The organism is Novosphingobium sp. AP12 (assembly GCF_000281975.1).
In the GTDB taxonomy this organism is placed as follows: Bacteria; Pseudomonadota; Alphaproteobacteria; order Sphingomonadales; family Sphingomonadaceae; genus Novosphingobium.
Genome location: NZ_AKKE01000016.1, coordinates 1 through 57671 on the forward strand (window position 1 = coordinate 1; position 57671 = coordinate 57671).

Sequence of the window (57671 nt, forward strand, 5' to 3'; positions counted from 1 at the left end):
GCGCCCAACTATTGTCGGCGCTACCGCCCGGCGGCCCGCCACGCACACCCGGTCGATACCTCCACTTCGCATATCGGCTTCCGGTGCGTGGCAAGGCCGACCGCTCAAGGCTGAGCGGCCGGTACCGGGCTGCGCTTCTTCATCGCCAATTGGTAGAGGATCAGCACCACCATCCCCACCAGCATGAACAGCAGGACGGCCGCCGTCACCGGCTTGGCCGCGTGGTTGGCGCCCGCCAGGGCCAGCGCGATGCCGGGATGGCGCAGCGAAGCGGCGACGGCGAGCGTCGGCCGGTCCTGCTCGCTCGGGCCGCCCAGGAAGTGTCCGCCCGCCAGCGCGATGACGACGACGATCGCCATGGCGACCATTGTGCCGTCGCCGATCAGCTTGCCCATCTCGGGCGCAGCGCCAATCAGCAGGGGCACGAACGCCGCCACCAGCAACAAGTTCGCGACCAGGATGACGGTGCGCGGCAGGGCGGGCGAAGCCTTGGGAAACAACCAGCGCCCGATGGCGAGGCCGATCGCGAGCGGCACCACCAGCCCGACGAAGATGTTGCGCGCGACGATGCCGACGGGGAACTGCGCGTGGACCTCATAGAGCCGGGCACCCAGCGCGCCAAGCGCCGGCACCGTCAGCAGCGCCATCAGCGCGGCGGCGCCCTGCAGTCCGTAGATGTAGCCTGCGTTGCCGCCGAACTTCATTGCCTTTCCGGGCATCAGCGGCGGCACCGGGGAGATCGCCATCAGGAAGATGCCGGCCTTGGCAGCATTGGAGATCGGGAAGGCCGACATGATCGCGATCGCAGCGATCACCGGGATGACGACGATGGCCACGAAAGCGCGGGCCAGCAGGGAGGGGCGGGCGACGACGGAAGCGAAGTCCCCTCGCGACGATGCAATTCCCGCGGCGACGACGAGTAGGGCAAGGCTTACCGTCAGTAGGATGGGTAGCAGGTGCTTGAGAACTTCCATGAGCCGCTCCTTTTCTGAAGGCCGTCATCATCGCTCTTTCGCAGCCGGGTTTTCATCAGGGAAACCCCGCAGCATGGCCGCGGAATGCCTGCAGATCGGGAAATACGTGGAGCCGCATCGGGAACAACCCCAATGGTGGCGGACGGTCACTGGCTGCAAGCTGTCTGCCCGGTTGACGCAAATGCCCGGATACGGAGGCAGTCATGAAAAGAATTGCAGTGAGGATAGCGTTGGGGACCTTGCTCGTGGGCCTGGGCGGTGTTTCATGGGGTGTGAGCGTGTTGGGGCAAACCAACGACCATGCACCGTCAGCGCTAAAATCAGCCGACGAACTGAAACACGACAAGAAGGAGTCGTGGACCTACATCAAGCCGGGCCTGGCCCTCGCGAAGTACGACGCGATCCAGATCGTGCCGACAGTGGTCTATCAGGGCACCGATGCACAGTTCGACAGTATCCCAATGGCGGAGCGCGAGAAGTTCGCCGGCATCCTGACCGAGGCGCTGAAAGAGAAAATGGCGAAGTCGTTCAAGGTCGTGGGTGCGCCTGCGTCGGACGCCATGCGCCTTAAGTTCACCATCGTCGGCGCCACCAAGACGACCACTGGGGTGGGCACCGTGTCCTCGGTCATGCCGATCGGTGCGCTGACCAATGCCTACAAGAGCATCACCGGGCAGAAGGGCAGCTTCTCAGGCTCGGTTTTACTGGCCTTCGAGCTGTTCGATTCCAAGACCGGAGAGTTACTGGCAGCCGCCGTACGCCGCGAAGCACCCGATGCGCTCGATATCACCGCCACGCTCTCCACCACCGACACCGTAAAGGCGGTCGCGTCGGCCGTGGCCGACAAGCTGCGCGCGCGACTGGTCGCGGCGAAGTCTCCCGCGCCTGAAGGGCGCTAACCCGCCCAGCCCAGCGAAGTGGGCGGGGAGGGCTCTTGTGGCGGGCGGTCGAGGGATGTCTGCCCCGTTAGGCCGGACAGCAACGATCTCCCCATCCCCCCGGAGGGGGGAAATATTGGAGACGCGAAGCGCCAGCGGGCGAGCAGGGCCTCGTTCCGGGTCGGTCGCGCGAGAACCGCTGGCGATGTCCGATCGGGGCCATGGGGCACCCGTTCGCTGGCGAGGGCTCCGGATGGAAACCGCACGCCATCAATGGAGTAGCGGACGAAAAATTGGACCAAACCTTTTTCAGAAAACCTCGCCGATGCCGAAGTAAATCGCCTGCGAGTCCTTGCCGATGGCCAGGTCCAGACGCAGGTTGATGCCGGTTTCCTTTGACGCCTTGTAGCGCAGGCCCATGCCGGCGCTGGGTAGCATGGTGGTATCGCCTAGATCACCGAGGCTTTTGGCGATGCCGCCGACCCCGGCAAACCATACCGCGCCGAATTTCTCGTCGAGCTTCTGGCGCCATTCGAGCTGCGCCGCCCAGGAGGCGCGGTCGCGGTACCGTCCCATCTCGTAGCCCCGCAGTTCACCAGCCTGACCGTACATGCACAAGTCGTAGAACGGTCCGCCCTTCGATACCGCGCATACCGCGCCATTGACCGCTAGCGTCCCGGTCGAGGTCACCGGGAAGTAGCCATTCGCCGCGAACTGCCACTTGTTGTACGTGAAATCGCTGTCAAGATCCTTGAAGTTGAATGTGCCGACCAGCGTGATGTCGGCGCCTGTGCGGGGCGCGAATTGGTTGTCACGGCTGTCGTAGGTGATCGAGGGGCCGATTCCAGAAATCGTGCTCTTGAACTCCGGCAGGGGCAGATCGGCATCGGGAAACAGTGGGTTCTCGCGCCTGATCTCAGTGTTGAGGTCCATCACCTGGTACCGCGCGCCGACGTAAAGGTTGGGCGCGACGCGGTACTGGCCTTGCGCTAGTCCCATGATACCCTTGTCGACCAGTTTGATCGACACGTCACGGTCGCCGGCCGATCCACCGATGCCGTAGAAATTGATGTTGATGTTGGCGTAGCCACCGAACAGAAGGACCTTGAACCGGTCGTCTGCGAGCGACATGCTGTGGAAGGCCGCGCCGCCCCAGCTTTTGTTGCTGGTGTAGAGTCCTCCCGCGCCCGAGACCCATGGCGAGTCGCTTCCATTCGGATTGTAGAACAGCACAGCCGCTCCCATCAGACCAGCGCCCAAAGTTGGATTTGCTAGCGGGATCGGCACAACCAGAAGGTCGGGCTTCATCGTCTTTAGCTTTTCCGGGTCCTCTTCCGCGGTCACCCGCGCGGTGGAAGCCGTGACGGAGCCGGTGGCCATCTCGGCAACCTGGTTCTGCGCCAGAGCTGACGTCGGCAGGCCCATGGCGAGGATGGGTAGCAGTACGCCCAACCGGGCCGGGGTCGTGTGCGCGACCTTGGACATCCGTTTTCTCCTTACAGGGTGCGTGCGCCCCAGCGCTTGTTGTTCAGGGACTTTTTGTCATTCGGCCGCGCGTGGCGGCAGGATCATCTTCAGCGGCAGCGATAGGCTGACCATGACCGAGCTCCCTTCGAGCCGGCGCTTGGCGTCGAATTCCTTGAAGGCCCGGATGCGGAACGTGGCGGGGCTGCGGCCCATGACGGTGTTGTAAGCGGCAGTGACGCCCACGCCCGTCACCTCGCCCTCATTGGGGCCGAGCACCGCGCCGGGGCCGCTGTCGGCGCTGATCTGGTTATAGTAGTAGCCCTGCACGCCGGCCGAGAACTTGGGCGAGAAGGTCTTTTCGATCGCCGCTTCCAAATGAAAATCGTTGCCGCTGTCGTAGTCGGTGTACTTATTGGTGCCGTTGAAGGTCACGCCGGCCTTGGCGCTGACGTCCCAGCCCGACTTAGTATCGTGCCAACTGGCCGCCAGCGAGGCGTCGCCCGCCCACCGCTGAAACGAAAGGTTGGCGAGCTGGTCCTCGCGGTAATGGCCCACGGGTATGTTGACGAGGGTGCTGGCGGTGACGTGCAGCTTGTCCCAGGTCCAGCCGAGTTCGGCGGTGGCGAGCGGGTCGCCAATCGTCAGGGTACTGTCGCGGCGCAACGCCTCCAGAACCTGCCCGCCCGGGCCGCTCAGCACCGCGGACGCTTTGACCATCGGTGCGCCGACGGGAAGGGTGAGGCCCATCGCCACTGTACCGCCCAGGAATTTTGTCGAAGGGACCCACAAAGCGGTGGTGAACTGCGCGACGATGGTCGCATCGAGGCCCAGGACGACATTGCCGCCCACCACCAGGCTGCGATCCGCAGCGATGTCGCCGTCGTAGTAATAATAGGTATTGTCGAGGAACAGCCCCTCCACTGGGGGCAGGACGGCGGCCTCGGCCCCCCCCGATCCCAGCAGGTAGACGGTGCTGCCACCCTCGGCAGCACTCGCCTGCTGGCCGAGGAAGGCCAGGCCGCCTACGGCCGCCACGGCCATGGCGTTCAACATGCGACGCTTGGATATGCGTTCGTTCATGGGTCGCTCTCGCTCCATTGTTGCAGCCGGCAGACTGCGACAGGCGAGGCCGGCGCTAAATCAGGGATTACCCCGGATTCGCGTACGGCTATCCGCGAAGGACGATCGACCTGCGGATAATTCTTCTGAAAGCAGGGGTCCGCCCGATGGTAACGAGCCTAGGGCTCGGCCTAGCTTTCTGTTCTTTAACCCCGGGACAGGAGACCAAGACATGCGCACCCGCCAGCTTTCCAGAGCCATCGTCCTTCCGCTGCTGCTGATGGCGGCTACACCCGCGTTTTCGGCGAAGGCGCCGGACACTTGGGACGGCCTGCTACATGTCCCGTCCAAGAAGATGGGCGCGGTCTACCTGCAGGCGAATGCAGACTTCAGGGTTTATAGCAAGGTCATGCTCGATCCGACGCAGATAGCATTCCGCAAGAACTGGGAACGCGACCACAACACGCTTTCGGCAATGGGGAGCATCTCGAACGAGCAGGCACAGCGCATTCTCGATCAGGCCAAGGCGGGCTTCCAGAAGCTGTTTGTCGATGCCTACCAGAAGGCGGGCTACGAGGTCGTCCAGCAGGGCGGGCCCGGAGTGCTCCGGGTCGCCACCGCCGTGGTCGATCTAGACGTCACCTCGCCCGATACCATGTCCGCCGGCCGGACTTGGACGTTCTCAAAGGATGCCGGCAGCGCAACGCTCGTACTCGAGGCGCGGGATTCGCAGACCGGCGCGATCCTCGGCCGTGCGGTCGACAAGCGCGCTCTCGACGACGTCCAGCCCTACATCCGCAACAGCGTCACCAACGGTTCCGAGTTCGAGCAGCTGTTCGCGAGCTGGGCGAAGAAGAGTGCCGCCGGGCTTGGCGAACTCAAGGCGCTCTCGCCGGTGAACGTCGACGGCATGCGCGCGAAGTAGACACGGTATTTCTCATGAATTGATGGCGTTCCAGTGGGGCGAGATCGGTATTACACCTGATATCACTCCTGGTCTGCCGGGCCCATTTAATTGAATTGACGATCGCTGACCGGCGGGCCGTTAAGGCGCGGCCGGCACTCACCACTCTTCGGAAGCGGCTGTGACCATCGCCCGCTGCCGGCAAACTGACGCAATCCGGCCCTTTCGGGCTGAGCATTCTGGACCGGCCGGATTGCGTCCCTCCCTTTCTTGATCGCCAAACTCGCCGGACGGCGGCGCCTCGCCGGCTCATCGGCGCGCCTGAGCCTACTGGCAGGAGCTGACCCGATCAGGGCATTTGGTTCGAATGTTAGGGGAAATCCCCGATGGCCGGACTCACTTCACTCTCCGAAAGTTCCCCGGCATTTTGAGCAGAAGGACATCAAGCCATGCCGAATGGAAAGCCGAACATCCTGGTTATCTGGGGTGACGATATCGGGATCAGCAACCTCAGCTGCTACACGAAGGGGTTGATGGGATACCAGACGCCCAACATCGACCGAATCGCCAAGGAAGGCATGATGTTCACCGATAGCTATGGTGAGCAAAGCTGCACTGCCGGGCGCTCTTCCTTCATCACCGGGCAGAGCGTGCTGCGCACTGGCCTGTCCAAGGTGGGCATCCCGGCTGCTGCGATCGGCATGAACGACAAGACCACCACGATCGCCGCGCTACTCAAGGAGCAGGGCTACGCGACCGGACAGTTCGGCAAGAACCACCTTGGCGACCTCAACCACATGCTGCCGACCAATCACGGTTTCGACGAGTTCTTCGGCAACCTCTACCACCTCAACGCCGAGGAGGAGCCGGAAATGGACGATTACCCAAAGGACCCCCGGTTTGCGGCGACATTCGGGCCGCGCGGCGTGATCCACAGCTGGGCTAGCGACGTGGATGATCCGACCGAGGAGGAGCGCTGGGGCCGCGTTGGTAAGCAGAAAGTGACCGACACCGGCCCTCTCACCAAGAAGCGAATGGAAACCTGCGACGACGAGTTTCTGGCAGCCGCTACCGACTTCATCAAGCGGCAAAAGGACGACGACCAGCCTTTCTTCGTGTGGGTGAACTTCACGCACATGCACTTGTACACCCACCCAAAACCCGAGAACAAGGGTCAGGCGGGCCGCTGGCAATCCGACTATCACGACACGATGATGGACCATGATGGAAACGTCGGCGCGATCCTAGACCTTCTTGATGAGCTTGGCATCGCTGACGATACGTTCGTGATGTACTCGACCGACAACGGGCCCCACCGCAATTCCTGGCCGGATGCCGGCACGACGCCCTTCCGCAGCGAGAAGAACACCAACTGGGAAGGCGCCTTCCGCATCCCGCAGGTGATCCGTTGGCCGGGGAAGGTCGAAGCGGGGTCCGTTTCGAACGGTATCGTCCAGCACCATGACTGGCTGCCCACCTTCCTCGAAATGGCTGGCGCTCCCGACGTCGTGGACAAACTAAAAGACGGCTACGAGGCCAACGGTCGGATCTACAAGAACCATATCGATGGCATGAGCCTGCTGGGGCACATCACCGGAAAGGAAAAAAGCCCTCGCGAGATTTTCTTCTATATCAGTGACGACGGTGACATCCTCGCGCTCCGCTTCGACAACTGGAAGATCGTCTTTATGGAGCAGCGATGCCAGGGGACACTGCAGGTCTGGGCCGAACCCTTTACGCGACTTCGTCTGCCGAAGATTTTTAACCTGCGTACCGATCCGTACGAGTTCGCCGATGTAACATCCAATACCTATTACGAATGGTCGCTGCACAATCTCTATTTCATATTCCTTGCACAACTCGCTGCGGCGAAATTTGCCGAGACCTTCAAGGACTTCCCGCCCGTGCAGAAGCCCAACAGCTTCACCATCGACGACGCGATCGCAAAGATGGCAGACGCAAGCGCCGGTTCGAGTTGACCGATGCCTAGCCGCTATCCCCCAACGGTGGCGTCGCTCGGAGCTGCCGCGGTCATCGCGACCGCGGCAGTTCAGGGAGCTGGCGAGCCCACGGCAGCCGCGCCGGCAACGGCGGGGCAGATGCCCGCAGGCTTCCCCAAGCTGCCGGCGGGTATGCCCAAGGGTTATCTCGAACTGAGCGAGCTTCCCGACAGCCTCGCGCTGCTTCCCGCGCCGCCAGGCCCGAAGACGGAGGCCTTCGCCCGCGACGAGGAAGTGAGCAAATCGATGGCGCGCAAGCCGGGAAGTCCACGCTTCCTCCATGCCGCCAGCGACGCCGACCTCAAGCCTGCGCATGCGCTCCAAACGTTTGCTTGCGCATCCGGGGTGTCGCCGGATCCGAAAAAGACGCCAGTGCTCTACCGGCTCCTCGGCAAGACAATGATCGATGTCGGCCTTTCTACCTACAAGGCCAAAGTTCACTACCAGCGCGTCAGGCCCTTTGTCGTACATGGCAATGCCTCGTGCTATCCGCCGGACGAAGCGGCGCTGCGCAGTGACGGCTCGTACCCTTCAGGACATAGCGCGGTGGGCTGGGGCTGGGCCCTCGTGCTGGCCGAGGTGATGCCCGGCCGCGCCGACGCAATCCTCCAGCGCGGGCGGGATTTCGGCGACAGCCGGCTCGTGTGCAATGTCCACTGGGCCAGCGACGTGGATGCCGGTAGGCTGATGGCCTCGGCCACCATCGCTCGCCTTCATGCCGCGCAGCAATTCCGCGCTGACGTCGAGGCGGCGCAGGGGGAAATTGCCGGGCAGCAACTTGCACCTCCGGCCGAGGCGTGCGCCGGGGAGACCGCCGCAGCAGCGACTCCTTGACGGATAGTCACGTGACTCCTTGTCATCATTCACTGTACGGTACCTTACCGTCCGAACAAGCGATTCACGGCCACGCCCCGTGGTTTCCGAAATCGCCATGCGTTTAGAGCCTGACCCGAAAGTTGTTGAGCAATACCAGTCGTTTGTGATTCGAGCCGTCCTTGCGAAGAGATGGAGAGATTGATGGCATGGACTGGTATTGCTCGCAGGAGCATAGTCGAAGCGGGCTGCGCTATTCCAGTGATATGACGGATCGAGACTGGGAGGTGGCAGCGCCGTTCATACCCCCCGGCGAAGCGTGCGAGCGGCGTCGAACCGCCAACCTGCGCGAGTTGCTGAATGCGTTGCTCTACATTGCCGCGAGCGGCTGCTACCGAAGTGCTTTCCGCCGGTCTCAACCGTTCAGCGGTACTTTTACCCTTGGCGCGATGCCGGGCTTCTCGATGCGATGAACACGGTGCTGGTCATGAACCTGCGCGAGATCGAGGGGCGCGAAGCCTCTCCCAGTGCCAGCGTCATCGACAGCCAATCAGTGAAAACCACGGAAAGCGGCGGCCCTTGCGGCTATGATGCGGGCAAGAAGATCAAAGGCAGGGAGCGGCGCATCCTGACCGACACCTGCGGGTTTCTGATCTTCATCCTCGTGCACACGGCCGATATCCAGGATCGTGACGGCGCCGTCGATGTCCTCGAAGCCGTCCGCCATCGTTTCCACTGGCTGCGCCATGTCTTCGCCGGAGGCTATGCCGGTGACAAGCTCAGGAATGCACTGGCCGGATCGGGGGCCTAGACGATCGAGATCATCAAACGTTCTGACAAGGCCAAGCGCTTCCACATACTGCCCCGCCGATGAGTCGTCGAACGGACTTTCGCGTGGCTTGGCCGATGCCGTCGGCTCGCCAAGGATTGGGAGACGACCGGGATAATACCACCGTCGGGCTCGATTTGGCCAAGAGCATTTCTTGGGTTCATGCGGTTGATGCCGTGGGCGGCTCAATCGCAATGGGGGAAAATGGTTCTAATATCAGCCGTGGTGATGCGGCCGTTAGCGTGGCCAGAGCAGGGAATGTTACCACGCTAGGGCAAACTGCACGCCGGCATCCTCAAGACCGAGAAGACCTTCAAGGAAGCTGCTAGCCAGTTCCTGCGCGAATACGAGATCGTCACCGAGGGCCAGCGCAGCAAGCGTTGGAGAGAGGGGCACGGTATTCGCCTTCGCGTGCATCTGCTGCCGTTCTTTGGCGACCTTGGCCTCTCCGAGATCACGGGCGGCAAAGTGCAGGAGTACCGGGTGCACCGGATGTCTTCGCGGGGCATCGCCAATCCGCATTCGAAGAGCAATCGCCCGGTCTCGGGCAAGGCGCCTGCCCGAAAAACCCTTCACAACGAAATCGTGACGCTGCGCCAGGTGCTGCGCAGCGCCGTGAGCCACGGCTGGTTGTCGCACCTGCCCGACATCTCCAGTCCTTATCGCGCTTCGAGCAAGGTCGAGCATCGACCCTGGTTCAGTCCTGCCGAGTACAAGCAGCTTTACAAGGCAACCGGAGCCTATGCCAAGGAGCCATTCCACGCCCACTTTGCGTGGAGTGCGCAGCAGGTTCACGACTACGTCCTGTTCATGGCAAACACGGGCCTGAGGCCCGATGAAGTTTCGAACCTCGCGCACCGGGATGTCGAAATCGTCAATGACGATGAGACGGGGCAACATATCCTGGAAATCGAGGTGCGCGGCAAGCGAGGGGTGGGCTTCTGCAAGAGTATGCCCAATGCCGTTCGCCCCTATGAGCGGCTGCTCAATAGTCCCAGACCTGGGCAAGCGGAAAGCCGCCGCGCGGCGCAACGACGGCGCTGGGCTGGAATCGACGAGGCACCTGAAGTGCCCGAGGCGGAGCTGCCGAAACCGACCGACAAGGTCTTTCCCGGCAATCACGTAAAACTGTTCAACGGTGTGCTTGCCCGGGCTGAGCTCAAGCTGGACCGCGATTGCAAGGCGCGAACCGCGTACTCGCTACGCCACACGTATATCTGTTTGCGGCTGATGGAAGGCGCCGATGTCTACGCAGTCGCGCAAAACTGCCGGACCAGCGTCGAGATGATCCAGAAGCATTATGCCGCGCACATCAAGAACATGATCAGCTTCTGTGAATGTGCGTAAGGTCAAGCCGACGCGCCGCCGGCAGTCCGTGCCCGTGGCATTCGAGGATGACGACCTGATTGACGCCTAGTCGCTGTTCAGCGCGGCGCCCGCCGACGCGCCAGCGCATCCGCTTGCGGGTGCGCCTCGCATCAGCGCCCTTGCGGCGTTGATGCGTGCACGAACGTGCTCTTCGGCTTTATCTGGCCAACCTTGATATGCGGGCGGCGGCAAAATGGGATTGTCGTCGCCCCGCCAGCAGTTGTACCGATGACGCAATCCCCCTTCGAGAAAGGAGCATCAATCGTGACGCCACGTGCCGCCATTCAACAGATCGCGCGCATGGTTCGCGACGATATCCGCTCGGGGGCAATGTCGCCCGGGGCACACAGTGTCGGAGATATGCTGGCGGAGCAGCCCGAAGCCCTGCTGCTCATCGTTGACCTCGCGGGTGCCGAAGGGCGCAAGAAGCGGCCTGACGCGATGATGCATCACGCCTATTCCTTTATGCTTGGCCACACTCTCGAGCAGCTGCGGCAGCGAAGCGAGGCCGGCAACGGTCATGCGACCATGGCCATAGAGAACGTCAAGACCGCGATTGCTCAGCAGATGCTTATCGGCAAGCTCATGCCGACGGCAGCGATGGCACTGGTCTCGGCATTTTCTCGGGCCGGCGTCGAGGTGGGGGACGATATACGTAGCGCCATGGATCACGCGATGATCCAGACCGGAGCCGGCCCGCACAATCTTCCGCCGCCCGGTGTTAATAAAATGTTGAAGGACTTGGTGAGAGCCTGTGAGGGTGATCCGTTCCTGATCCACAGCCAGTTCGCCGAATTGACCGCAGCCATGCCTGCCGGGTTGCAACTCAGTCTCCTGGAAGGTCTTGTCCTCGCCGACGATTCCAGTCTGCGCGAGGCCGCTATCGGGTGGCTGCTTGCAGAACCTGCGATTGCGACCCCCTTAGCCTCCATGATCGAAGAGACCGCCACCCGAGGGCGTGTGTCGGCAACGTCGGTTACCAACCTCATGCTGATCCGCAACTGGGTGCCTGAAGATCGGCGCCGTGCGATCGATGCGATCATTAAAGCCGCGCGAGCATTCGGGTCGGTGCCTGAGAAGCGACCCGCAATTCAGGTCAGGGAGCTCTTGATATCCGAGCGCGACGGGGCAGGGGCCCAAAGCCTATTCGCATCTATCAAGCAGGGCAGAAAGAACGCGCTGGTTTCGATTCTGGTCAAGCAGGGGCACGGTGTGCGGGACGCCTGGGTAGCGGCCTCGCTACCCAGGTCTGAGATCGAAGATATGCTCGACCACATCGCGTCTGAGATGACGGTCAATGAAACGACTGCCGAGGACGCCGCACTGCTCCTGAGCAGCGCCCTTGCGGACGGCTCAGCGAGTTCACCACCCCCATTTGGTCTCGTGCAAGCTATCACGCTCATCGGACTCTTGGATGTGGCGCCCAGGGCTGTATCGGTGCACGATCTTGTTGCCTCGATGCTTGAGGACGTGGGCGATGCAGCGAGCAATTCTAAAGCGGTCGAGCGCGCAGTGCGCGGCTCCGGGCGATGGCTCGCAACCAACCCTCAACTTGAGTCCTGGTTCGAGAATGGCGACGATGTTGCCGCAGCGATCCGGGGTAAGCGTAAGATCGACGACCGGATCGCCGCGATTATCGAGACGGTGCTGGAACCGAAGCGCGCCTTTTGGGCCAGTGTTATCGCCTGGAGTGCATTCGCGCAGCGAGGTGACGACGACGATTTGCGGTGGATCGAAATGGCACTCGTCGCTCGTGAGATGGCTACGCAACGATCTCTCCCCGAAATTCCGCTAGCCCGTTTCATTGCCGTTCAGACCGCCGAGGCCGCGCGGACCTGATGTCGGCGCTCTACGGGGGCTTGCCCGGCACCCGCAGCGCATTCAGAAAATGCGGTTCGACCGGACATGCTCCGCCATATATGCAGATTTTTTGTTCCGGACTCGACCAGATAACGACGTTCGCTTCAACTGACCCGTCCGTCCGGTTCCGCCAGTAGCGGTCGATCGCGATCCCAGTCGGCCAAGCTGCTCGTACGGGAGTAAAATGGGAATTAGCGGCGGACGTCCTGATCGATCCGATCAAACGCGATCGAATTGCGGATGTGGTGCGCCGTAGAAGGCGCGCAGCGACTTTGGCGAGAAGCCTGGTCGATCGACGACGCCATAGCGTTCGCCTAGCTCGGCGGCGATCAGGGTCCCGCCGGTCAGCGCCATCATCTCCGGATCGTCCCACAAGGCGCTGATCACCCGACCGCAATAGTCGGGGCTTTCCATGCCCATGCCCTCGATCAGCTCGGTCGCGTCGCCGACGATCATCTCGGCGCGTTCGGTCTTCACATAGCCTGGCCACAGCGACACCGCGGCGACATTGTACGGCGTGAAATCCTCGGCATAGACCGAGGCGAGCTTATCGAGCCCCGCCTTGGCGGCATAATAGGCCGGATCGTGGACCCTGCCGTTGCCGTAGAAGGAAATGTTGACGATCAGGCCTCGCCTGGCGGCGATCAGCAGCCGCGCGGCATGCCAGGTCGCGACATGATGGCAGCGCAAGCCGACATCGATGATGTCGGCCAACTTGAGCGGCGCCTCCCAGAACGGGCGCGTGCCCATCTGGTCATGCAGCGACGCGGCATTGTTGACGAGTATATCGACGTGCCCGCTCTCGCGGCCGACCTGTTCGAACAGGGCGCGGATCGCATCGTCGTCCGCCAGATCGCTGGCCACCGCGATGCCCCGACCGCCCGCGGCGGTGACTTCGTCTGCCGCTTCGTGGATCGAGCCCGGCACCGGGATCCCGCCTGCGGATACCTGGGTGCCGCTGACCGTGGTGCGCCCCACGACATACACCGTCGCACCGCGCCGGCCGAGCGCAAGCGCGATCCCCTTGCCGATCCCCCGGCTCGCACCGGTAATGACGGCTACCAGATGCTGGTCCATCATTTCGGGAACCGCGTGACGGCGCGATTGACCGCCAGCAGATCCTCATTGTTGTACTTCGCGCCGAAGGTGAGGACGACCGCCATGCCTGCGTCACGGCGCGCCGGGCCGAGGTCGCGGTCCGCCAGCGTCAGTGCCTCGTGGAGCTGGTCGACCGTCAGGGCGGTGCAATAGGCCGGGCTGCCGGTCTGAATGCGCCAGGATCCGGCAATGCTGCCGGCATCGACCGCATCGAAACCGGTCGCTTCGACCAGCTCCATCGCGATCGCCTTGGCGGCCGCATCGTCGCCGGCTACCGGGATGGCGGTCCGTCCGGCCTCGCCCTTCGCCTTGCCATCCTTGCGTAGGGTGCCGGCCAGCACGGCGTTCCAGGCGCGCGTCACCGGGCGGCCGATCTGTTCGGCAACCCATTCGCTTTCCAGCTGGCCGTCGTCGATCGCCGCAATATGGCCGTCGCGCAGCGGATAGTAATTGGATGTGTCGATCACCGCCACGTCCGCGGGCACACTGGCCAGCAGGTCCTTGAGTGGCGGCATCTTGGCGAGCGGGATGGACAGGATGATCGCATCGACATCCTGCAGCGCTTCACTGCTGGTCACCGCCGTCGCGCCGGTTTCCTGCGCCAGATCGCGCAGCGTATCGGGGCCGCGCGAATTCGCCACCCGCACGTCATGGCCGGCGGCGCTGAGTTTGCGCACCAGAGTTTCGCCGATGAAGCCGACGCCGAGAATTCCAATTTTCATGACGCAGAGACTTTCGTTAAAGATGATGATTATTCACCGGGAGGGGATATCGACGGACGTACAGTCAGCCCGTCGGTGGCAGCGCAGGCCCCATGTCGATGGTCCTGGCCAATATTCCCGCGCTCAGTCCGGTAGCGGCCGGGCGCAGGCATCGAGCGTATCCCTGAGCAGGATCAGACTTTCGTCCGTCAGACGGCAGGCGGACTGGATCTTTCCCGAGACGCCCCAGACGTCGTCGCGCATCTGTTCGCCGGCCGGGGTCAGGTCGATCAGCACGCGGCGCTCGTCCTGCGCATCCCGCTGACGCGTGACGAGACCGGACAGGGCGAGACGCTTCAGCAACGGCGTGATAGTGCCGGTATCCATGCCCAGCTTCGCGCCCAGTTCGCCAACCGAGCGCGGCGTGCCCGCCATAAGCTCGAGCATCACCAGATATTGCGGAAAGGTCAGCCCGAGCGGCTCGAGGAACGGTTTGTGCATCCGCGCCACGCGACTGGCCGCGCCGTACAGCGCGAACGAAAGCTGTTGATCGACTTCCCGTCGAAGCGTGGCGTCATTCATGGTAGCGGTATATTCCCTTGTGCAACATTGTCTAGCGCCTTACTAAATCGCGGACCGATCCGCGCCCGCGATACGATCGCTCAGGAGTATCCCAGCATGACCGACACGAAACTGTTCCAGGACGTCGTCCGCGCGCGCCATTCCGTCCGGGCGTTCCTGCCGACCGTCGTACCTGATGCACTGATCCGTGAGGTACTGGTCGATGCGCAGCATGCGCCGTCGAACTGCAACGCCCAGCCCTGGGTGATCCACATCGTGTCGGGTGCCAGGCGCGATGCGATCAGCAAGGCGATCCTCGCCGCCGACGATGCCGGCCGGATCACGCCGGACTTCCCGTTCGCCACATCCAATTTTTGCGACGCGTACCGCGAGCGCACCGCCGCGCAGGGGAAAGCCTATTACGAGGCGATCGGCGTCGCGCGCGAGGACTTCGACGAGCGGCGCACCGCGTCGCAGCTCAACCTCTCGTTCTTCGGCGCGCCGCATATCGCATTGCTGTTCATGCCGGTGGTCGGCGAGAACGAGGTGCGTGTCGCCGGCGATCTGGGCATGTACGGCCAGACCTTCCTGTTGTCGCTGACCGCGCACGGACTTGGGGGCATTCCGCAGACGATGCTTGGCTTCTACGCCGATACGATCCGCGAAGAGCTGGGCATCGACCCGTCGTTCAAGATGCTGTTTGGCATTTCGTTCGGCTACCCGGATCCAAATTCCGCGGCGAACAGCTATCGCATTGAGAAGGTCGCGATCGAGGAGAGCGTAACCTTCCACAGCTAACGGTATGGCCCGCGGAGGCGGAGGCATCGGGCGGCGACCACGCCGGTAGCTCGCGCCGACCCCGCGACCCGAGTTCAAAAGGTTGCGAAAGCAAGCAGCGACCTACGGCACGGCGAGGAATCCCTCGGTCCTGGCTCTCGAAGAAGTTCCCGATCCCACGCCATGTGACGACCGGTTCTAGTGCGGGTCGAAACCTTTGGGAGAGGTAGCAGCCGACCAAATCACGCCACTCAGCGAACGAGGGGCGAACGGCTGCTCATGACGAGGGCTGTCGTTCGCGTGCACCAGCTGGATCGACCGCAATGTCCCAATCCCAGCCCGTCGCAGCCCGACCCATTAAGACTCTCAGCAGCCAATTTTTGATCCCCAGCTGCTGACGGTCCGCTATCCCGGCAGGTGTCGATCAACGCAAGCCTTTCCACGGCACGCGCGTGAAAGGCCGCTCTTGCCGGAACCCGCCATTCCTGTCCCTTTGAGCGGTCCGGCAGCAGCGCGCCCTATGTAAGCCATTCCCGGCGAAACCTGCGCACCCCAAAACCGGTCGTCCGTTCATATGCTTAGCCGCGAAGCCGTGTAGGACATCATAGGGATTTTCCTGTCACGCGGCCGTTGGCGAACGATTCGAGCGTAGCCGCTGGTCTGCGTGTACGATCAACGACCGATGATGCTCGCCTCAGTTGAGGACCATCAGCCTCTTATACTCGAAACCACCCACCTGCGCGCGCTGATCCGGAACAACCAAGGATCGTAAAAGGTTACGTCGACGAACCATCCGAGAGGCCTGATCTATGACCGACTATGCTACCGCGACACCGATCCGCTACCAGCCGTCGGTCGAGAAATCCGAGGCCGACGAAGCCGAGACAATCAAGGGGCTGTCGGAACAGCTCCATGGCATTCAGGAGACGACGCTCAAGGACTTCGGCCATGCAATCCGTGCGGTGCACGCCAAAGGCCATGCGATCGTCCGGGGGCGGCTGACCGTCCTTGATGGGCTCCCTGTGCATCTTGCCCAGGGGGTGTTCGCGGCGCCTGGCGCGTATGATGCGATCCTGCGTTTCTCGACATTGCCCGGCGATATCCTTGACGACAGCGTCAGCGTTCCGCGCGGGCTTGCCCTGAAGATCCTCGATGTGGCGGGCGATCGGCTTCCCGGTTCCGAGGCGGCATCGTCGCAGGATTTCGTGCTGGTCAACGGACCGGCGTTCGCGTCGGCGACGCCCAAGGCTTTCCTCGCCAATCTCAAAATGCTCGCATCGACGACGGATAAGGCTGAGGGCTTGAAGAAGGCGTTTTCGGCAACTCTCCAGGCGGTCGATGCTGTGCTTGAGACGGTTGGTATTGCCAGCCCCACGGTGCAGACACTGGGCGGCGCACCCAACACCCACCCGCTGGGCGAAACATATTATACCCAGACGCCCTTCCGCTATGGCGACTATATCGCCAAAATCAACGTCGCGCCGGTCTCGCCAAACCTGACGGCTCTGACCGGAGACAAGGTCGAGACATCCGATCGTCCCGACGCCCTGCGCGAAATCATCCGCGAAACGATGATCGAAGCGGGCGGCGAATGGGAACTGCGCGTACAGCTGTGTACCGATCTCGACACGATGCCGATCGAGGATGCGTCCAAAGTATGGGACGAAAAGGCAAGCCCGTACGTCGTGGTCGCGCGGATCAGGGTCGAGCCGCAGATCAGCTGGGAACATGGAACCAGCGATCATCTGGAGGACGGTCTGTCGTTCGGGCCGTGGCACGGCATCACGGCGCATCAGCCGCTTGGCGGTGTGAACCGCGCGCGCAACTCGACCTATGCCAAATCGGCGGATTTCCGCGGCCAACGTAATGGCTGCCCAATCCGCGAGCCAAAGTCTCTGGCCGAGCTCGAAGGATAAACTCGTCGTGCCGCCCGGTCGACATAGTCGGGCGGCACACCTGAATTCGCGCTTCTGTCATGAACGCGTCCCAAGGCCACGGTCTGGAAATTCCCAATTCGTTCGCGCTGTATCTTCAGCATCGACACAGAGGAGAAAATGAGTGCTTTTTCACACGATGGTCGGATCGAACGACATTGAGAGGTCGAAGCGGTTTTACGATGAATTGCTCGGCGTCCTGGGCGTGAGCGCGGCAACGCTGAACATCGCGGACAGCGGCCATACGCGCCTGTTCTACCGTAATGAAAATGGCACCAATTTCATTGTCACGCAGCCTATAAACGACGAGCCGGCGACAGTGGCAAACGGGAGTACCGTCGCCTTTTCGTGCGATTCACCGGAGCTGGTAAAACGGTTCCACGACGTCGCGGTCGCTGCCGGCGGCACGTCGATCGAAGCGGCGCCGGGGCCGCGCGAGACGTCAGGGATGGGAACGATTGAACTGGCGTATGTTCGGGACCCCGACGGCAACAAGCTTTGTGGAATCCACTTCCCGGCATAAGTCCCACGGCCGGTCAATGGCTTCCGGCGGCAGTCGACCAATGCCAGTCCTTCATCGGTGTTGTGCCCGCGCCTGAAAGCCGACATGCTAAGGTAGTGGTGCTTTCATGACCTGGGCGCACTGGCTCGAGATTTCTGGGAGGATATCGTGGAGCTTACCCGCCGATCCCTACTGGCGCTGGCTGGAGCTTCACTCATCCCTGTAGCGCCTCTCCGCGCGAGCGATGGGATTTCGGTCCCCTCGGTTGAGCGGCTCGAGCTAACGGTATTGATCGACAGCACAACCGGCGTCTTCGGTATGCCCGTCAGTCTGCCCGGCCTCCATGTCATGCCTCCGCCGCCTACCACCGACTATCGCACAGCTTTCGCCGGCCAATGGGGTTATTCGATGCTTGCGACCGCATTCGCTGGCGGGAAATCGCACAAGATTCTGATTGATTTCGGGTACACGTCGGCGGCGCTGCTGAACAATATGCTGCTGCTGGGGATCGCGCCCGAGACGATCGACGCGATGGTCCTCAGCCATGGCCATTATGATCATTTCGGTGGGTTGGATGGCTTCCTGGCTGGTGGGAAGGTCCGGCATGGTACGCCGCTGTTCGTCGGCGGCGAGGAAGCGTTCTGCGCGCGCATCCGGGGCACGGACCCGGATGGCCCCTCGTTCGGGGCTATCGATCTTCCGGCTATTCGAAAAGCCGGACTGGATATTGTCGTTTCGGGAGAGCCCAAGCTCGTTGCGGGATCCGGATTCACCACGGGCAAGATCCCGTTTGTGTCTGCCGAGCATCCGCGTGTGCCCACTGCCATGCTGCCGGGGCAGAATTGCGATCGCGCTCTGCTCGATCCGGCCAAGCGCGACAAGACCTTCGTGGTTGATGACGCCGAGCATGAGCTTGGTACGGCCTTCAATGTAGCGGGACGCGGACTGGTGGTGATCGGGTCGTGCAGCCATCGCGGTATCATCAACACGGTACGGCGTGCGCAGGCGGTTTCGGGTGTCGATAAAATCCACGCGATCGTCGGCGGTTTCCATCTTATTCCACCGCAAACCCGCGATCAGGCGCTGGCAACGCTCACCATGATGCAAGCCTTGGCTCCGGACTACGTCATTCCCGGCCATTGTAGCGGAGAGGCGTTCATCTCTGCCGCGATGGCGGCAATGCCGGAAAGGGTAATTCGCTCGGTTGTTGGAACGCGCTACATTTTTGGTATCGCCTGACGTTTGCCACCAGCAGCAGATTGGACAGCTCGCGACCAAAATTCGTCGTTCCGAGGCGATGAAGGGAATGCCCGCTTACGCCGAAACCGGTCTTTTCAATTTTTACAGCTGCAGAGCAGCTATGCGCTCCGCGAATGGTCGTTCACCGACAGCGCGGATCGAGAAAACCAGTCGTTCGTTCATCGGCCTATGAGCGCATGACGGATGGCTGGATTTTGGTGAGTGAATAGTTTGCTCATTGTCCTGCCGCCTTCACTTCAACCGTCATTACATCAAAGTCGAGCGCCAGTATCGCCGTTTGCGATATCACATCGTTTCCAATTGCGCCATTATCGCTGGCGCCGCTGCTGACATCCATTTTCTGGGCGTGAAGTGGAGTGCCAGCGAGCATGTAATCCAGTTCAGGAATTTTACGCCGCCTCGCGACGAACGTACCGCCAGCCCCGCCAACTCTTCCATCTTCCTCAAAAATGCTGGCATGCTGTTCAGGTGTTAATAAGGCTAACGCCGGAACTCCCAACTGGCTGGCGTTCGCGCCGGAATCGAGGAATATCCCCTGCACGCCCTTCTGCGTGGATAGCGCCAGTCCCAGCCCGCGTTCATCCCAATACAGACGCGTGGCAACCGACGACGACGTCTGGTTCACCTTCGGGCCGGTCTTACCAAGGGCCAGACGAGTTCCGTGGTCGAGCCATGCAACCTGGTGAAAAGCCGCCAGCGCCGGCAGTCCCAGGATACCGGGCAGCACGTTCCCATCGGGAAGACGCAGCATCGCGTCGGGCAGCACGAGCACCGGCAGATGCGCGATGAGCGCCGTACCGATCGTCAGCCGATCGATCATCGCAAATCGACCTTCGACCTTGATTGTCGTGGAAGTCCCGATCGGCGCAGATCCCGTCACCATGCGTAGGTTCAGCTTCTTGGCCTCGCTTTCTGCGACGACTGAGATTTCCGCGCCGCTATCGACCAGCCAGGAAGATGGCGTATCGTTTGCAGAGACCCCGATCATCGATAGCCCTACCTTGGACCGAGCCAGCGGTGGGGTGACCGATCCCGTGGCCGAGACCGAAGGCTCATTTTGGAAAGCCTCGGCGATGGCGAGGTCGGATCGATCCTCGGCATCGCCGGAAAGCTCAACAGAAAGGCGACAGGCTGCCACCCGTCGCTCTCCGCCGACCAGCACCCCAAGATTAAGGCATAGCCGATGGGCCAGCATGGCCCGCTGCGCAGCGGGAGCGTTCGGATGTCGGCGAAGCCAGGTTTCAATGGCGCGTGCCTCCGGGTCACCGCCAATTTCGGCGCGATATGCCAGACGACCCGCCTCGTCTTTGGGCGAAGGAGCATAGGGATCAGGTTGCGGAAGGGCATGGGTAATCGCGGCGAGCATAAGGATGGATAACATCGTTTGCGTCCCTGTATGTGGCTAAGGAGCGGTCAGGCGGGATCGGCGGGGTATGCGACCAGGGGTCGTTCGATTGCTGCCGCGGCGTGCAGCGCAGTCGTATCGAAAATCGGGACAGGGCTGTCTTCGGGACCGATCAGCAGCATGATCTCGGTGCATCCAAGGATGATCCCTTCCGCCCCGGCATCGACCATCCGTGCCATAATGTCCCGATAGGCAGCGCGAGAGGCGGCATCGATCTTCCCCGCGACCAGTTCGTCGTAGATGATGCGGTGGACCGTCGCACGGTCCTGCTCCTCAGGAACGATGACGCTGAGTCCGTGCCGTTCAGTGAGCCGCCCTTTGTAGAAATCCTGCTCCATAGTGAAGGCGGTTCCAAGGAGTCCGACCGTCTTCAACCCGGCAGCCTTGATGGCCTCGGCGGTTGGATCGGCGATGTGCAGCAGCGGTATTTGGACGCCGGCTTCGACGCCCGGCGCGAGCCGATGCATCGTATTCGTGCAGATCAGCAGCAAGTCGCACCCGGCCGTTTCCAGCCGACGGGCGGCATCGACCATCATCTCGCCCAGTGCGTCCCAATCCCCGCGATGCTGAAGGTCCTCGATTTCCGAGAACTCGAACGACCACAGCAGGCAACGGGCCGAGGCCGTAGGGCCAAGCCGATCGCGCACGCCTTCATTGAGTATGCGATAGTATTCCGCCGAACTCTCCCACGACATGCCGCCTATGAGGCCGATCATCAGCATGCTTTCACTCCATCCGACAGGCATGACTATTTATGGCCGGATGGACGCGCGATCACGAACATTGCGCGCGCCATTTCCACCCAAAGGCCGTTGCGATCCCCATCGCGCGCATAGACCTGGTTCATGCTGTGCGTGGCGCCGGGCACGTAGGTGAAGTCGGCATGGCCGCCCACCTTGTCATACGCGGCTTCCAGGCGCCGGACGGAACCGTCGAGATAGTTTGAATCGGCCGTACCAACCGAGACATGTACCTTCCCGTCGAGATCCTTGCGAAGGCGGTGCCAATCGCGCTCGATCCGGTATGCGATGTCGTAATGGCTGCGCCAATAGGCCACCACTGCAGGATCGACCGCGCCGGTGATGCGATCGAACATGGGCACCGGCGTGCCGTCCGCACCCCGCGGCGAGAAGACCCATTCGAACGAGCGGAATTGCCCGCCGTCACGCCCGAGGACGGCTTCCAGACGTGACTGCTGCTCGATGGTCCGCCGCACCTTGCCACCGGCGCGTTCCAGCGGACGCGCCGCGCCGCTCGTGTCATGGTAGAGGTTGGCGCCTGCCGCGTAGAGATCCACGCCGATGAAATCGTGGAAGTCGGACGGGTCGGGCGAAGTCGGCCAGGCGCCGCCGAACATCTCCGGATGACTGACAATGGTCCAGAGGGCGAACCATCCGCCGGAGCTATGCCCGGTCAGGAAGCGACCGGTCGGCCGGGCGTCCATGCGATATCGCGCCTCCAGCGTGGGGATCACGTCCCGGATCAGCGCCTCTCCCCAAGGCCCGTTGTTCAGGCTGTCCGCGAACTCCGTCGTGCCGGTCGGCGACGAGAAGTCGAGCGCCACCCAGATCATCGGCGGGATCGCTCCTGTCTCCATCAGATGCCATTGGCGGGACAGTTGCTGGCCATCCAGCGTGTGCGTCGCGCCGAACCCGCCGGCGGTGTAGACCACCGGATAAGTCACCCGTGCCTTCGCGTCGTAGCCGGGGGGTGTCAGTACCCATGCATTGATCGTTTGGGGAATACCACGGAAGCGGGTCAGCGACGGCGACACGATGCGTTCGTCGTGCAGATGCTCACGCGAAGCTGCAATCTGCGCAACGGCAGCCGGGGGATAACCCGCCGTGTCGAACTGGCCGGGGCCGGGACCGATGGCATGATCCAGAGCGATCTCGGCGGGCGATGCCAGAGGAAGACGGACAGTCACGACGTTCGAGACAAGATCACCTGGGCCTCTGCCGGCATAGTTGTAATCGCCGTTGCGATCGAGAACGGCTTGCACGCGATAGTCGCCCGGCGGCAATGAGGCGAAACCCATGGGAAATGCGAGGTCGTCCGTGTCGATGACGGCACGGCGATCGGTGCCGAAATCGGAGACGTCACGAGCCGCGACTGCGACCTTCGCGTCAGGATCGCCTATGTCCACGGCATCGACGTTCGCATCGGCAGCCCGCTCCCGTTCGGCAAAGATCAGCAGCCTGCCCGGCGCATTGCCCTCGACGATCGCTGGAAGTGTCACTGTGATCCGTGTTTCGGGATGTGCAGCGCCCATCAGCCACAGCGCGCCGAACATCAGGCACATCGGACGGGCAAGCGATCTGACAGGAAAAGCTCTCATTCTTCTCTATTCGCTGCGCAGGGGAGATCGGTCACACCTGGTCGTCATACCATTACCGTGTGTCGCGCAACCGCGGGCCCCCTTATGCCCGCGCGGGAAGGGCGGAAGGATAAGACGCGTTCGGCTCCGGACAGCGCGGACGTGCCCGGGGCGTGAACGCGCTGTCCGTCAGGGCTTGCGTGCGAGGCCGGCCATCAGGACGTACTTGACCTCGACATATTCCTCGATGCCGTAATAGCTGCCCTCGCGGCCGTAGCCGGAGTGCTTGACGCCGCCGAACGGGACCGAGGCCGTGCCGACCGCGCCGGAGTTGAGGATGACCATGCCCGACTCGATCTCCTGCGACAGACGGAACGCCCGGCCAAGGTCCCGCGTGAAGGCATAGGCGACAAGGCCGTATTCGGAGTTGTTGGCGCGTTCGATCACCTCCTCCTCGGTGTGGAAGCGGTAGATAGGCATCACGGGCCCGAATATCTCGGTCTCGGCCATGGCCGCATCGTCGCCGATGTCGGCAAGGATCGTCGGTTCGTAGAACAGTCCGCCCAGACTGTGCTGCCTGCCGCCGATGACGACGCGGGCGCCATGGCTGCGGGCATCGTCGACAAGGCCCGCGACTTTGTCGAAGCCGGTCTGGTTTACGAGCGGGCCGACTACGAAGTCCTCGCGCATGCCATCGCCGACCTCGATCCCGCCGACCCGTTCCGCCAATGCGTCCACGAAGCGATCGTAGATCGCGTCATGCACGTAGAAGCGGTTGGGAGAGATGCAGACCTGCCCCGAGTTGCGCAGCTTCGCGGCGACGGCGCCGGCGATGGCCTCGTCGAAATCGGCGTCGTCGAAGACGATGAACGGCGCGTTGCCGCCCAGTTCCAGCGTCATCTTGGTCAGCGTCGCGCCGCTCGCGCTGGCAAGCAGTTTGCCGACTGCGGTAGAGCCGGTGAACGAGATCTTGCGGATGCGGTCGTCACCGGTGAACAGTGTGCCGATTTCCTTGGGATTGCCGGTTACCATCTCGAACACGCCCGCCGGGATGCCTGCCTTTCGGGCATAGTCGAGCAGCTTGTAGGCGGTGAGCGGCGTCTCCTCGGACGGCTTGATGATCATCGTGCAGCCCGCCGCGAGCGCGGTCGCGATCTTGCGACAGATCATCATGAACGGGAAGTTCCACGGGGTAATGGCCGCAGTCGGTCCGACCGCCTGCTTGATGACCATCACCGACGAACCTGCGGCGTGGGTCGGGATGGTGTCGCCGTAGACGCGCTTCGCCTCCTCGGCATACCATTCGATGAAGCCGAGACCATAGTCGATTTCGCCGAGTGCTTCGGAGAGGCACTTGCCGTTCTCCTGCACCATGATCTCGGCGAAAGCGCGCTTGTCCGCCTTCACCAGATCGAACCACGCCCGTAGCAACTCGCTGCGTTCCTTGGCGAGCCGGCGCGACCATGCGGGAAACGCCGCGCAGGTGCGATCGATGGCTGCCCCGACCTCGGCGACGGAAAGTTCGGGCGCTTCGCCGACGACAGAGCCGTTGGCCGGATTGTAGACGGTAATCATGATTTCACCTCATGCTGGAGTTTGGATACGGCGACGGGAAGGCGGTGGAACCGCGCGTGCTATTTCGGCGGCGCCTCGCGGCGGAATTTCATGCCGACATGGTGGAGGACGCCGTCGATGAACGTGCCGTCGGCTTCGAAGCCGGTGTCATCCCAGTATCGGATGCGCGGGCCATCGACCTCGTAACGGCCCTGATAGGCGCTTTTCTGGTTGCCTCCGGCCTCGTCGTAGCGGCCATCGGGCATGAGTTCCTGGCGAATGTAACCGTCCGCCGTGACCCACAGTCCGACGACCGGCGAGGGGTCTGTATCCGTCATTTTTCGATCTCCGCGCTCGGGCTGCGGGAGCGGAAATAGATATACCACCGCGACACATCCAATATATCGTGTGTCATTGGTGATACGTTCGATATATCACGTCGACCATGGAACTCAGACACCTCAGATACTTCCTCGCCGTCGCCGAGGAGCTCAATTTCCGACGCGCCGCCGAGCGCCTGGGCATCGCGCAGCCGCCGCTCAGCTCGCAAATCCACGACCTTGAGCGAGAACTGGGGGTCTCGCTGTTCCGCCGCGTACCGAAGGGTGCCGAACTGACAGAGGCTGGCGCCGCGTTTCTTGCCGAGGTGCCGGCCGCCTTCGAACAGGTCGAGCGCGCCGTTCGCATGGCCCGGCGCGGGGGGCGCGGAGAGGTCGGTCGTCTTCGCGTGGGCTTCACCGGCTCGACCCTTTTCAACGGCATCGTCCCCCACGCCATCCGGGAATTTCGGCGCGCCTTCCCCGAGGTGGAGCTGGAGCTTGAGGAACGGAACAGCATCCACCTGCTCGACCGTTTGACACACCAGAGGCTCGATGCGGTCTTCATCCGGCCGGGCGAGGATGCGCCGACCGGCGTGACGCTTCTGCCGCTCCCTTCGGAGAGCATGATGGCGGTCGTGCCGGCGGAGCATCCCCTGGCAGGCAAATATGCGATCGAGCTTGGTGAACTCGCCGACGAGCGCTTCGTGATGTTCTCGCGGGTGCTGGGACCGGCGCTCTACGACGAAGTCATCGGCGCCTGCCGCGAAGTCGGCTTCGAACCGCAGATCGGCCAGATCGCCTCCCAGATCACTTCGATCGCCAATCTCGTGGCCGTCGGCATCGGCGTCTCGATCGTGCCTGAACATGTGGCGAATGCGGCGGTGAGCGGGGTGAATTACCTGCCCATAAAGGGCAGGGCGCCCACCGCGAGGAATGCACTGGCGACGAGGATGGACGATCGCAGCGTGATTACGAAGAACTTCAGGACGTTCGTGCGGCAGGCTGGCCGGCGGCCGTAACGGCTCAGGCCGCCGCTGCTTTGGATCGCCGGCGCGCGCCGCTGACCGTCAACGAGACGGCCGAGATCAGGAAGTAGAAGGCGCCGAAAGCGGCATAGGGCGCGATGTCCGTGATGCCGACCGGCGCGGCGCCGGCCGCCTTGCTCAGCATGTGCGCGCCCGCGAGGCCCGACTGCGCGCCGCTCAGGATCATCGCCCACTGCGCACCGTAGGACTTCCAGCGGCGCACGCCGGTAAGGAGCTGGAAGAGGCCGGAAAGAATCGCCCACACGCCGAAGATCTGGAGCACTGCGTGCATGCCGTGCGGCAAGGTTACGGCGACGGCGACCGCGGTCACGACGCTGACGAGGAAGTTGAGCATCTGGCTCTTGTTCTTTACAAGGCCACCGCTCCGACTGGCGTCGAGATAGTTCGCAGCGGCGTCCCAGGCGGGGTAGGCGACCAGCATCACCGCAGCCAGCGGCGGCATGCTCTTCGCGGCCGTGAACGCGAGCGCGACCCAGGCGGCCGATACGGCAAAGCGCAGATAGTAGTAGGTCTTGAGCCAACCGCGATCCGGGGCGGTCGCTTCGATGACGGTCTTCATGGCGGCATTCCTTTTCTGGAAAATGAGGACGCAGGCTTCCCTTCCCGAAAATCGGGTTGGCCGTTGCGGAGTGGATGTTTTTCCCGAGGCCGGGCCGCCTTGCGATCGGCCGGCGCGGGGTGGCTAGAGGCGGAAGCGTCGCGGCAGGCCCCACCGCGCCGCGGCGGCCACGGCGGCGCACCCGGCGGTATACCAGACCACGACATACAGCGGGTCGTTGAACGGGCAGCAGAAGGCGAAGACGAAGGCTCCGCATGCTCCCGCCGCGATGCCCGAGGCGAGCGCGCTGAGCCTTGGCTGGGTCGGTGCGGCCCTGCGCATCAGCGCCCCCAGCAGCAGCGCGACCGGAAGCGAGAGCACGAAGATCGAAACGGCGCACATCACGCCTCTCGCCGGATCGATGCGATCCAGCAGGGCGCGCTCGCCCATGCCGTCGGGGGTGACGAACGCGCCGCCCACGATCGCTAGGATCGCTACTGCACAGGCGAGCATCAGCCCTTTTCGGGGCCGCGCGGTGGGCGCGAAGGAGCGCAGCGCCAGCACGCAGGCGATCACCGCCAGGATGCCGAGGCTTCCCACCCGCCAGATCAGAAACGGCGAGCCGGTCATGTGGTCCATGTCCGGCCGCATCACGCCCATGGCTTGGAACAGCGCCAGTTCGGCAGCGGCGAGCGCGAGGACCAGCCCGCCTTCGCGCAGCATGTTCCTGCGCCGCACCGGCGCGAGATCGGACGACAGGTCGAGGATCAGGGGTTCATGCGACATCGTGGGTCTTCTCGATGATGGCCGTCAGGCGCTGGAGCCCGCGGTGGATGTTCATTTTCACCGCCGACGGGGAAAGGCCGGTCTGGGCCGAAGCATCCTCGACGCTGTATCCCTGCACTTTGACCAGCAGGATCGCCTGCGCCTGCGCGGGCCGCAGCCCTTCGAGCAGGCCGGCGAGCACGGAACTGCTGACCACCGACGCCTCGTGGTCCCCGACCGCGACCTCGTCCGACAGCGCCTCCACCGGCCGCCGCGCCAGGCTGCGCAACTGGTCGACCCATTTGTTCTTGGCGATCGCCGCCAGCCAGGGGGTGAGCGGATACTGCGGGTCGTAGGTGTGGCGTCGCCGGTGAACCGCGAGCAGCGTCTCCTGAACCGCATCGTCGACGTCGCCCGGCGGGAGCCGCCGCTGGAAGTAGCGGGTGAGCCATTCGGACATCTCCGCCAGCAACCGGCGATACGCGCCGCCATGTCCGTTCTGGGCGGCCACCATCAGGCTGCCCCAGCTGTCCGCCGCCGTCCGGGGCGGCTGCGCGCGACCGGGCTGCCGCGCGCTCGAAGCCGGCTTTGAGATCAATCTCGAGAGAAAGTCCGAACCCATGACTGCTTATTCGCGCGCGGGGAAGTTTCGGTCACTCGCCGCCGAATTTTTTCCAGGGCGTTCGCCGGACGGCGGAATGACGCCGCCGGGAAGGTCGTACCTGGCCGCACCTGATCCTTCGCTTCGGCGGGCGCCGGGCATGGCGTTATTCAGCCTTATCCGGATCGCCGCGAACGCGCGCGAATGGGCGTCCAGACGCACTAGCCCGCGGGCCTGAGCGTTTTCAGCGCCAGTGCGGCGATCTGCGCGGCGGCGAGCAGGGACTCCGCCGAAGCCCCGTCCCTGGCCTGAACCGACATCCCCTGCACGACGGATCCGACGTAGCGCGCCCAGGCGGCGCAATCCGCGTCGGCCCGCACTTGGCCCCCGGCGATGCCGCGTGCCAGCCGCTGTTCGATCCTTTCCATACTCTCGGCGCGCAGAGTGCGGCCCAGCATCGTCAGTTCGGCTTCGGCGGCGCCGGTCGAGGGCGTGGCGATCATGCAGCCGGGCGTGCCGACGGTTCGCGCGAACGTCGTTGCCGCATCCCGCAGGACGCGTTCGACTGCGACCAGCGCGTCCGCTTCCTCGTCCAGAGCGCGCGCCGCGAACCCGCCGATCGTCACACGGTAGCGGTCCAGCGCCTCCTTGTAGAGCGCCTCTTTCGAGCCGAAGGCGGCGTAGAGGCTCTGCGCGGATATGCCCATCGCTTCGGTCAGCATGGGAACGGACGCCGCCTCGTACCCCGCCGCCCAGAACATCTGCATCGCCTTCTCGAGAACCTCGTCCCGGTCGAAGGCACGGGGCCGGCCCCGCCCTCGCTTATTTTCCACAACGATCATTGTTGTAATTATCCGCTTTGCCATTTATTAGAACGGTCATTGTTATATATAGCCGAAAGGACGAACATGGCCAATACCCCTGATTTCGCACGCTTCCACGCCCTTCACGACATCTTCCGGCCGGAGGCGGTTTCGGCGGAGACCCATGCCGTCAATGACAGGCTGGCCGCGACGCTGGCATCGCTGACACCGCCGGCCGATTTCGCCGCCGCGCGCGCACCCTATTCGCGAGGGGAGGCGGGCCTGCCGCCGTTCCCGCGATCGCCGCGCGCGCGCACGCTGGAAATCGCCGGGCCGGCCGGTCCGGTGACCCTGCGCATCATCGCGCCCGATAGTCCGCGCGGCGTCTATCTCCATGTCCATGGCGGCGGTTTTACGGTCGGCAGCAACGATACCTGGGATGGCCTGCTCGAAATGTTCGGGCGCGAGGCGGGGATGGCATCGGTCTCCGTGGCGTACCGCCTCGCGCCGGAAGATCCTTTCCCCGCCGGCGTCGATGACTGCGTTGCCGCCGCACTGTGGCTGATCGACAATGCGCAGACCGAGTTCGGCGTCTCGTGGCTGGCGATCGGGGGCGAGTCGGCTGGTGCCAACCTCGCCGTCTCGACGCTGGTGCGTCTGCGCGACATGGGAAGGGGCCGTGCGTTCAGCGCGGCCAATCTCCTGTTCGGCTGGTTCGACGTATCGATGACCCCAAGCGCCCGCGCATCGAGCGGCACGCCGTTTGTCGATCATGCCAACCTGCCGATCTATGCGGCCGCCTACGCCTGCGCCGCAGATCTGCGCGATCCCGGCGTCTCTGCGCTCTATGCCGATTTGAGCGACCTGCCGCCGGCGTTCGTCACCGTGGGCACGATCGACCCGCTGCTGGACGACAGCTTGTTCATGCATATGCGCTGGCAGGCGGCCGGCAACCCGTCCGAGCTTGCCCTGTACCCGGGCGGCAATCACGGCTTCAACGCCCTGGAAGGCGATCTGGCCCGGGCGGCGAACGAGGGCATGGCACGATTCCTCGACCGATCCTGCCGATCGGCCTGACGGTTCGGCACGGCATGTCCCGGTCGGTTTTCCCGTCGCTCCGGCTTGCGGCCGGATCGGTGGCCGACCGGGCCGCCCCTTTGCCGAGACGATCATCGATCCGGATTTAATATGATCATCGATCCGGATTTAATATCAGGACTGGGCGCGTTTTTCTTGCAGTGCGAAAATACGCGCCCTATTGATCTCCTGCCGGAGGGATGACCCGCCCCGGTCGTAGGCGTTAACGTCAACCAACGCGCCATCAAGAAAAGCCGTGGCTTTCCTTTGCAGGCGCGCATCGTGACGAACGTCCATTCTCCCAATATCCACTCAACATCGGTGCTGTCGGCGCGTCCGAAGCCATGGCGGAGCTACATCATGTCCAAGTCGTCCCCCGATGGTCCGGGAGGGGCGCATGAACGCGCGCCCGAACTGGCCGACCTGCTTCCGATCCTGCAGCGCATCGCCGTTGCGCTCGAACGTCTCGCTCCAGCCAAGGCGGAGCCGAGCGATCTGCACGCTCACCCGGGCTATTACTGGGCCGGGCTCGAAGGCAGACTGATCCCGGTGCCCGCGATCGACCATGTCCCGCTATCGGCCCTGGTCGGGATCGAGCCGCAGAAGGCCGAGATGCTTGCGAACCTGCGCGGTTTCGGGGCCGGCGCCACCGCCAACCACATGTTGCTGTGGGGCGCGCGCGGGACCGGCAAGAGCTCCCTGACCAAAGCGGCGCACGCGGCGATCCATGCGGAAACGCAAGGGCGCATTGCCCTCGTCGAGGTGCCGCGATCCGACATCGAGACACTGCCGGGCCTGCTTGAACGGATATCGGGTGTCGACCGCCGTTTTCTGCTGTTCTTCGACGATCTCTCGTTCGACGACGGGGACGGCGGCTACAAGAGCATGAAGGCCGTGTTGGATGGCGGCATCCGGGGTTGCCCGGCCAACGTGCTGCTCGCCGTCACATCGAACCGGCGGCATCTGCTGCGCCGCGAAATGATCGAGAACGAACGATCGTCCGCGCTTCACGCCAGCGAGGCGGTCGAGGAGAAGGTTTCGCTGGCCGACCGGTTCGGCCTCAGCCTGGGCTTCCACAACGCCGCGCAGGACGATTATTTGGCGATGGTGATCGGTCACCTCGGACTCCTGGCGGACGCGTTCGAAGCCGATGAGCTTGTGCGCGAAGCGGAGAACTGGGCAAGGCGTCGGGGTTCCCGGTCAGGTCGTGTGGCGGTGCAGTTCGCCCGTCATGTCGCTGCCCGGCAAATGGCGGCGGCCTGATGCCCGCTCCGCGGAAAGGAACCGCCGGGCGAGGGGCCCTCACGGCGCGTCGATGAGACCTGCCGACCGGGGCCCCGGTCGGCATCATCACCAGGTCAGCAAATCGCTGCCTGCTCATGATCCTGCGCCGCCGGCGTCTCGATCATGGCGCTCTTCGTTCTCGTCAGCCCGTTGTTCGGTGCCTCACACAGGGTCCGGTACGACGAGAACCGGTACGCGCGCCTGCTCCAGTACCTCCCAGCAGATCGACCGGTCGGTAAGCCGCCTGAACCAGGACAGGTGCCGGTGGCCCAGGACGATCGCTTCACATTCCCACTCCTGCGCGGCGCTGAGGATCGTCTTGACGGGAGTGCCGCTCAGGACATGGCCCGTTGCGTCGATGTCCCTGTCGCGCAGGCTTAGAGCAACCTCGTGCACGAGTTCAACGGCCGCCTCATGTTCCGTCGCAGCGGCTGGGAAGTCCACCTCGTCGGCCCCGTCGGGTATCCCGTCCAGATAGTAGGCGGGATCGACGACGCACAGGACACGTACAGCCGCGTCGCAAGCAGTGGCGAGACTTGCGGCAGTGGCGATGATCGCTCCCGTCCGGTGCGATCCATCGACGCAGAGCAGTAACTTTCCAAGCATCCTCTTGACTCCCGCAATTCAATATGGCTGTAGAACACCCAAACATCCTATGTTAGGTTGAATCTATGTTTATGGCCGTCGCACCATATTGTCAAAGGGACGAGAGCCTCCGTCAGAAAGGGCATCCGTCGATGGAAAGCAGCGGACATTTTCGGGCTAGTGCCGGCGTCGCCAGGATTGCCGGGCCGGCGTGACAGCGTTGCCAACTCCAGGCTCCGCGCCAGTCCCCGGGCCTGCGCCATTCTCGCCCCGCATCGCCGCCGGCATGGTGGGCGTGCTGCTGGCTGTACTGGTATCGGGTTTCAACGATCACGTTACGGGCGTCGATCTCACCGACATCCGCGGTGCGCTCGGCATCGGTCACGACGAGGGCACATGGCTGACGGCGCTTTACAATGCGTTCCAGGTGTCGGCGATGGCCTTCGCGCCGTGGTGTGCCGTGACCTTCTCGCTGCGGCGCTTCACTATCACGATGACCGGCCTGCTGGCGATGCTCGCTGCCTTGGCGCCGTTCATGCCGAATTTGCCCAGCCTTTATGTGCTGCGCGCAGTACAGGGCTTTGCCGGCGGCGCGTTGCCGCCGATGCTCATGACGGTCGCGCTGCGCTACCTGCCGCCCAATTTGAAGATCTATGGTCTCGGAATCTACGCGCTGACCGCAACGACCGGACCGAACATCTCCACGGCGCTAGCAGCCTTCTGTTTCGAGATATTCGGATGGCGCGCGGTTTTCTGGGAGGCGATCCCGTTCTGCACGGCGAGTATGCTGCTGGTGGCCTATGGCCTGCCCCAGGACCCCTTGAAACTGGAGCGGTTCCGCCAGTTCAACTGGCGCGGCGTCGTGCTCGGCCTGCCGGCAATCTGCATGCTGGTCATAGGTTTGTTGCAGGGGGACCGGCTGGACTGGTTCCGCTCGCCGCTGATCTGCCACTTGTTCGTCGGCGGCATCTTCCTGTTTGCGATGTTCCTCGTCAACGAATGGTTTCATCCTCTTCCGTTCTTTCGGCTTCAGATGCTGCGTTCGCGCGACGTGACCTTTTCGCTGATCGCAGTGGCCGGGGTGCTGGTGCTGGCGGTGGTGAACCTTGAAGTCCCCGCCACCTATCTCATGGAGGTGCGTGGCTACCGGCCGTTGCAGATTATACCACTGTCGCTGGCGATCGCGCTGCCACAGCTTTTCGCACTGCCGCTCGTGGCCGCGCTCTGCAACATCCGGCGTGTCGATTGCAGATGGGTGATGGCTGGCGGTCTGCTGTTGATGGCCGCCTCCGCCTTCGGCACCAGCTTCGTCACGGCAGACTGGTATCGCGGCAATTTCTATCTGTTGCAGGCTTTTCAGGTCTTCGGACAGCCCATGGCGATCATCCCGATCCTCATGTTCGCGACGATGAAGCTCGCGCCGACAGACGGACCGTTCGTCTCGGGCATGTTCAACATGACGAAAGGTTTCGCCAACGCCATTGCTGCCGGCCTGCTCGGCTTCCTCGAAACATGGCGCGAGCATACCCATTCAAATATCCTGCTCGACCGATATGGCGGCGCGATGCCGACCCTGCACGCGCTGGGCATGGCCCCGGAGGATCTCGCCGCCCTTGCGGAGCGGGTGCATACGCAGGCGGTGGTCCTGACCGCCGCTGACATCAACCTGGTTGCGATCGGCATCGTCGCCGGCCTCCTTCTCCTCCTCCTCCTGCTGCCTCCACGCGTCTATCCGCCCGCTTCCGCGAGCGCCTCGACGCCGGTGGCGCGCTGACCTGCGGAACGACCCATGCAACGGAAAACCAAACTAATCCTCGGCGGGAGTGTCGCGCTCTGCGCGGCCGCCGCCATTTCTGTCGATTTTCTTCTGGTCGATTACGGCCGGAGCCAATGGACCAACGACGCCTACATCAGCGCCGATTTCTCGGTCGTCGCCCCGAAGGTCGGCGGGCTCGTAGACCGGGTCGCGGTGGAGGACAATGAGCGCGTCCGCGCCGGACAGGAAGTCGCCCACATCGAGCACAGCGATTATATCGTTGCCGTCGAAGACGCCGAGGCGGCCCTCGTCGCAGCACAGGCCAAGGTCGACAATCTGACCGCGAGCATTGCCCGCCATGAGCCTGTCATCGGCCAGCAGGAGGCGACGGTCCGGGCCGACACGGCGGCCCTCCGCTTCGCGCGCGCCAATGCGACACGCTATCACAATCTTTCTGCAGGGGGGGCAGGCACTGTCGAGCAGCAACAGCGATCAACGTCGCAGCTTGAACAGGCTTCGGCGAACCGGGACCGCGACGTGTCGGCCGTAGCCGCCGTGAAACATGAAATTCCCATTCTGGAAGCGCAGCGCCGCGAGGCGGTCGCCAGCGTGAAGCGCGCGGAAGCAACCCTCCGGCAGGCCAGGCTCAATTTGCGCTACACGCATATCCTTGCCCCGGTCGACGGCATTGTCGGCCAACGCAGCGTGCGGGTGGGGAATTTCGTGAACCCGGGCACGTCCCTCCTCGCCGTGGTGCCGCTTGAGAAAGCCTATGTGATCGCCAATTTTCAGGAGACCCAGCTCACTCATGTTGCGCGAGGGCAGCACGCGCGGATCGCCGTGGACGCCTTCCCGGGCCAGCCTCTTCGCGGGACGGTCGACAGCCTGGCGCCGGCCAGCGGAATAGCGTTCTCCCCGATCCCGCCGGACAATGCGACGGGGAACTTCACCAAGGTCGTGCAGCGCATCCCCCTGAAGATCCGGCTTGATCCCGGTCAGCCGCTTGTTCGGCAATTGAGGGTCGGGATGTCCGTCGACGTCGACCTCGATACGGGCAGCCCTGGCATGCCGCAGGCAACTCATGGCGGGATGGGGCGATGAAGGCCGAACGCGTGAGGCGCGTCGCCCTTCATTTCATGATTGCGGGTAGTCTGCTCCTGAGCGGGTGCATGGAGGGACCGGACTGGCACAAACCGGTGGCGACGCTTCCGCCAGCCTTCGCTCCGCCGGTCGGCGACCCCGCCGCGAGCCAGGCGGAGGCGAGCGACGCGGATCCCGCCTGGTGGAACGTCTTTGCCGATCCGGAACTGACGTCGTTGGCCAGCAGGGTAGCTGCCGCCAATCTGGACGTAGCGGAAGCGACGACGCGACTGTCCCAAAGTCGGTCCGCGCGCCGGATCGCGGGCAGTGCGCGATACCCCTCAGTCAACGGCAACGCCTCTTACGCGCGTGAGCGGGCAAGTCCGAACGGCGTGCTTGGACTGTTGGGAACGACCGAGCGTCAGAGCAGTGAAACGGTCGCCAATGGGGGGCCGGGTTTCGGACCGGCTGCGATACCGGGCGGCGATGGATCTCCGCCTTTCGATCTGTGGCAATATGGCTTCGATGCCTCATGGGAACTCGATCTGTGGGGCGGGGTGAGGCGCGGGGTGGAGGCGTCAGATGCCGCGCTCGAGGCGTCCAGCTATGCCCGGCGCGGTATTCTCGTCACCGCGCTCGCCGAAACGGCCCGGGACTATCTCCAGCTACGCGGAGTTCAGGCGCAGATCGCGATCACGCGGCAAAACCTCGACATTGCGACACATACCCTTTCGCTGACGCAGCTCCGTCTGGCCAACGGTGCCACGACCAATCTCGACGTGGCGAATGCCGGGGCTCAGGTGTCTGCGGTTAAGGCCGTGCTGCCAGCGCTTTTGCGCGACGAGGCGCAGCTCATCAATGCGCTGAGCCTCCTGCTCGGCGCCCCACCTCGCGCGCTTGCCGCGGAACTGGCGGTCGCAATGCCGATACCATCGGTTCCGTCGCGCTTTCCGATCGGTCTGCCCTCGTCGCTCGCACGCCAGAGACCCGACATTCGCGAAGCCGAAGCGCGACTGCACGAGGCGACGGCCCAGATCGGCGTCGCCAAGGCCGACTTCTATCCCCGCATCACCCTTTCGGGCAGCCTCGACATCCAGGCCCTGCAACTCTCCAACCTGGGAACCTGGGGCTCGCGGCAATTTGGCTTCGGCCCCGCGGTAAGCCTGCCGATCTTCCAGGGCGGCCGCCTGCGCGGGACGCTGGAATTACGTCAGGCACAGCAGAAACAGGCGGCGATCGTCTATCAGCGGACCGTGCTACAGGCCTGGCACGAGGTGGATGACGCGCTGACCGCCTACAATGCGGCGCAGGATCAGCGTGACCAGTGGCAGGAGACAGTGCGGCAAGCCAGGATCGCGCTCGCTGCGGCCGAGGCCCAGTATAAGCAGGGCGCGATCGATTTCCTGAACGTCCTGACTGTTCAGGACCGGCTTCTGACCAGCCAGCGTTCGTACACGCAGAGCAGTACCGAGACTGCCGTTGCCCTTACCAGTCTATACAAGGCTCTTGGTGGCGGTTGGCAAATAGATTTCCCTGCACAGACCACTCGGGCGAACAGCCCCTCGTTGGTAAAATGGGATCATCGGATGTAAGAGAGCAGCCGGAAAACAACATCGGGCTCAAATGTCACCAACACCACCTCTTCCCCAAGCGCCGCGAAGATCGCTCGTCGACACCACGATCGGCCTCATTCGCGCCCAGATAGAGAGCGGCGCCTGGGCGGTGGGTGAACGTATTCCGCGAGAACCTGACCTGGCCGACATGTTGCAGGTCAGCCGAAACACGGTTCGCGAGGCGATACGCGTCCTTTCTCACGGAGAAGTGCTGGAGGTCCGGCAAGGCGATGGGACTTATGTTCGGTCCAGCGTCGATCCGGGGGAGATCATGCGCAGGATCAACCATTCCAGCCTTCGGGATCATTTCGAATTGCGCGCCATGCTCGAAACGGAAGCCGCGCGTCTGGCCGCAGCCCGTCGCACGGAAGAGGATCTCGAAAGGCTCAACAATCTGCTGCAAGCACGCGGTGATGTGCTTGCAGAGGGAGAGTTGAGCGATTTTTTGGATCGCGACCTTGCTTTCCACGCTGCAGTCGCCGCCGCCGCGCACAACACCGCGTTGGCCGAACTCTATCGTTACTTTTCAACGTCTGTTCGTGAAAACACACGGATGGTTCTTACAGAAAAGGCACTGCCGGAGCCACGGGCGGAGGACCATGCTCGCATAGTGCGGGCCATTGAGCGCCGCGACCCTGACGGGGCCGCGAAAGCGGCGCATGCGCTTGTCGCTCCGATGCTTCACAAGCTTGCTGAAATTATTGATGCTTGAGCGCAGTTAGCAATTAATGGTTTTCTTTGGCGAGATGGCGGCCAAATCGAAGAGTAACGGTCTCAAGCATCCTCCTTAGCCCGGATCATACTGGGTTTTTGGAGTCTTCTGAATATCACCTTGCACCCGGCGATGAAGCTGGAAGTGCTTTCATATCAGACCTCATACCCGACGCTGCCGACTGCGCCTCGCTCGGCAAGTCGCTCGAGAGCGATCACGAGCCGGTGGCGTTGTCGTCATACCGGCCATTTCGGAGCCCAGAACAGTGGCCTGCAACCGAGCGTTCGTCCGCGTAACCGATCCTCGCCGGCAAGCGAACGGCGGGTTGCGGCGAATTCTGCCGTTTGAGCGCAGCACAAAGAACGGCAGCAAAGTCCCACTTTAAGGCGATGAATGAAGGGCCGGAATCGGGCAACCCATTTTTCCTCGGGAACGACCGGAATGAGGGCGGACTTTGCGAAAGTGGCTTGCGTCCTGGGTTGGTCCCCTCATCTTCCGAATGTTGGATGTTCTTGGGACGTAAGGATCGGGGGAACATCCGTCTAAATCAACGGAGTGCCTTCCGGGCCACCCGAGGATTCCGGGCAGGCCGATTGTGGAGCCGATGCCATATGCAGCTTGGAGATCACGATGATTGGAAGAAGACAATTCCTGGCTTCGGCAAGCGTGGCCGGCCTTGTCGGGATCATCGGCGACCCCGTGCTGTCCTCCTCGCGCTGGCCGGTGCCGCCGAAGCCCGCGCGCATCCCGCGGCAGGCTGGCATCTTCGGTCCAACCCGTCCTGACGAATACCTTTGGCTTCGCACAGAGCACTGGCATGACGTCCTTCGCAATGTCGATGCACTGGAAAGCCCGATCAGGGCCGTGATCGACGCCGAAAATCGCTATACGGACACCATGCTCGCACCGACGTTGCCGTTGCAGGCTGAATTGCGAGGGCGTGCGGCCCAGATCGAGCCCGCCGCACCTGCGGCGATAGAGGTCGAAGACGGCGGCTTCCTTTACTACGCTAGACAAGCCGGGGGTGCGCCTTACCCAACTCATCTGCGCCGACCCCTCGGCGGCGGCGCGGAGCAGGTGGTGCTCGATCCCTCGGCGCTTGCAAACGGTCACGAGTTCTTCGCACTCCACTGGGATAGCCCTTGCCGCAGCCAGGATCAAAAACTGGTCGGCTGGGCCGAGGATCTTGTTGGATCGGGGCAGTTTCAGGTGCGGGTCCGTGAGATTGCGAGCGGACGCATGTTGGTGACCGACATCGATCAGGCCCACGGGAGTTTCTCCTTCGATGCCGCTGGCCACTACCTTTTTTGGGTCGGCCGTAGTACCGAGGGCCGCGCGGATGCCGTATGGCGCCGCAATATGCGCACGGGCGAAGACGTAAAGATCCTGGATCAGCCGGACAGCGGGCTGTTCGTCGGTGTGGAGACCACCGCCTCGGGCGCTTTTGTCATCATCCGGCTTTCCAACGGCTCCACCAGCGAGAGCTATCTTGTCCCCGCTAGCGATCCTACGGCAACCCCGACCCTGGTCGAGGCGCGGACACCCAACCTGCGCTACACCGTAAACCATTGGGACGATCGCCTACTGATCCTCACCGACGCCGATGGCGCTGTTGACATGAAGGTCATGACGGCGCCGGTCGCGGCGCCGGGCCGCGCCAACTGGCGTGAATTGGTCCCCCATCGGCCCGGTCGCCTGATTGAAGCGCTGCATCCATTCAAGGATCGACTGGTCCGCGTCGAGTGGCGTGAGGCTAATCCGCAGATCGTGATGATGCAGATCGACGGGAGGGAGCAGGAGCTGACTTTCGACGAGCCAGCCTATGCGCTCGAGGTGCCGCCGGGTCAGGGTTGGGACGCCTCCGCCCTGGCCTTCGGCTACGAATCGCCGAGACTGCCGCGCCGCGCGCAAAAGCTGGTACTCGCCACGGGCGCCTTGAAGCGGGGAGCCACGCCGGCTACGCCGCAGTTCGATCCCTCGCGCTATGTGGTGGAGCGCTTCGCCGTGCCCTCGACCGATGGCGTGACAGTGCCGGTCACGCTGCTCCGATCGCGTGATGGGGAGCAGGGCCCGCGCCCCTTGTACCTCTATGCCTACGGCTCGTACGGAGATAGCCAGACGCCGACGTTCCAGCCCGCCGACCTCGCCCTCGTCGAGCGCGGTTGGTGCTTTGCCATCGCCCACGTGCGCGGCGGAGCCGAGCGCGGGAACGGCTGGTGGCAGCAGGTGCTTGCACGCGGCAAGAAGCGCACCTTCGAGGACTTCATCGCCTGCGCCGATTACCTCGTCGCAAAGGGCTATACGGCACCGCGCCGGATCGTGGCGGAGGGCTTTTCCGCCGGAGGCCTTGTAATCGGGACGGCGTTCGTACAGCGGCCCGAGCTGTTCGCCGGGATTATCGGCCGCTCGCCCTTTCTCGATCCCCTGGGCGAGATGGACATCAAGGACCATCCCCTGGGTGGCACCGCGACGCCGTTCTGGGGCGACCCGCGTGTGCCGGAGGACTACGCCTACATTCTCAGCTATGCGCCTTATGACAACCTGAAGCCCGCCAACTATCCTGCGCTGCTCACTCTCGGCAGCTTGGCAGACGACCGGGTCATGTACACCGATCCGCTCAAGTTCGCGGTTCGCGCGCGTGCGCTGACGACGGGCGGCAACCCGATCATGACGAGGGTCGCTTCCGTCGGCGGCCATGTCGGACTACCGGGCCCGGCAGCCGATGCCGAGCGGCGGGCGCTCTATCACGCCTTCGCGATCTGGGCTGCCGAGGGCAAATGGGGGTCAGTGCCTCAGCGTTGACGCGTTGGACGATGCGCATGGGCCGACGCGCATGCGGATATGGGCGAGATATCATGATGTTAAGGGAGGAACGATGACATTGCACCTGAGCCGCCGCAGCGCCGTGGGGGCGCTGCTGGTGCTGCCGCTGCTGGGCGCCGCTTCTCCCGCCCCGTCGGTGATCGTCATCCGCAACATCTGGCTGTTCGACGGCACGGGGAGCGCTCGCCAGCGGCGCAACGTGCGGATCGTCGGCGAACGCATCGACGCGATTTCGAGCGGGGACATCCCGGTCCCTGCCGGCGCCACGGTGATCGATGGGGCCGGCCAGACACTGATGCCCGGGCTTACCGACGCGCACTGGCACATGGCGGCGGTCAAGGGCGTGCCGTGGATGGGGCCGCAGGATCCCGTCTCCGTCGCGCTCGTCTTCAAGGACGCGCAGCAGCAATTGATGCGCGGCTTCACCACCGTGCGCGACACCGCCGGGTCGATTTTCGGTATCCGCGACGCGATCGACCAGGGCATCATGCCTGGGCCTCGGTGCTACCCCAGCGGTGCCGCGATCTCGCAAACCTCCGGGCATGCCGATTTCGATCCGGTCGACGAACTGCCGCCGACGCTGGGCGGCGCGCCGTCGCATTACCGGCGCGAGGGCATGACGATCGTGGCGAACGGGGTGCCCGAAGTCCTAGCCGCCGCGCGCCAGCAGCTTAAGCGGGGCGCCGCGCAGATCAAGATCATGGCCGGCGGCGGCGTCACCTCCGACCACGATCCGATCGACACCCTCCAGTTCACACCCGACGAGTTGCGGGCGATCGTACAGGCCGCATCGGATTGGGGAACCTACGCGTGCGCCCACGTCTACACCGCGGCCGGGGTGCGCCGGTGCCTCGAGGCGGGCGTTCGCTCCATCGAGCACGGGCACCTGATCGACGACGCCACGGCTGCGCTGATGGCCGAAAAGGGCGCATGGCTGTCCACCCAGCCGTTCGAGGCGGGCGACAATGTCCTTACCGCGGAGCAACTGGTGAAGGCCGCCGAATCGCTGGGTGATGGTGGCTGGCAGTCGAGTGTGCGACTGGCCAAAAAGCATGGGGTCAAGATCGCGTTCGGCACCGACCTGTTCTCGCGCACCGCGACCTCTCGCACCGAGAACGCCATGTTGCCCAGGCTCGGCACGCTGTTTCCCAACGCCGAAGTGCTGCGCATCGCGACTTCGGGGAACTGTGAACTGTTCGCGCAGAGCGGCAAGCGCAACCCCTACCGCGCCGCGCCGCTGGGCGTGGTCCGGGAAGGGGCCTGGGCCGATCTGCTGCTGGTCCGGGGCAATCCGCTCGACGACCTGACGCTGTTCGAAGACCACGAACGCAACCTTCTGACCATCATCAAAGGCGGCGTGATCCACAAGAACCTCATTCCAGCCAACGTATAGGCGAAAGGGAACACCGATGTACCGAAGGGCAATCGCGCTTCCTTTGCTGGCGGGCGTCGCCATGGCCGGCGGCGGCGCGGCGGCGTTCGCCGCCGAAGCGCCGCCGCCGGCCGCAGCCTATGCCATGCCGGACACAGAAGTCTTCGACCTGACCGCCGCCGATGACGGCCAGGTCTATCGCATTTTCATTTCGAAACCTTCGCAGGCGGCACCTCCCGGAGGATTCCCAGTGCTCTACGTGCTGGATGCCAACGCGCTCTTTCCCGGCTTCGCGGGAGAGCGGCGCGTCGAGGAATTCGGGAAGATGGCGAGCGGCGCGACGATCGTCGTGGGCGTCGGCTATCCCACCGAACAGGCGTACGACATGCAGCGCCGGCTCTACGACCTCACCCCCGCCTGGCCAGCCGCGATGCCGTCTTCGACGGCGGCTTTCGCAAGCCTGCGCGCAGGTGGCAGTCAACACTTCGCGCGGTTCCTGACGGGACAGCTGCGCGAGGAGATCGCGAAGCGCTACGCCGTGGCGGCGGGGCGGCAATCGCTGTTCGGGCATTCGCTGGGCGGCCTCTTCGCGCTGCATGTATTCTACAGCCAGCCCACTGTCTTCGAAGCGGTCATCGCGGCCAGCCCGTCCCAATGGTGGAACGACCAGGACATCCTGGCCGAGGAGCGTGTCTTCACCGCCCGGCTGACGGCGGGGAAGATAGCCGCCCCGGTCGGTCGCCTGATGTTGCTGACCGGAGAACGCGACGACACGGCCTCGATCACCTGGGATGCGCAGGCCCTTTTCAAACGGCTGGAGCCGCTCTCGGCCTACGGTCTGCGCACCAGCTTCACCAAGCTCGAAGGCGAGCAGCACCTGACCGTACCCTACCGCTCGATGACTCAGGTCATGCGGTTCGTGGCAGGGCTGCCGTGAATAGCATTGGCCATCAGAACCTTGGGCCGAATTCGGAGCCGTCGTACGGGAGAGAAGCGATGAGCGGCTGGCTTGCGGATCAAGCCAGCCGCTCATCGCCACCGGGTTCCGATCAGCGCAGCGACCAATTGGCCTGAACGCCGAAGGTGCGCGGGCGGACGTAGAACTGCGTCTGCCCGTTGAGATCGCTGCCGTAACCGAAGGTCACGGCCCGCTTGTCGCCGATGTTGTTGACGAAGGCGGTGAGGGTCAGGCCCTGCAGGCTCACCGAGGCGCGCGCGTCGAAGATGTTGTACGCGGGGAACGTCGTGTCGTCGTTGAGGTAGCCCGGCGAGGCCGAGACGTAGCGGTGCATCAGAATGACGGTGGGCTCCATGTCACCGCCGAAGTTGTAGCTGGCAGTGTTCGAAAGACGCCACTTCGCCGACGACGGCAGGCGCTTGCCCGAGGGGATCACGCCGCTCGCCGTGTCGATCTCGTCGATGATCTTGGCGTCGAGGTAGGTGCCGTTGAACGCATAGCTGAAGCCGCCCAGGTTGACCGCAAGGCTGGCCTCGACGCCCTTGATTCGGGCCTTGCCCGCGTTGGCACCGTAGGTGAAGTCGTCCGGGCGGGTGAGGCGGACCTGGATGTCCTTCCAGTCGATCTGGAAGGCGGTCAGATCGAGCAGCACCTTGCGGTCGACGAGCGAGAGGCGGGTACCGACCTCGTAGTTCCACAAGGAGTCCGAGGTCGTGCCGGCCGGGGTGTCGAATCCGGCGAGCGGGATAAGGCCGAGGTTCGGCGACCCGAAGCGGTAGCCCTTGGAGGCGAGGGCATAAAACATCATGTCGGGCGACACTTCGTACTTGATGGAAGCCTTGGGGGTAAAGCCGCTGTCCTTGAGCTTGTAGCCAGGGACCACGTTTCCGGCGGGATAGAAGTATCCGTACTGCTCGACACGGCGCTTCTGTTCGTTGCGGAACAGGCGGCCGCCGCCAGTGATCGTCACGCTACCGAGATGGAGATTAGCTTCGCCGAAAGCAGCAGTTTCCAACGCCTTGGTATCACCAAGGCCGAAATAATATTCGTCGGGGCCAGTCAGGAACGCGGGATCGAGCACGGCGCCGACACCCGGCGAGGTGAGGTGCTCTTCGAACGTCTTGGCGGTGTCGATATAGGTCGCGCCGACGAGCCAGTCGAAGGTCTTGCCCTCCGGCGAAGCGATGCGTGCCTCGACGGAGTAGGTGTCGCTCTTGCCAGCCTGGAGAAACGAGTGAATCTTGCCCGGATTGATGAACTCGTAATAAGGCGTGTAGTCGAACTTGAGGTCGCCGGTCTTGCGGTTGTAAGCGCCGATCATCGTGAAGTTGTAGCCGGAGAAGTCGTGGTCGAGGCGCAGCGAGTGGATCTGCGTGGAGTACTTCTCGGTCGGCTCGAACGCCGAGGAGCGTGCCAGTTCGCCGACGTCGAGCTGGGCGTAGGAATTGTCGTCGGCCTTGGTGCGGTAGTAGAGCCCCAGGTACGTCAGCTTGGTATCCGCGTCCGGAGTCCACACGATCGAGCCGCGTAGGCCCAGATTGTGGATGTCGTTGGCGCCGTTGACGCCGGTGCCGACGTTGTCGATGTAGCCGGCATCGACGCGCTGCGTCACTGTGACGCGCGCGGCCAGCTTGTCGCTGATGATCGGCACGTTGACCATCGCCTTGGCGCGGTAGCTCAGCTCGCCGCTGGCATTCTTGGTGGAGGACAGCCCGGTCTCGGCGGCTGCGTCGAAGGCGGAGGCGTCGGCCATGTTGGCGACGTAGTTGATCGCGCCGCCCAGCGAGGCCGAGCCGAACAGCGAACCCTGCGGTCCGCGCAGCACTTCCACGCGAGCGACGTCGAAGGCGTCGATGTCGGGCACCACGATCGCGTAGCCCGGCTCGGTTAGCGCGATTTCGTTGATGAAGTACCCGGTCGTGCCCTGGCCCTGGTCGAGACCGGCAGTGGTGCCGACGCCGCGGATGACGGCGGTGGAGTTCTGCGGCGGGCCTTCGTTGAAGGCGACGCCCGGGGTGCGGGTCAGGTAGTCCTTGAACTCCTGCGCACCGATCTGCTGCAGTTCGTCGCCGGTCATGGCAGTGACGCCGCCGGCGATCTCGCGCAGCTTCTCGTTGCGCTTGGTGGCGGTGACGATGATGTCGCCGTTGTCAGCGACGGTGTTCTGGCTGGGGCGCTCCTGCGCGGTGGCGGGCGTGACCGTTGCGAGCGATACGGCAAGGGCCGCGGCCGAACCAGCGAGTCCATAACGAGAAGTCATCATAAATCAGTCCCTCATATCGATCTGAACCTTGCGCCATCCCCAGGCGCAGATTCCTTGTTGCCACCATCCGACGCGTTATGCCGTTCCCTCGAACCCTCTTGCGGAGTTCGGCGGGTCTTGCGAACTCAAGCTCACCTGTTGGGCGGTCCGCTTAAACATCCAAGATAGCGAAGGTGAGGGGGCCAAGCGCGATGCGGTGATTCTACGGGTTTGGACCCTTTGCCCGGCTCGATATTGGATGTTGGCGGGCCCGGATCGCCGCGCGATGTAGTCCGATCGCATTGAATTAAGGAAAGAGCCATGTTCGACCGTCGCCAGTTCATGGGCCAGACCCTGCTATCGGGCGCCGCGCTGGCGTTTGCCGGGCGAGCCTTCGCCTCCGAGACGCCGCTCGATTGCGCCATCGTGGGCGGCAGCATCTGGACCGGGGCGCCGGGCGGGCGGGCCGACGCGATCGGCATCGTCGGCGACCGCATCGCCGCGGTGGGCTCGGACGCGGTCAAGGCGCGCATGGCGGCCTCGACGCGCGTGGTGGACCTCAAGGGCGCCTTCGCGATGCCCGCCTTCACCGACAACCACACCCACTTCCTGATGGGTTCGGTGGCGCTGCCGCGTCCCGACCTGCTCGAGGTCAAGAGCCGCGCCGAGTTCGTCGCCCGGATCGCGGCGGCGGTAAAGGCGCAGCCCGACCGCTGGCTGCTGGGCGGACCATGGGACGAGCAGCGCTTCGGCGGCCAGCTCCCCACCCGCGAATGGATCGACGCGGTATCACCGAATACCCCCGTGGCGCTGCCACGCACCGACCTGCATAGCTATTTCTGCAACTCGCTTGCGCTCAAGCTGGCGGGGATCACCCGCGACACCCCCGATCCCGCCGGCGGCGTCATCGTGCGCGACGCCCGCGGCGAGCCCACCGGCGTGGTCAAGGACAACGCCAAGACGCTGATCGACCGCGTCGTCCCGCCGCTCACCCATGCCCAGCAGGAAGCGGCGCTGAGGGACGGCATCGCTCACGGCCTCCGGAACGGCTTCGCGCAGGTCCACGTGCCCGACCCGTTCGACTGGGACTGCTTCGACACCGTGCGCCGGCTGCGCGCCAAGGGCGAGACCGACATGCGGTTCTACAACTTCGTGCCGCTGCGCGACTGGGAGAAGATGGCGGCGCTGGTGCGCGAAGAGGGTCGCGGCGACGACTGGGTGCGCTGGGGCGCGTGCAAGGCGCTAGTCGACGGGTCGCTCGGCGCGCGCACCGCGCTGTTCCGTGAACCCTACACCGACGATCCGCATACGCGCGGGGTCCGGGTCATGCCGCTCGATGAACTGCGCGAGAAAGTGATCGCCGCCGACCGCGTGGGTCTCCACGTCACCGTGCATGCCATCGGCGACGAGGCCAACGACGACATCCTCGACGTTTATGCCGAGGCGGTGAAGCTGAACGGGCAACGCGACCGCCGTTTCCGCATCGAGCACGCGCAGCACGTCCGCCCCGCCACGATCCCGCGCTTCGCACAGCAGAAGGTGATCGCCTCGGTCCAGCCCTATCACGCGATCGACGACGGGCGCTGGGCGGTGAAGCGGATCGGTGAGAAGCGGCTGAACGGCACTTACGCCTTCGCTTCGCTGATGAAGAGCGGCGCGACGGTGACTTTCGGCTCGGACTGGCCGGTCGCTCCGCTCAGCGCGATGGAGGGCATCTACGCCGCCGTCATGCGCGAGACGATCGACGGCGCCAATCCCACCGGCTGGCTGCCCGACCAGAAATTGACGGTAGAGCAGTCGCTCGTCGCCTACACCGTTAACAACGCCTTCGCCGGGTTCCAGGACGACCGGGCGGGGCGGATCGCGCCTGGTTTCCTTGCCGATATCGTCGTGCTCGACCGCGATCCCACCCGGATTGCTCCCGAGGCGCTACCCCAAACCCAGGTTCTGCGAACGTTCGTGGGCGGTCGCGAGCGTTATACAGGAGCTTCAGCATGAGCCTTTTTGCGCCGCGCGGGCCGGCCGACATCGCCGCACTGATCGGCGAGCATCCGTTGGCGTGGGTGGTGTCGGGCCTACCCGGTTTCCTCGCAACGCCGCTGCCGCTGATTGCCGAAGTCAGCGAGGACGGCTCGGTTGTCGCGCTGGTCGGTCATTTCTCGCTCCGCAATCCACAAGTGGCAGCCCTCCGGGCGGCGCCTCACGCACTGATTTTGTTTCAGGGGGCGCAAGGCTACATTTCGCCTGGCCTCGTCACCCAGCCGCAATGGGCACCGACCTGGAACTATGCGGTCGTCCGTTTCCAGGTGGAGATCGTCTTCGCGCCAGAGGACAATACCGAGGCGCTCGACCGCCTGATAGCGCACGTTGAGCAAGACAGCCCTAGCCGCTGGACCACAGCGCAGATGTGCGAACGTTACGAGCCGATGCTGCAGCAAATCGTCGCTTTTCGAGCTTCAGTGCTCGCCTGCGACGCGACCTTCAAATTAGGTCAGGACGAACGACCCGAGACCTTTGCGCAGATACTGGGGGGCCATTCCGATGCGGCCTTGGTCGAGGCCATGGAAAGGGCGCGGGTTTAGTGGAATCCCGATCGGCCGCGAAAGGTCGCAACGGCTAGGGGGAAGGTCAGCAGGGTAGCCGCCGGGAATCGGAACTAAGCGTTTAACCCGCTGATCTGATCGGTCTGCTCGGCCCAGACTCGCCGCGTTGGGGCTATAAAGCGGAGCCAAGGCCTCAGGTTCGACCCTTGGCAGGGGGAGTAGAGCGGTCACGTAGGTCTTGGCGAGCGACCGCCTACAAATGTTTGCTACCCATGGGACGGCCGTTCGATCAGAACCACTGATCGGCGGCGAAGCGCTCATCTCCCGGGTCGAGGTTCGGAACTCTTACCTCGCCTTCTATGCTGACCGGCCCGACGCGATGAACGCAGCGAACGTCGCCAAGGACGTATTCGCAAAGCGCGCGGTTTGACCCTTCACGTGCAGGACAGGATTGAAAAACGCGCCAGCATAAGGGGACCGGCCATCTTGATCCACTCCTTGCGGGCGGTGCTTGCAACTGACCCGTCGCCCGCGCCCTTACCTGTCATGATATCGAATGTACCGCAGGAACGTCCTGTCGCTCGTGGCGGCGGCGCCCTTTGAGAGATGAACGAAGGGCCGATCCGGGCAGCCCATTCGGGCTCGGGAACAACCGGATTAAGGGTGGTCGAGCGCAGGCCATCGCCGAGCAATCCCTCGCTCGAGCTCGCTCCCATCAAGCTCACCTGCAGCGCAGCGTGGAGTTACTGTCGCCGCTGAGCCGGTCGAGGGACAGGATCTCGCGCGCAGCATCGTAAGGCGGGCGATACGAAGTCGCTATGGTCGCCGCCAGTCCCAGGTGCGTAGTATGCGCCGACGCTCACGGCGGTGCGCCGCTCAATGCTGCTACGGTAGCTGTGCAGGCCGGGAATGACCTTTTGATCGGCAGCTGCTTTGGCGACAGTTTCGTCGAGGTGCGAGCCATGTTCAGCCAGGAAAATATAAAAAAGGGCGTTACGCCCGATTAGCGCCGTCCCTATACAGCGGTCTTCCCCGCATTCCAGACCTGACGCTTGATGGCAGTGAGGTCAGTTTCAGGCATCTCCATGATTGTTCTCCGATGACTACAATGGCCATCTGAAGTTCGTTCCCCGGTTCGGAGCGGGCGAAATACTGTAAGGCTCGTACCGACCAAGCCCGGTCGTTCATGAAGCGCGGGATGAATGGCTAATTTCCCCGTAAGCCGCCGTTCCATGGTGCGCTATTAGCCAGATGAACCGATGAACCAGTGACGTACTATATCGCGCCCGGCATGCCCATGCAGAACGACTTTCTCGAGAGCTTCAACCGCCGGCTGCGGGACGAATGACTAAACGACGGCTCACGTCGCTGGACCATGCCCGCTTCGTGCTCGCCGCCTCGCAGCACGACTGCAATCCCCTCACGCCGCACTCGAAACTGGGCGGACGCACCCCTCCCGATATCGCCGTGCAACTTGACTGGGGCATGCCCCAGTCAAGTTGCCGTCGCGTCAACCAACCATTATGAAGGACCCAGACTCTACCACTGGCACGTAACAATCAGGGAAGCGCGTCAAAAGGATTAGCGCGCCCTGATGAGTTCGTCCGCTCGCAGGCTAAGCCCGGTACGCCCCGGATCAAGTTTTCCTGCTGCCGATTTCGCGGGTTCGCCTCGGGCACCACGCGACAGGACGAAAACGGTGGAGGATTAGAACGCCATACGCTGGGGGGGCAGGATGCGACCGTCTCTCATGACAATGGTGTAGAAGAAGTCCGAAGCGCCCGCCGGAATGTCCCAGGCGATATTTAACTGGCGCTTTAGCGAGATGCATTCCGGTGCTTGAGATTTCACGCAATGTGCCAAGATCGTCGCCCCGCCCGCTTTCGACCAATAGGTCGATAAAGTGCCAAGCTTGACGGGCTTAAGCCCCGTGAGCGACGAGAAGGAAATGCGCAGTTCGCGCACATGGCCCAGCGCTCGTGGGTCGTCAAACTCACAGGTGCCGGGGTGGGTGCGGCCGCCGCAAGCAATCCGGGGAAATTCTGGCATGGTCGCATCTCGAATCGCAGCCACGTCGAACCCAGACAAGTCGAAGGGCCCGACTATCTGGCCCGTTTCCGCATTAACATATCGCACCCGTATCGGTTTCGTCGTCCAGGGAATCGGGTTCTCTATGCCGTAGGTGAGTTGAGCATAGATATCCCGGAAGCCTTTGCCATCCATGTCATATTGCAATCGCCCATAAGTCCGCATCCCATACGGATGTAGCAGATTGATCGTGCCATCGGGAAACATGCCATTGAAACCGTAGGCATAGTAGTACGGGAATATGGTCCCATCCTTGCTGCGAGTGATGTGAATGCCGCGGTATGAGTAGAAATCGGACGAATATAGATTCTTCTCCGGTATGTCGTACCTAGTAGCCGGGGTCGTCGTTCCGTCAATAAAGGTGATGCTGTACCAGAGGCTGGTTGCGTCGGCTGGACGCCAGATCGACTTTCCCAGTTCGACCACGTTGTAAGCGGGCCTCTTACCGAAGGTGTCCGCGGTTTCTGCAGACACTGTGCTGAAGCGGTACTCAAGAGCTTCGGGCGAGAAACCAGCATCGACCCTCTTGATGAGCCCCTTCTCACGGGGGCCTGCAAAATGAACCTGTCCATTGACTCCGTGAGAACTGAACCAATCAGTCGTATCCTTGGCCAATTCAGCGATCTTGGCAAGCAAAGGTGTCCGAAGATCGACCGACACCGTTTTGTTCGACCCATCGACGAACTGCAGTGTCAGCTTGGCGTCGTTTGCTAGCCCTTCCGTGAAAGGGACGAAGAAATCAGTATCTGCATTTTCGGACCGTCCGGCGACTGCGATCGTATTGCTGGACGGATACTCGGAAAGCGTTTCGGCACTCAGTCGATATCGCGCACCATCATTCGAGGTGTCGATGAGCCGGGTGGCTACGCTGGAGGCGGCAAATAGTTCGGCATAGGGCTTTCCTTTGCTCATGGAATCCTGCCCCAGTTCGCTATAGTCTTTTTCTTTCCAGTCGATCTCTACGTGTTTGACCGCCAGTTCGGCGACAGCAACATCAAGCCTGAGCGCGATACCTTTATCGCCGGTGGTCTCTGTGACGAGACCGACAAGACCGCCATCTGCTGCAAAAAGACCGCCACCGGAATTGCCCTTGTCGATAAAATGCGTCTCGAAAATGATCTGCGTACCCGCTTGCGCGATGATCTTTTCAGCGGAAGCGGAGGCCATCCAAGGATCACAATCATTGTTGCCGATCGCGCGCACGTCCTGATATGTGACCTTAGTCTGCGTTGTCTTCGTGAAATCCTGCGTGATGCCGAGCACTGCCCAATTTCGTGGTGCCGGAATCGGCGCGTTGTTAAGGGGAAGGACTTCCAGGACTGCGTAGTCGAGCGTTCTGTTCGATAGGAGTGGAAGGCGCCGGACGCTGTACGTGCGACCGACCGCGCCAAAAAATTGTACCGTGAGTTTAAGTGGCGCATGGGCCGATTGAGTCCGATCGAGATTGCGGTTGTCTAATTCGTCCAGCACATGCTGCGCAGTCAGCAAGAGCGTGCGCCCCCCGCTATTGGCCATAACAAGCGCGGCAGCGCAGAATGGATCTTCAGGTGCGCCGTTCTCGTCTGCCGCCTGGAGCATTGCGACGATGGAGCGTTGATCGTCAAGCGATGCTTGTGCAACGGAATTCGTCGGCATTATCGTCAGGCAAATGGATGCCATAAAAACGCGTGCCGGGTTCATTTACGGCTCCGGATAAACGCAGAAAGTTCAAGGCCGCCGATGAACGTGATAATGCCGAAGATAACTTTCAGCAGCCCTATGTCCTGAAAGACATCAAGCCATACCGGGCGCAGGTCAGCCGCCGCGTTGCCGATAGAGTTCTCCAGCCGCTTGGCGGTGCCGTGGGACGACAGGGACAATTGGCCATCGTGCCATGTGACCCGGCGTAGAACGCCGTCATCGATATTCCGAGCGACGAGAAGATCGAGAGGCCCGAGATCCCTAGATGGCCCGCTTTCGTTTTCACGCCACAATGTTCCGGAAATGACCGCTCCCTCGACCTGCACAGTCTGGTGCCCAGAGTTATCCGTCGTCTTGCTGTCGCGGGCCAAGCTCAAGTCGCTTATCTGCACTGAACTGAAGATCTCCGCCTCCACAACATTCAATTCCAGCGCCACATCGCTGGCCGAAACCAAGACCGGGGTTCCGTCCGGAACGGCAACCATCTCTGTCTCGCCAGAAAGAGCCGACGTGTATGCAAGCGTAGTTCCTTTTCCGGAGATGAAAGTCAGTATTGCGCGCTCGACTGCCGGGGACGAGTCTGGCGGCGTCGCACTAAGTAGGAGATGGCTCCGATCGCCTGTTGCGAGGGCGATGCGCCAGCCTTTCGGGATTGTTAACTCGGACACGCTAAGCCGATTTCCCGGCGCGGTGAGCGTCACCGCTCCGCCAGGCCGCAATCCTACCGCGCGCTCTTCCAGGATGATGCTGTCCGCTGCTTGAAGCTGCGCCGCGCTAACCGGCATCGACTCCGTCGAGAGACTGTCAGTGGCTCGAAAGCTGAAACCTTCGACTTGAGCGGTAAGCGCATACTCGACGTTGGGTTTATGCACGAAATTCAGGACTACAGCGCAGAAAATCAGGCCAACGATCAGCCAGATCGCCGCCCGCAACCGTGTCAATTGAGAGACGATGGGGCCGCTTCGTTCACGATTGCTCTCATCGCCCGCCGGCGCGCCGGTTGCGGCGGCGTCAAAGCCGCGACTGTCGCCGTCTACCGACATGAATGCCTCATGGGATCGCGATTGAAAAACTTTGGACAACACGCGTGCCGATCGACGACTGAGCGTCGAGCTTCACCCGGTAGGTTCCCGACTTTGGGAAACCGAGGGTCGCCGCGATCGGCCATGAGCCGGGAAATCGTCCAGGCAGCTTGCGGTCGTATGCCGTCGATCCCGACTCATTTTTCAGCGTCACGTGGACGGCTTCAAGCGTTATGTCTGCCTGAAAGACAATCACGTAGCCCAGGTCCACCGATTTACTGGCTGGGACTTGTATCGTGACCGGAAAATAGCGCGTGGCTGGCCCGTTGCTGCAACCATTATCGCAGGCGATCACGCTCAGTTCGTTCGCCCTCATGGAAAGAGAAGGTGCCGATAGGACGGTAGTTTCCCAAGTGTAAGGCTTCTCGCCCTCACGAAGTTCGGTATCCATCGCATAATAAATCTTGGGCCGTGTCGAGACCGCTCGGAGCGAAATATTTTGGCTGAGGCCCCGCGCGTCAACCGACAGGGCTGCTCGCTTGATGGAAGAAAACGCCGTCGGTGGAAAACTGCGTCGATGAAAACCGATGATACGTGGCGCCGCGCCGCTGGATACTGCAACGGCATAGAGCCCTTCGCAGCGACTTCCGCGTAGTTGATAACGAAGCTTTGGATCAATTGGCGCCCCATCGCTCGTGCGAGGGCACTGCATCTGGGTCTTTGGCTGCCGATTCTGGGCATCAATACCCGAACCCCAAGATAAGCATACGGACGACGCGAGCGCGTTCAACAACTGAGCCGCAAGGTACGATCCAAGCCGTCGTTTGTGGATTGCAAAAAACACGAACCCCCCTTTCCGCAATGCTAATCAAAAGAGCGTACGTGGCAAGGCGCTAAACAATTAATTCTTCAGACTTGGGCTAAGCCTGCTCGGCCTCGTAGCGATATCAATTCTATAAATAGGCGCGGGGCGATAAATAACCAATATCATTCAATGTTCTAGCGGGTCGAAACAATCGCGGGTCATGATATCCGATGTGCTGATATTGGCGTGCGGTTCGGCGGATATGCCCCATACTGCTCTCTCCTCAGATGACGCTTCTTTCATCGAGGTGCTGCGGCATCGGCCACGCCCAGCAAGATGATATGGTCAAGAGAAGTGGCTGTCTCGAACGCCAGCCCATCGCGGTATGCGCCTTAGCCACTTTCGGATGCCGATGCAGGTTGTTCCCAGACTGATGAACCCATAATGCCGAAGGTCGTTCACCATACTCGTCAAACGACCAGTAAGGCCGAACGGGCGAATGTCGGTTCTTGGCAGCAGCGGACCTCTCGAATCCGGACGGGAAAGGCAGCTTCGTCCCACTTCAAGACGATGAACGAAGGGCCGGAATCGGGCGACTCATTTTGACTCGGGAACGTCCATAATCAGGGCGGATCTTCCAGGCAACGCGGGGCTCTTCCGGCAGTTCGCTACCACTTTCGGTCTTTCGCTTATTCGCCGTGAACGTATGCTTTGCAAAGAGCCAGTCGTCTGCACGGCGCTGAATTGGATCGACGGAATGCTTCCTTTGGGGGTACATCATCGGGGTCAAGGCTGGCAGACTCTTGCCCTTTCAGGCCAATATCGATGGCCTTAGGCGGTGATCGCCCTCTCCGGGCTCGAGATGACCTTTGATAATCCTCCGCGTTCGTGAGACCGGGGCTGCGTTTCATGTGCAAACGGGCCATGCGTTCTTGACCCGAGGCATGAGTTCCCGGCCGAACAGGCGCGCATCCTCGATTGTGTTGTAGCCGCTGATTATGAAGCGGGAGAACCCCGCCGCGCCATAGTCCAGCAGTGCTTGCGCGACCTGATCGTGGCTGCCGACCAGGCAGCCCAGCGCCGGGCGTCCGGTGGGGACGCGGGTGATGCCTGCCCAAAGCCTGCCTTCCAGCGCGCCTTCGTTGGCCGCCTGCTTTGCCCTTGCGATCGTGGCGCTGCGGTTCTCGCTCGGCTCGGCGGGGAAGCGGCCATTATCGACGACTTCGGCGATCAGATGGTCCTGCATGGCATGGGCCCGTTCCCACGCCTGCGCTTCGGTATCCGCCACCAGCACCCGCAGCGAGGTGAGCAGCGCGGGCGCGCGGCCATGCACTTCGCGCGCGGGTTCGCGCAGGCGGGCAGCGGCAAAGCCCGGGAAGGCGTAGACGTCCGCTGCGCGCGCGCCGTATTCGATGGCATCGGGCGAACTGCCGCCCCAGAAGATCGGGATGCCGTCCGCGCCCTCGGGGCGGACATGCGCGAAGCCGCCGGCGACGCGGTAGAATTCCCCGTCATGGTCGAACGGCCCGGCGCTGGACCATGCCTTGCGCATGACTTCGACATATTCGTGGCTGCGGCGATAGCGCTGGTCCTTGGTGGTATAGTCCCCGTCGGCCTGCAGTTCATGGTCGTCCGCGCCGGTGATGATGTGAACCCCACAGCGCCCTGCGCTCATCCGGTCGAGGATCGCGAACATGCGCGCGGCCATCGTTGGCGCGATGAAGCCGGGCCGGTGTGCGATCATGAAGCCAAGCCTGCTGGTGACCGCCGCCGCCCAGGTGGCGATCGGCAAGCTGTCAGGGCGGTGCGCCGAATTGGCGATCAGCACGCGCTCGAACCCGGCCTCCTCGTGCGCGCGGGCGCAGGCTTCGATGAAGGCCGTGTCCACCACTTCATAAGGTGTGGGCCGGATTTCGGAATAGTCGTTCCAGTGGAGGATGCCGAAGAATTCAACCATGATCGCAATAGTCCCAGGACAAGCAGGTTTGCGCCAAAGTGGCGTGTAAATTGCTGTATTTACAGCGTTTTATTTATCGATATCATGGTTACTCCAAGCTCTGACGAGACGGGGGGAACGCGTGATAATACCATTGACGGCCAGGATCGGGTGGGCCTCTGGCGGGGCGGGCAGCACGACGATGCTCTATCTGGTCAATGCCATGCTGCTCTATTTCATGATCACGCAATGGGGCGTGCAACCGGCTGTCGCGGGCGCGCTGCTGCTGGGGGTTCGCTTGTACGACGGCGTGCTCGACATGGTGATCGGCACGCTGAGCGACCGCACCCGCTCCCGCTGGGGGCGCAGGCGTCCCTGGATGGCGGCGGGCGCGCTCGTCAGCGCAGCGGGGACCGTGGCGATCTTCCTGCCGCCGCTGAGCGCCGATGCGAGCATGCGGCAGGTGCAGATCACGCTGGCGGTGCTGCTGTTCTTCACCGGCTACAGCATGTTCTCGGTGCCGTCCTCGGCGATGCCCGCAGAGATGACCACCGATCCGGCCGAGCGCACATCGCTTATGAGCTGGCGCACGTTCTTCCTCCAGCTGGCCGGGCTGACCGGCGGCGCGGGGGCTCCCTGGCTGGTGGCGAGGCTGGGCAGTGGCATGCAGGCCTATACCGCGATGGCCTGTGTGGCTGCGGTCTTCGTGCTGGTTACGATGGCCGCCTCGGTGCTCTGCACTGGGCGCGTCGCGGCGACGAAGGCCACCGGCGTCAGCCTGTCGCGTGGAGAGGCGATCCTGACACTGCTGGGGAATCGTCCGTTCATGGCGCTGCTGGGCATCAAGTTTTGCGGCTACATCGGCATCGCGGCGATGGGCGCGGTGGGCCTGTTCTTCGTGCGCGACGTGCTGGGCCGCGACGAATCCGCGATGGCGCAGATCCAGCTGGTGACTTCGGTGGTCGGCATGGCCTGCCTGCCGGTCTGGAGCCGGATGGCGGGGCGTTACGGCAAGGTGCCGGTCTACGTCGTGGCGCTGGTGCTGAGCATCGCGGCCAATGCATCGTGGCTCATGGCCTCCGCGCAGGAACCGGCATGGCTGCTGCTGGCGCGCGCCTTCGCCGTGGGCTTCGCCTCGACCGGCGGTCTGCTGATGTCTCTCTCCATGCTGCCCGACGCGATCGAGTACGACTTCATGCGCACCGGGCTGCGGCGCGAGGGGGTCTATTCGGGAGTGTTCGAGTTCTTCCAGAAGGCCGCCTACGCGGTCGCCCCGTTCGCGGTCGGGCTGTTCCTGCAATGGAACGGCTATGTCGCCGGCGCTGGTGCGGCGCAGCAGAGCCCTCAGGCCATCGCCGCCGTGCGGCTGACGATGGGCGGCATTCCCGTCGTTACGTATGGCGCGGCGCTGCTGATCCTGCTCACGGCTTACCGGCTGCCCAGCAGGCCGCGTCTCGCCTAGCCCGCGTGGACAAACTCGATCCTGATGAGGCGGCATTTTGCCGCTACGCCCACCCAGCACCGTCGTCCCCGCGCGGGCGGGACCCCCGCCTTCGCGGGGGCGGCGCGGTTGGGCTGGCGGCAATCCACCGCAATCCGCCATTCGGACAATTCTTGAACAGGCCCTTTGAGCGGTCGCTTGCCCAAGCCAGAATTTGTCCACGCCGTCTACAAAGTTCGGCATCGGTCCGCTCCCAAACTCGAGCAAGGCACGCGCGCGATCACCGCTTGGCGGGCTCCGTGGCGACGGGGCGATAGGGGGTGACATCGGCGAGGAAGGCGTCGACGATGTCGCCGAACCGGCCCGGGGCCTCCAGCGGGGGATAGTGCCCGACATCGGGCATGATCAGCGTCGAGACTTGCGCATTCACCAGCGCGTCGCGCAGCGTTGCGGCACTCGATACCGGCAGCACCGGATCGCGCGCGCCCCAGATCAGCAGCACTGGCACGCGGACGCTCGACAGGGCATCCGCCGTCAGCTTCGCATCGTCGAGCGCCTCGACGATGGCTAGCCGGTCGGCGGCGGCGGGACGGCGGTTCATGTCGTAATATTCGTCGATCAGTCGCTCGTCCGCACGCTGCGGCTCGCCGGTGTAGAAATCGAAGTAGGCGCGCCAGTAGGAGCGTGGGCGGAAGATCTTGCTCTTGCGCCCGTTCGCCGGAGTGGAGGCGGCGATTTCGCGCGCCAGTGCGGCGCTCAGCGCCATGCCCTTGCCGTCGGCGCGCCCGGTCGGGGTGTTCGACAGGATCAGCCGGTCGACCTTGCCGGGATTGCGCGCGGCATAATAGAACGAGATCGCCCCGCCGCTCGATACGCCTGCCAGACTGGCATGGTCGACGCCAAGCCGTGCAAGCAGCGCCTCCAGGACCAGCACCGGATAGAGCGGCCTGTCATAGAGCGACTGCGACGGCGGACCGGACAGGCCCATGTTGGGCTCGTCCCACGCGATCACGCGGTAGCGGCGGCTGAGCCGCTCGATCATGGCTGCGAAAGTGCGTAGCGACGAACTGGACCCGTGCGTCAGCACGAGGACCGGCCCCTTGCCGACATCGACATAGTGGACGCGCGTGCCCAGCAGCGTGGCGAAGCGCGATTCCGGCAGGCGGTAACGGGCCTCAAGCTCGGTCATCGCAATGGTCTGCGGCGCGGTCGCGCTCTGCGCGCGGGCGGGCATGGCGGACAGCAGCAGCGCTGCGGCCAGCGCCGATACGGACGATTTGGAGATCATGGAACGACGTCCTTCCGACCAGATGCGAAAAAGGGCCCCGGCGCGACTAAATCGCCGGGGCAAGCAGGAGGGTTCAGAACGTGCGCTTGTAGGCGATGCCCGCCGTGCGCAGCGTCGGCATGCCCAGCACCAGGGCGCTGTTGGCCCCCGACAGCGCGAAGCCCGGGACCAGCACGGTCTGCTCCGCGATCGAGGTGTAGCTGCGGTTGTTGAAGGCATTGCGCACGAACGCCTCGAAGGTGTTCGGGCCGCTGGAAATGCCGGCCTTGAAGTTCACCGGCGTCTGCGAGCCGATCCAGGTGACGTTGGATGCGGTGGCGAAGATGCGCGACTTGTAGATCATGTCGCCGCGCAGATACCAGCCGATGTCGCCGTCGCTGCCGAACGTGCCCGAATACTGCGCGCCGATGCTGGCCGAATACTTAGACATATTGGGCAGCTGCTTGCCGCGGAATTCATCGCCGATCACGCCGGTCAGCTTGGAGACTGCGGGGTCGGAGAAGCTGCGGATGCTGGCATCGATGATCGCCCCGCCGACCGAGAGGTCGAGCCCGGTGACGGGCGTGACATGCACGTCGAGTTCGAGCCCCTTGACCTTGGTGCTGCCCGAATTGACTTGGCCGATGACCGGCGTGACGGTTCCCGTGCCCGGCGGCGAGGGCACGTCGAGCACGCTGACGGTGCGCAGGTTGATCTGGTTGGTCCAGTCCCCGTAGAAAGCGGCAAGCGCGAAAGTCAGCTTGCGGTCGAACAGTTCGCCCTTGATGCCGACTTCGTAGTTGTCGAGCTTTTCGGGACTGACGCCCACTTCCACGCCCGCATCGGCGACCGCGTTCTGGACCGTTTCCGAACGATTGAGGAACAGCACGTTGAACACGCCCGAGTTCACACCCTTCGAATACGAGGCATAGGCCATGAGTTCGGGCGTGAACTTGTACTGCGCGATCACGCGCGGTAGGAAGTTCTTATACTTGCTGTCGGCCAGCACCGCATTGGGAGCATAGGCCCCTGCGGGCAGGAACGTGCTGGCTG

The 57671-nt window shown here is 63.2% G+C and carries 48 protein-coding genes and 2 pseudogenes (1 of these 50 running past the window's edge); 26 read left to right on the forward strand and 24 right to left on the reverse strand.

What is annotated here, in order from left to right:
- Positions 1 to 114 (forward strand): annotated as a pseudogene (locus tag PMI02_RS27855) (formylglycine-generating enzyme family protein); the annotation flags it as partial.
- Here the strand turns inward: PMI02_RS27855 and PMI02_RS03355 are convergent.
- Positions 105 to 974, reverse strand: a complete 870-nt coding sequence (locus tag PMI02_RS03355) for a Na+-dependent transporter (protein ID WP_007678740.1) — start codon at positions 972 to 974, stop codon at positions 105 to 107. The pseudogene PMI02_RS27855 and the gene PMI02_RS03355 sit on opposite strands and share 10 nt — an antisense overlap.
- Positions 975 to 1219: 245 nt before the next feature.
- On the opposite strand from PMI02_RS03355, the gene PMI02_RS03360 reads away from it, so the two are divergent.
- A complete protein-coding gene (locus PMI02_RS03360) occupies positions 1220 to 1873 on the forward strand; it encodes a DUF3313 domain-containing protein (RefSeq protein ID WP_238538972.1) in 654 nt (217 codons plus the stop codon).
- Between the two features lie 288 nt (positions 1874 to 2161).
- Here PMI02_RS03360 and PMI02_RS03365 read toward each other — a convergent pair whose 3' ends face one another.
- Together PMI02_RS03365 and PMI02_RS03370 are read right to left on the reverse strand one after the other, a co-directional pair.
- Positions 2162 to 3337 carry a BamA/TamA family outer membrane protein gene (locus tag PMI02_RS03365; RefSeq protein ID WP_007678744.1) on the reverse strand — a complete coding sequence of 392 codons (1176 nt, stop codon included), beginning with the start codon at positions 3335 to 3337 and terminating at the stop codon, positions 2162 to 2164.
- Between the two features lie 57 nt (positions 3338 to 3394).
- On the reverse strand, positions 3395 to 4399 hold the full coding sequence (locus tag PMI02_RS03370) for a transporter (RefSeq protein ID WP_007678746.1): 1005 nt from the start codon (positions 4397 to 4399) through the stop codon (positions 3395 to 3397).
- A gap of 211 nt (positions 4400 to 4610) precedes the next feature.
- On the opposite strand from PMI02_RS03370, the gene PMI02_RS03375 reads away from it, so the two are divergent.
- The 4 genes and pseudogenes from PMI02_RS03375 to PMI02_RS03390 form a co-directional block, all read left to right on the forward strand.
- Positions 4611 to 5303, forward strand: a complete 693-nt coding sequence (locus PMI02_RS03375; RefSeq protein ID WP_007678748.1) for a DUF3313 family protein — start codon at positions 4611 to 4613, stop codon at positions 5301 to 5303.
- A 428-nt stretch (positions 5304 to 5731) separates the two neighbouring features.
- Positions 5732 to 7261 (forward strand): arylsulfatase, encoded by a 1530-nt coding sequence (locus PMI02_RS03380; protein WP_007678750.1) that lies wholly within the window; start codon positions 5732 to 5734, stop codon positions 7259 to 7261.
- A gap of 120 nt (positions 7262 to 7381) precedes the next feature.
- A complete protein-coding gene (locus PMI02_RS03385; RefSeq protein WP_238538965.1) occupies positions 7382 to 8116 on the forward strand; it encodes a phosphatase PAP2 family protein in 735 nt (244 codons plus the stop codon).
- A gap of 183 nt (positions 8117 to 8299) precedes the next feature.
- A pseudogene (locus PMI02_RS03390) lies at positions 8300 to 9029 on the forward strand (IS5 family transposase); the annotation flags it as partial.
- A gap of 156 nt (positions 9030 to 9185) precedes the next feature.
- Here the strand turns inward: PMI02_RS03390 and PMI02_RS28145 are convergent.
- The gene (locus PMI02_RS28145; RefSeq protein WP_255348704.1) at positions 9186 to 9320 is read right to left on the reverse strand and encodes a hypothetical protein; all 135 of its coding nucleotides are present in this window, start codon (positions 9318 to 9320) and stop codon (positions 9186 to 9188) included.
- 15 nt (positions 9321 to 9335) lie between these two features.
- On the opposite strand from PMI02_RS28145, the gene PMI02_RS03395 reads away from it, so the two are divergent.
- Positions 9336 to 10271, forward strand: a complete 936-nt coding sequence (locus tag PMI02_RS03395; RefSeq protein ID WP_007678760.1) for a site-specific integrase — start codon at positions 9336 to 9338, stop codon at positions 10269 to 10271.
- Positions 10272 to 10556: 285 nt separating this feature from the next.
- Positions 10557 to 12131 (forward strand): hypothetical protein, encoded by a 1575-nt coding sequence (locus tag PMI02_RS03400; RefSeq protein ID WP_007678762.1) that lies wholly within the window; start codon positions 10557 to 10559, stop codon positions 12129 to 12131.
- 240 nt (positions 12132 to 12371) lie between these two features.
- On the opposite strand, the gene PMI02_RS03405 is transcribed toward PMI02_RS03400, so the two are convergent.
- From PMI02_RS03405 to PMI02_RS03415, 3 genes are all read right to left on the reverse strand, one after another.
- Complete coding sequence (locus PMI02_RS03405) at positions 12372 to 13229, reverse strand: SDR family NAD(P)-dependent oxidoreductase (RefSeq protein WP_238538966.1); 858 nt, start codon at positions 13227 to 13229, stop codon at positions 12372 to 12374.
- Entirely contained in the window at positions 13229 to 13972 is a 744-nt protein-coding gene (locus PMI02_RS03410) for an NADPH-dependent F420 reductase (protein WP_007678766.1), read from the reverse strand. The genes PMI02_RS03405 and PMI02_RS03410 overlap by 1 nt, the downstream gene beginning before the upstream one ends.
- Positions 13973 to 14095: 123 nt before the next feature.
- On the reverse strand, positions 14096 to 14533 hold the full coding sequence (locus tag PMI02_RS03415) for a MarR family winged helix-turn-helix transcriptional regulator (RefSeq protein WP_007678768.1): 438 nt from the start codon (positions 14531 to 14533) through the stop codon (positions 14096 to 14098).
- Between PMI02_RS03415 and PMI02_RS03420 the strand changes: the two genes are divergently transcribed.
- From PMI02_RS03420 to PMI02_RS03435, 4 genes are all read left to right on the forward strand, one after another.
- The gene (locus PMI02_RS03420) at positions 14498 to 15310 is read left to right on the forward strand and encodes a nitroreductase (protein WP_238538967.1); all 813 of its coding nucleotides are present in this window, start codon (positions 14498 to 14500) and stop codon (positions 15308 to 15310) included. The genes PMI02_RS03415 and PMI02_RS03420 overlap by 36 nt on opposite strands.
- Positions 15311 to 16098: 788 nt before the next feature.
- Positions 16099 to 17205, forward strand: a complete 1107-nt coding sequence (locus PMI02_RS03425) for a catalase family protein (RefSeq protein ID WP_007678772.1) — start codon at positions 16099 to 16101, stop codon at positions 17203 to 17205.
- Between the two features lie 157 nt (positions 17206 to 17362).
- A complete protein-coding gene (locus tag PMI02_RS03430) occupies positions 17363 to 17746 on the forward strand; it encodes a VOC family protein (protein WP_202948598.1) in 384 nt (127 codons plus the stop codon).
- Positions 17747 to 18013: 267 nt separating this feature from the next.
- A complete protein-coding gene (locus PMI02_RS03435; protein WP_238538968.1) occupies positions 18014 to 18964 on the forward strand; it encodes an MBL fold metallo-hydrolase in 951 nt (316 codons plus the stop codon).
- Between the two features lie 235 nt (positions 18965 to 19199).
- Here PMI02_RS03435 and PMI02_RS03440 read toward each other — a convergent pair whose 3' ends face one another.
- The 5 genes from PMI02_RS03440 to PMI02_RS03465 form a co-directional block, all read right to left on the reverse strand.
- On the reverse strand, positions 19200 to 20366 hold the full coding sequence (locus PMI02_RS03440; protein WP_007678779.1) for a retropepsin-like aspartic protease: 1167 nt from the start codon (positions 20364 to 20366) through the stop codon (positions 19200 to 19202).
- Between the two features lie 32 nt (positions 20367 to 20398).
- On the reverse strand, positions 20399 to 21112 hold the full coding sequence (locus PMI02_RS03450; protein ID WP_007678781.1) for an aspartate/glutamate racemase family protein: 714 nt from the start codon (positions 21110 to 21112) through the stop codon (positions 20399 to 20401).
- Positions 21113 to 21138: 26 nt separating this feature from the next.
- A complete protein-coding gene (locus PMI02_RS03455) occupies positions 21139 to 22683 on the reverse strand; it encodes an esterase family protein (RefSeq protein WP_238538969.1) in 1545 nt (514 codons plus the stop codon).
- A 213-nt stretch (positions 22684 to 22896) separates the two neighbouring features.
- The gene (locus PMI02_RS03460; protein WP_007678784.1) at positions 22897 to 24282 is read right to left on the reverse strand and encodes an NAD-dependent succinate-semialdehyde dehydrogenase; all 1386 of its coding nucleotides are present in this window, start codon (positions 24280 to 24282) and stop codon (positions 22897 to 22899) included.
- Between the two features lie 59 nt (positions 24283 to 24341).
- Positions 24342 to 24599, reverse strand: a complete 258-nt coding sequence (locus PMI02_RS03465; RefSeq protein WP_036502075.1) for an Atu4866 domain-containing protein — start codon at positions 24597 to 24599, stop codon at positions 24342 to 24344.
- A 107-nt stretch (positions 24600 to 24706) separates the two neighbouring features.
- Between PMI02_RS03465 and PMI02_RS03470 the strand changes: the two genes are divergently transcribed.
- Positions 24707 to 25600, forward strand: coding sequence for a LysR family transcriptional regulator (locus PMI02_RS03470; protein WP_007678787.1), 894 nt, complete (start codon positions 24707 to 24709; stop codon positions 25598 to 25600).
- A 4-nt stretch (positions 25601 to 25604) separates the two neighbouring features.
- Here the strand turns inward: PMI02_RS03470 and PMI02_RS03475 are convergent, their stop codons facing one another.
- From PMI02_RS03475 to PMI02_RS03490, 4 genes are all read right to left on the reverse strand, one after another.
- Positions 25605 to 26186 (reverse strand): DUF308 domain-containing protein, encoded by a 582-nt coding sequence (locus tag PMI02_RS03475; RefSeq protein ID WP_007678789.1) that lies wholly within the window; start codon positions 26184 to 26186, stop codon positions 25605 to 25607.
- Between the two features lie 123 nt (positions 26187 to 26309).
- Positions 26310 to 26951, reverse strand: coding sequence for an NrsF family protein (locus tag PMI02_RS03480; protein ID WP_007678793.1), 642 nt, complete (start codon positions 26949 to 26951; stop codon positions 26310 to 26312).
- The gene (locus PMI02_RS03485; protein WP_036502101.1) at positions 26941 to 27444 is read right to left on the reverse strand and encodes a sigma-70 family RNA polymerase sigma factor; all 504 of its coding nucleotides are present in this window, start codon (positions 27442 to 27444) and stop codon (positions 26941 to 26943) included. Before PMI02_RS03485 ends, PMI02_RS03480 begins: the two co-directional genes overlap by 11 nt.
- 308 nt (positions 27445 to 27752) lie before the next feature.
- Entirely contained in the window at positions 27753 to 28364 is a 612-nt protein-coding gene (locus tag PMI02_RS03490) for a TetR/AcrR family transcriptional regulator (protein WP_202948599.1), read from the reverse strand.
- Between the two features lie 75 nt (positions 28365 to 28439).
- Here PMI02_RS03490 and PMI02_RS03495 point away from each other — a divergent pair, with 75 nt between their 5' ends.
- Positions 28440 to 29411 (forward strand): alpha/beta hydrolase, encoded by a 972-nt coding sequence (locus PMI02_RS03495; RefSeq protein WP_007678801.1) that lies wholly within the window; start codon positions 28440 to 28442, stop codon positions 29409 to 29411.
- Between the two features lie 282 nt (positions 29412 to 29693).
- Positions 29694 to 30674, forward strand: a complete 981-nt coding sequence (locus PMI02_RS03500; RefSeq protein ID WP_238538970.1) for an ATP-binding protein — start codon at positions 29694 to 29696, stop codon at positions 30672 to 30674.
- A gap of 183 nt (positions 30675 to 30857) precedes the next feature.
- On the opposite strand, the gene PMI02_RS03505 is transcribed toward PMI02_RS03500, so the two are convergent.
- Positions 30858 to 31301, reverse strand: a complete 444-nt coding sequence (locus PMI02_RS03505) for a universal stress protein (RefSeq protein ID WP_007678808.1) — start codon at positions 31299 to 31301, stop codon at positions 30858 to 30860.
- Positions 31302 to 31566: 265 nt separating this feature from the next.
- Here PMI02_RS03505 and PMI02_RS03510 point away from each other — a divergent pair, with 265 nt between their 5' ends.
- The 7 genes from PMI02_RS03510 to PMI02_RS03540 all read left to right on the forward strand — a co-directional run bounded on the left by PMI02_RS03510 (position 31567) and on the right by PMI02_RS03540 (position 41573).
- On the forward strand, positions 31567 to 33054 hold the full coding sequence (locus PMI02_RS03510) for an MFS transporter (RefSeq protein ID WP_007678811.1): 1488 nt from the start codon (positions 31567 to 31569) through the stop codon (positions 33052 to 33054).
- Between the two features lie 15 nt (positions 33055 to 33069).
- Positions 33070 to 34137, forward strand: coding sequence for an HlyD family secretion protein (locus tag PMI02_RS03515; RefSeq protein ID WP_007678814.1), 1068 nt, complete (start codon positions 33070 to 33072; stop codon positions 34135 to 34137).
- Positions 34134 to 35708 (forward strand): efflux transporter outer membrane subunit, encoded by a 1575-nt coding sequence (locus tag PMI02_RS03520; RefSeq protein ID WP_007678817.1) that lies wholly within the window; start codon positions 34134 to 34136, stop codon positions 35706 to 35708. The genes PMI02_RS03515 and PMI02_RS03520 overlap by 4 nt, the downstream gene beginning before the upstream one ends.
- A gap of 31 nt (positions 35709 to 35739) precedes the next feature.
- The gene (locus tag PMI02_RS03525; RefSeq protein ID WP_007678820.1) at positions 35740 to 36441 is read left to right on the forward strand and encodes a FadR/GntR family transcriptional regulator; all 702 of its coding nucleotides are present in this window, start codon (positions 35740 to 35742) and stop codon (positions 36439 to 36441) included.
- Positions 36442 to 37107: 666 nt separating this feature from the next.
- Complete coding sequence (locus PMI02_RS03530; RefSeq protein ID WP_052025419.1) at positions 37108 to 39243, forward strand: prolyl oligopeptidase family serine peptidase; 2136 nt, start codon at positions 37108 to 37110, stop codon at positions 39241 to 39243.
- A gap of 73 nt (positions 39244 to 39316) precedes the next feature.
- Positions 39317 to 40657 (forward strand): amidohydrolase family protein, encoded by a 1341-nt coding sequence (locus PMI02_RS03535; protein WP_007678826.1) that lies wholly within the window; start codon positions 39317 to 39319, stop codon positions 40655 to 40657.
- A gap of 16 nt (positions 40658 to 40673) precedes the next feature.
- Positions 40674 to 41573: an alpha/beta hydrolase gene (locus PMI02_RS03540; protein WP_007678828.1), complete on the forward strand. Its 900-nt coding sequence runs from the start codon at positions 40674 to 40676 to the stop codon at positions 41571 to 41573.
- 112 nt (positions 41574 to 41685) lie between these two features.
- Here the strand turns inward: PMI02_RS03540 and PMI02_RS03545 are convergent, their stop codons facing one another.
- Complete coding sequence (locus tag PMI02_RS03545) at positions 41686 to 43854, reverse strand: TonB-dependent receptor (protein WP_036502111.1); 2169 nt, start codon at positions 43852 to 43854, stop codon at positions 41686 to 41688.
- Positions 43855 to 44157: 303 nt separating this feature from the next.
- Here PMI02_RS03545 and PMI02_RS03550 point away from each other — a divergent pair, with 303 nt between their 5' ends.
- The 3 genes from PMI02_RS03550 to PMI02_RS26185 all read left to right on the forward strand — a co-directional run bounded on the left by PMI02_RS03550 (position 44158) and on the right by PMI02_RS26185 (position 47727).
- A complete protein-coding gene (locus PMI02_RS03550) occupies positions 44158 to 45834 on the forward strand; it encodes an amidohydrolase (RefSeq protein WP_007678831.1) in 1677 nt (558 codons plus the stop codon).
- The gene (locus PMI02_RS03555; RefSeq protein ID WP_007678834.1) at positions 45831 to 46418 is read left to right on the forward strand and encodes an FMN-binding negative transcriptional regulator; all 588 of its coding nucleotides are present in this window, start codon (positions 45831 to 45833) and stop codon (positions 46416 to 46418) included. Before PMI02_RS03550 ends, PMI02_RS03555 begins: the two co-directional genes overlap by 4 nt.
- 1228 nt (positions 46419 to 47646) lie before the next feature.
- Complete coding sequence (locus tag PMI02_RS26185) at positions 47647 to 47727, forward strand: integrase core domain-containing protein (RefSeq protein ID WP_081496613.1); 81 nt, start codon at positions 47647 to 47649, stop codon at positions 47725 to 47727.
- Positions 47728 to 48086: 359 nt separating this feature from the next.
- Here the strand turns inward: PMI02_RS26185 and PMI02_RS03565 are convergent, their stop codons facing one another.
- The 4 genes from PMI02_RS03565 to PMI02_RS03580 all read right to left on the reverse strand — a co-directional run bounded on the left by PMI02_RS03565 (position 48087) and on the right by PMI02_RS03580 (position 53931).
- Positions 48087 to 50147: a serine protease gene (locus tag PMI02_RS03565; RefSeq protein WP_007678837.1), complete on the reverse strand. Its 2061-nt coding sequence runs from the start codon at positions 50145 to 50147 to the stop codon at positions 48087 to 48089.
- The gene (locus PMI02_RS03570) at positions 50144 to 51190 is read right to left on the reverse strand and encodes a hypothetical protein (protein ID WP_007678841.1); all 1047 of its coding nucleotides are present in this window, start codon (positions 51188 to 51190) and stop codon (positions 50144 to 50146) included. The genes PMI02_RS03565 and PMI02_RS03570 overlap by 4 nt, the downstream gene beginning before the upstream one ends.
- Before the next feature lie 7 nt (positions 51191 to 51197).
- A complete protein-coding gene (locus PMI02_RS26905; RefSeq protein WP_007678844.1) occupies positions 51198 to 52013 on the reverse strand; it encodes a hypothetical protein in 816 nt (271 codons plus the stop codon).
- 868 nt (positions 52014 to 52881) lie between these two features.
- Complete coding sequence (locus PMI02_RS03580) at positions 52882 to 53931, reverse strand: LLM class flavin-dependent oxidoreductase (RefSeq protein WP_007678860.1); 1050 nt, start codon at positions 53929 to 53931, stop codon at positions 52882 to 52884.
- Between the two features lie 133 nt (positions 53932 to 54064).
- Here PMI02_RS03580 and PMI02_RS03585 point away from each other — a divergent pair, with 133 nt between their 5' ends.
- Positions 54065 to 55372 (forward strand): MFS transporter, encoded by a 1308-nt coding sequence (locus PMI02_RS03585; protein ID WP_238538971.1) that lies wholly within the window; start codon positions 54065 to 54067, stop codon positions 55370 to 55372.
- Between the two features lie 259 nt (positions 55373 to 55631).
- Here PMI02_RS03585 and PMI02_RS03590 read toward each other — a convergent pair whose 3' ends face one another.
- Both PMI02_RS03590 and PMI02_RS03595 read right to left on the reverse strand, forming a co-directional pair.
- A complete protein-coding gene (locus PMI02_RS03590) occupies positions 55632 to 56639 on the reverse strand; it encodes an alpha/beta fold hydrolase (RefSeq protein WP_007678867.1) in 1008 nt (335 codons plus the stop codon).
- Positions 56640 to 56712: 73 nt separating this feature from the next.
- On the reverse strand, positions 56713 to 57671 hold the 3' end of the coding sequence (locus tag PMI02_RS03595; RefSeq protein ID WP_007678871.1) for a TonB-dependent receptor. Its footprint extends 1660 nt past the window's final position; the window shows 959 of its 2619 coding nt (coding positions 1661-2619); its start codon lies beyond the right edge, outside the window; the stop codon is at positions 56713 to 56715.

Bases quoted from the DNA above. Each gene is read 5' to 3' on its own strand.
- PMI02_RS03535 (WP_007678826.1), top strand. From the start codon at position 39,317: ATGACATTGCACCTGAGCCGCCGCAGCGCCGTGGGGGCGCTGCTGGTG.
- PMI02_RS03565 (WP_007678837.1), bottom strand. From the start codon at position 50,147: ATGAACCCGGCACGCGTTTTTATGGCATCCATTTGCCTGACGATAATG.
- PMI02_RS03515 (WP_007678814.1), top strand. From the start codon at position 33,070: ATGCAACGGAAAACCAAACTAATCCTCGGCGGGAGTGTCGCGCTCTGC.
- PMI02_RS03405 (WP_238538966.1), bottom strand. From the start codon at position 13,229: ATGGACCAGCATCTGGTAGCCGTCATTACCGGTGCGAGCCGGGGGATC.
- PMI02_RS03450 (WP_007678781.1), bottom strand. From the start codon at position 21,112: ATGCTGATGATCGGCCTCATAGGCGGCATGTCGTGGGAGAGTTCGGCG.
- PMI02_RS03465 (WP_036502075.1), bottom strand. From the start codon at position 24,599: ATGACGGATACAGACCCCTCGCCGGTCGTCGGACTGTGGGTCACGGCG.
- PMI02_RS03470 (WP_007678787.1), top strand. From the start codon at position 24,707: ATGGAACTCAGACACCTCAGATACTTCCTCGCCGTCGCCGAGGAGCTC.
- PMI02_RS03460 (WP_007678784.1), bottom strand. From the start codon at position 24,282: ATGATTACCGTCTACAATCCGGCCAACGGCTCTGTCGTCGGCGAAGCG.
- PMI02_RS03370 (WP_007678746.1), bottom strand. From the start codon at position 4,399: ATGAACGAACGCATATCCAAGCGTCGCATGTTGAACGCCATGGCCGTG.
- PMI02_RS03580 (WP_007678860.1), bottom strand. From the start codon at position 53,931: ATGGTTGAATTCTTCGGCATCCTCCACTGGAACGACTATTCCGAAATC.
- PMI02_RS03480 (WP_007678793.1), bottom strand. From the start codon at position 26,951: ATGTCGCATGAACCCCTGATCCTCGACCTGTCGTCCGATCTCGCGCCG.
- PMI02_RS03455 (WP_238538969.1), bottom strand. From the start codon at position 22,683: ATGTTCGGCGCGCTGTGGCTGATGGGCGCTGCACATCCCGAAACACGG.
- PMI02_RS03550 (WP_007678831.1), top strand. From the start codon at position 44,158: ATGTTCGACCGTCGCCAGTTCATGGGCCAGACCCTGCTATCGGGCGCC.
- PMI02_RS03590 (WP_007678867.1), bottom strand. From the start codon at position 56,639: ATGATCTCCAAATCGTCCGTATCGGCGCTGGCCGCAGCGCTGCTGCTG.
- PMI02_RS03525 (WP_007678820.1), top strand. From the start codon at position 35,740: ATGTCACCAACACCACCTCTTCCCCAAGCGCCGCGAAGATCGCTCGTC.
- PMI02_RS03510 (WP_007678811.1), top strand. From the start codon at position 31,567: ATGGTGGGCGTGCTGCTGGCTGTACTGGTATCGGGTTTCAACGATCAC.
- PMI02_RS03495 (WP_007678801.1), top strand. From the start codon at position 28,440: ATGGCCAATACCCCTGATTTCGCACGCTTCCACGCCCTTCACGACATC.
- PMI02_RS03385 (WP_238538965.1), top strand. From the start codon at position 7,382: ATGCCCGCAGGCTTCCCCAAGCTGCCGGCGGGTATGCCCAAGGGTTAT.
- PMI02_RS03520 (WP_007678817.1), top strand. From the start codon at position 34,134: ATGAAGGCCGAACGCGTGAGGCGCGTCGCCCTTCATTTCATGATTGCG.
- PMI02_RS03540 (WP_007678828.1), top strand. From the start codon at position 40,674: ATGTACCGAAGGGCAATCGCGCTTCCTTTGCTGGCGGGCGTCGCCATG.
- PMI02_RS03430 (WP_202948598.1), top strand. From the start codon at position 17,363: ATGGTCGGATCGAACGACATTGAGAGGTCGAAGCGGTTTTACGATGAA.
- PMI02_RS03570 (WP_007678841.1), bottom strand. From the start codon at position 51,190: ATGTCGGTAGACGGCGACAGTCGCGGCTTTGACGCCGCCGCAACCGGC.
- PMI02_RS03545 (WP_036502111.1), bottom strand. From the start codon at position 43,854: ATGACTTCTCGTTATGGACTCGCTGGTTCGGCCGCGGCCCTTGCCGTA.
- PMI02_RS03475 (WP_007678789.1), bottom strand. From the start codon at position 26,186: ATGAAGACCGTCATCGAAGCGACCGCCCCGGATCGCGGTTGGCTCAAG.
- PMI02_RS03415 (WP_007678768.1), bottom strand. From the start codon at position 14,533: ATGAATGACGCCACGCTTCGACGGGAAGTCGATCAACAGCTTTCGTTC.
- PMI02_RS03380 (WP_007678750.1), top strand. From the start codon at position 5,732: ATGCCGAATGGAAAGCCGAACATCCTGGTTATCTGGGGTGACGATATC.
- PMI02_RS03410 (WP_007678766.1), bottom strand. From the start codon at position 13,972: ATGAAAATTGGAATTCTCGGCGTCGGCTTCATCGGCGAAACTCTGGTG.
- PMI02_RS03355 (WP_007678740.1), bottom strand. From the start codon at position 974: ATGGAAGTTCTCAAGCACCTGCTACCCATCCTACTGACGGTAAGCCTT.
- PMI02_RS03555 (WP_007678834.1), top strand. From the start codon at position 45,831: ATGAGCCTTTTTGCGCCGCGCGGGCCGGCCGACATCGCCGCACTGATC.
- PMI02_RS03485 (WP_036502101.1), bottom strand. From the start codon at position 27,444: ATGGTGGCCGCCCAGAACGGACATGGCGGCGCGTATCGCCGGTTGCTG.
- PMI02_RS03375 (WP_007678748.1), top strand. From the start codon at position 4,611: ATGCGCACCCGCCAGCTTTCCAGAGCCATCGTCCTTCCGCTGCTGCTG.
- PMI02_RS03365 (WP_007678744.1), bottom strand. From the start codon at position 3,337: ATGTCCAAGGTCGCGCACACGACCCCGGCCCGGTTGGGCGTACTGCTA.
- PMI02_RS03425 (WP_007678772.1), top strand. From the start codon at position 16,099: ATGACCGACTATGCTACCGCGACACCGATCCGCTACCAGCCGTCGGTC.
- PMI02_RS03440 (WP_007678779.1), bottom strand. From the start codon at position 20,366: ATGTTATCCATCCTTATGCTCGCCGCGATTACCCATGCCCTTCCGCAA.
- PMI02_RS03505 (WP_007678808.1), bottom strand. From the start codon at position 31,301: ATGCTTGGAAAGTTACTGCTCTGCGTCGATGGATCGCACCGGACGGGA.